This window comes from Neobacillus niacini, assembly GCF_046591715.1.
Taxonomy (GTDB): domain Bacteria; phylum Bacillota; class Bacilli; order Bacillales; family Cytobacillaceae; genus Neobacillus; species Neobacillus niacini_L.
The window spans coordinates 230687-288357 of the sequence record NZ_JAWVNQ010000005.1; the positions used below are offsets into that span (position 1 = coordinate 230687).

The window sequence follows — 57671 nt, forward strand, 5'->3', positions numbered from 1 at the left end:
GCACGGAGTATTCCGGCTTGTCGTTAAAATCGATGGGGAAATCATTACGGAGGCGACTCCTGTCATCGGTTATTTACACCGCGGAACAGAAAAGCTGGCAGAAGACCTGCAGTATACACAGATTATCCCTTACACAGACCGCATGGACTATTTGTCTGCGATGACAAATAACTATGTGATTTGCCATGCCGTTGAAACGATGATGGGCATTCAAATTCCGGACCGTGCGGAATACCTTCGTGTTATGGCGATGGAATTAGGACGTATCGCGAGCCACCTGGTTGCTTGGGGAACATACATCCTCGACTTGGGTGCGACAAGTCCGTTCATCTATGCGTTCCGTGACCGTGAAATGATTATCAATATGCTGAACGAATTATCAGGTGCGCGCTTGACCTTTAACTATATGCGTGTCGGCGGGGTTAAGTGGGATGCTCCAGAAGGCTGGGTTGACGGAGTAAGGGAGTTTGTTCCTTATTTAAGAGAACAGCTGAAAGGCTACCATAACCTTGTATCTGGAAATGAAATCTTTTTAGACCGTGTAAAAGGGGTTGGCGTGTATTCAAAAGAAGAAGCCATCAACTATTCACTCAGCGGTCCAAACCTTCGCAGCACCGGAGTGAAATGGGATCTTCGTAAAGATGAACCATATTCAATTTACGACCGCTTTGACTTTGATGTTATCACAAGGGAAGAAGGCGACTGCTTGGCTCGCTACCATGTGCGCCTTGAAGAAATCGAAGAATCCTTGAAAATCCTTGAGCAGGCTTGTGAACAATTCCCTGCTGAAGGCGAGATCATGGCCAAGGTGCCAAAAATTATTAAAGCACCAAAAGGGGAAGCTTTTGTAAGAATCGAATCTCCACGCGGAGAAATTGGCTGCTATATCTCAAGTGACGGTAAAAAAGAACCGTATCGCTTGAAGTTTAGAAGACCTTCATTCTATAATCTGCAAATTCTCCCTAAATTATTAGTAGGCGAAAACATTGCAAACTTGATTGCGATTTTAGGGGCAGTTGACATTGTCCTTGGGGAGGTGGACGGCTAATGATTGAAGAGTTGCTCCAGTCAAGTCCCGGCTTGATGAACTTTGGAATCTTCTTTTTGCTTGCCGTTGTCTTACTTTTAGTAGTATTAGGTTTTGTAACCTATGCGATTTTAGCAGAGCGTAAGGTTTTAGGATACATGCAGGCTCGTCACGGCCCAAACCAGCTTGGCGGTAAATGGGGATTATTGCAGACGGTAGCCGACGTTCTGAAACTGTTAATTAAAGAAGACGTAATTCCAAAGGCAGCTGACAGGCCGTTATTTATCCTAGCGCCAATCATTGCCTTTACACCAGCGTTTATGGTCCTTGCGACCATCCCGTTTACAGACAAATTCCAATTTGCCGATATCGGGGTTGGCTTGCTTTACTATATCGCTGTATCTGGTATGACGATATTCGGTATGGTTCTCGGCGGATGGGCGTCTAACAATAAATACGCACTCCTTGGGGGCATGCGTGCAGGCGCACAGATGATTTCCTATGAGATTCCGCTTGTTATGTCTGTGTTAGGTGTCATTCTTTTAACCGGAAGCTTGAATTTAACGGATATTGTAGTGAAGCAAGAGCATGGCTGGTTCATTCTTTATCAGCCGATTGCGTTTGTCGTGTTCTTTATCGCATCGATTGCAGAATTAAACCGGACACCATTTGACCTTCCGGAATCAGAGAACGAACTGGTTGCCGGATACTTTGTTGAATATTCCGGATTCCGCTGGGCATTCTTTATGCTCACAGAATATGTATACATGTTCGCGATGTCTTCATTGGTGACGGTCCTTTTCTTAGGAGGATGGCTGCCGCCGCTTGAGATCTTAGGATTTATTCCTGGTGCGGTATGGTTTGCAATCAAGTTTTGCGTCGTTGTCTTTGTTTACATGTGGTTACGGGCAACACTCCCACGTTTTAGAATCGACCGATTAATGGAATTCGCGTGGAAAGTACTATTCCCAGTAGCATTAGCAAACATATTCTTAACAGCGCTAATCAAAACGTTATTTTTCTAGGTGACTGCGCCTCGGTGACAGGCACCATATTAGAGTAATTCTAAATAAACAAAGGGGTGAAAAACGTGCTTGGATTTACAAAAGGCTTGAAATATACCCTTAAACAGCTTACGAAGGAAAAGGTAACCTATAATTATCCAGATGAGCCGCTTCCGCTTCCGGACCGCTTCCGCGGAATTCAAAAATTCTATCCGGAAAAGTGTATCGTGTGCAATCAATGCATGAACATTTGCCCGACAGAATGTATTAATTTAACGGGTAAAAAACATCCGGATCCAACGAAAAAAGGGAAAATCATTGATACGTATGATATCAATTTTGAGATCTGTATTCTTTGCGACCTCTGTACAGAGGTTTGCCCGACTGAAGCGATTGTCATGACCAATAACTTTGAGTTAGCGTCATACAGCCGTGATATGTTATTTAAAAACCTTGAATGGTTAGATGAGAACGACGAAAACGTACGGCAGGTGAATAAACCATGACAATATCAGGCGAGTTTATCGCATTTATGGGCCTCGCCCTAGTCGCTATCATTGGCGGCGTCCTGTTATTGAACCTTACCAAAGTCGTGCACATGGTCGTGGCCCTCATTTTTACGTTCGTCAGCATTGCCGGTATTTACGTGCTGCTGTCAGCTGAATTTGTCGCAGCGGTTCAAATCCTGATTTATTCTGGTGCGATTACCATTATCATGTTATTTGGGATTATGTTAACGAAGCATGATGATGAAGGGGAAACAACCACTGGCAAAGGAAGAAAGGTTCTATTATTTCTAGGTGTAATCGGATTTGCAGCGGCTGTTTACATTGGAATCTATGATTTCAATGTGGTACAGGTACCAACCGATTTACATGTGGACAATACCATGAAAATTGGGGAAGCGTTGTATTCGAAATGGGTAATTCCATTTGAATTAACTTCTGTTTTACTATTAGTCGCACTTGTCGGAGCGATTATTCTCGCGAAGAAAGACGAGAAGGAGGGTGACAAGGAATGAGTTCAGTTCCGGCTTCAGCCTTCTTGGCACTCGCACTGATTTTATTCTGTATCGGCTTATACGGGGCATTGACAAAAAGAAACACCGTCATCGTCCTCATCTCCATCGAATTAATGCTGAATGCCGTTAACATTAACCTGGTAACCTTCAGCAAATACGGGGTGGCACCGTCCATCACCGGTCAAATCTTCGCTCTGTTCACGATTAGCGTAGCCGCTGCAGAAGCAGCCGTCGGTCTAGCTATTTTGATCGCTCTATACCGCAATCGCAAAACCGTCAACATCGACGATATGGACACTATGAAAAACTAGTTAATAGTAAGTTGGAATTTTTTTTAGAACCTGCGGTGCCTGTCACCGCAGAAAGACACTGTCCGTCTCAGGCGGACAAATTGGTAATAATTGGTGTGCGACTTAAGTGGACATTGTCCACGCCGGTGAATTTTGTTGAAAGATTCACCGTGGGTGACAGGCACCATTTTTAAAAAGGGGATTGTGATGATGATGGAAAATGCATGGATCATACCGCTTTTCCCGCTACTTTCGTTTTTGATTCTTCTTCTATTTGGTAAGCGGCTGAAGGATGCCAGTGCGTATGTCGGTATTCTGTTGACGCTTGCTGCCTTAGTATATTCGTTGTTGGTGTTGTTCGAGCGTTTCACAGAACCCACGTTTAAGACTTCAACGGAGTGGCTCAAGATAGGAGATATTTCTTTAACAGCGGGCTTTGAAGTGAATCAATTGAATGCATTAATGCTTGTAATTGTCTCGCTCGTCAGCTTCCTGGTACATACTTATTCAAAAGGATATATGCACGGGGATGAGCGGTTTCCAGTATTCTATGCCTATTTAGGACTATTTACGTTTGCGATGCTTGGGCTTGTGATCTCGCCAAACCTGCTGCAAACCTATATTTTCTGGGAGCTCGTCGGAGTCGGTTCCTTCCTCTTAATCGGATTCTATTTCTACAAAGAAGAAGCGAAGGCTGCGGCAAAGAAAGCGTTCATTATGACCCGTATCGGAGACGTAGGTCTTTTAATCGGGATGATTTTATTATTTTGGGAAACAAAAAGCTTTGAATACAGCGAGATTTTCGAGGCCGTTGAGGCTGGCGCTGTTTCGACTGCGATGATTACCTTAACAGCTATCCTTATCTTTGTCGGTGCTGTTGGGAAATCAGGTCAGTTCCCGCTTCACACATGGCTGCCGGACGCGATGGAAGGTCCGACACCGGTTTCTGCTTTAATCCACGCCGCTACCATGGTTGCTGCCGGGGTTTACTTAGTTGCTTCGCTTTTCCCGCTGTTCGCAGCGAGTGAAACAGCACTTTTAACCGTTGCAGTCATTGGTGCGTTTACGGCAATTTTTGCAGCTAGTATCGGTCTTGTACAAACAGATATTAAACGTGTTCTTGCCTACTCGACGGTCAGCCAGCTTGGTTATATGATGCTTGCGCTTGGCTCTGCAGGCTATGTGGCTGGTGTATTCCACTTGATGACACATGCTTTCTTTAAAGCGTTGCTGTTCTTAGCAGCCGGAAGCGTCATTCATGCGGTACACACGCAGAATATCGAGGAAATGGGCGGCCTATGGAAAAAGCTAAAGCTTACCGCACCATTATTCTTAATCGGAACACTCGCAATCAGCGGTGTGCCATTGTTTTCAGGTTTCTTCAGTAAAGATGAAATTTTAATATCAGCCTGGGAGGGAGGACATCCTGTTCTGTTCCTGCTGGCGCTTGCAGCGGCATTTATGACCGCATTCTATATGTTCCGCCTATTCTTCATGGTTTTTACAGGAGAAGCGCGGACACCTTTGAAAAATGTTCACGAATCACCATCGATGATGACTTTCCCGATGATCGTTCTAGGTGTATTAGCGATTATCGCTGGTTATGTGCAAACACCATTTAATCATAATCTTGGTGAATGGCTGGTTGATGGCAACGAAGCACTTGGTCATGGACACGTCGAAGGTCCAATTTGGATTATGATTGCAGCAACGGTTGTATCTTTAGCAGGTATTTACCTTGCTTATCTGATTTACTATAAGCGTTCAATCGCGCGCAACTGGCTGTCAGGCAGCGGCGATACGCTTCACAGCATTTTACTGAACAAATATTACATTGACGAATTCTATCAAATGTCAGTCGTTGCTTTTACAAAAGGAATCAGCTACTTCTTGCGTTTCATTGATGTCTTCTTAGTGGAAGGAATCATGAAAGCTGTGGCAGGGATTGTGCAGGGCCTTGGAGCTGCAGGTTCAAAGCTGCAGACAGGTCAAACACAAACCTATGTGACTGTAGCATTCGTTGGTATGGCACTATTAGCCGTCATCTTTGTACTAACAGGGGGGTACTTATAAATGGATCTTTCTTTCGTTCTATCACTATTAGTATTCTCCCCGTTACTCGGAATTATTGTTTTAGCCTTCATGCCTAAAACAGAAGAAAAAAGTATTAAAATCGTCGGCTTCCTAGCGACACTGCCAGCACTGGTTATTGCAATCGGCCTTTATCTACATTATCTAGCAGGGAAAGCGTTAAGCGACTTTAGCGTTGCGAAGGATTGGATTACATTTGGCGGCCTGCAAGGTACTGAAGCAGGATTCTGGAAAGTTAACTATGAACTTGGTGTCAGCGGCTTTTCAATGCTGTTAGTACTCCTAACGGCTGTCGTTGCAACACTTGCAGCAATTGCCTCCATTTATATTAAAAAAGAATGGAAAGGCTACTTCATGTTGTTCCTGCTTTTAGAAATTGGAATGCTTGGAGTATTTACAGCAGAAAACTTAGTTCTATTTTTCTTATTCTTTGAAATTACCTTAATTCCAACCTTCTTCTTAATCGGAAAATGGGGTTATTTTGAAAAAGAAAAAGCGGCATACAGCTTCTTAATCTATAACGGATTAGGTTCAGCGGTTTTGTTGATCGTGATTATGGTTCTGTTTTCAAAAACTGGTACCACGAATATTGAAATGCTCACGCAAATCATGGGGGATGCGAATCTTCCAATGACAAGCGGTTTAAAAATGGGCTTATTGATTGCGCTCTTAGTCGCTTTTGGTGTTAAGCTGCCAATCTTCCCATTACACAGCTGGATGCTTCGTGTTCACGTGCAGGCACCGCCGTCCATCGTTATGATTCACTCTGGTATTCTATTGAAAATCGGTGCCTACGGTCTAATCCGATTTGGTATGGGAATTTTCCCAGAGCAGTTTGAAAGCTTAGCGGTATTGTTAGCCATCCTTGGCGTAATCAACCTGCTTTACGGTGCATTCCTAGCATTCATTCAAACAGACTTTAAAATGGTCTTGGCGTATTCCTCAATTTCTCACATGGGAATTGTGTTAATCGGATTAGCAGCGTTGAATGAGGCAGGCGTGCAAGGGGCTATTTTTCAAGTGGTCTCACACGGTTTAATCTCAGCACTATTGTTCTTCTTAGTAGGTGCTTTCTATGAGCGCACCGATACATCATTAATGGAAAACCTAGGCGGTATGGCAAAGGGAATGCCGATTGCTTCAGGATTCCTGCTTGCTGGCGCATTGGCGTCACTAGGCTTACCAGGTATGTCTGGATTCGTCAGTGAATTTATGGCGTTCCTAGGGCTGTTTGAAGAAATGCCATGGATTGCAGCAGTCGGCTGTATTGGTATTATCATGACCGCTGTTTATTTATTACGTGCCGTCTTAAGCATTACGTACGGCCAAGCACACCGTGAATTCACAGGGCTCGTTGACCTAAAAGGTGTCGAACTTGTACCGGTTCTTGTGCTGACTGCATTAATCGTCTTAATCGGAGTAGTACCAAGCGTTCTAAGCTCACCGCTTCAAGCCACACTTGAAACGATTATGCTAGGGTTAGGAGGGTGACGAAGGATGAGTCTTGAGGATTTAACATCATATAATTGGGGCATCATGACACCAGAATTTATCATCGTTGGTGTTGCTGCGCTTATAACAATACTAGATTTATTTATGCCGAAAAAACAAGACCGCCGCATCCTTGGCTGGATAGGAATTGCCGCGATTTTCGCCGCAATGGCATCCTTAGCGACACTAGTTGGGGCAGCGCCTGATTCCATTTTAGAGGATACGTTCCGTCTTGATTCTTTTGGTAAAGCATTCAAATTCCTTCTGCTGACAGGAGGCGCGCTTGTCTTATTTTTAGCGGTCTCTTACAAAGGTGACGAGGGAATGGAAGAATACCGCGGTGAATTTTATTATCTATTCCTAACCGGATTACTCGGCGGAATGATTATGACTTCAAGCGGTGACTTAATCACATTATTTATCGGTCTTGAGTTGTTATCGATTTCTTCTTATATACTAGCGGGTATCCGCAAAAACAACTTAAAGTCAAATGAATCAGCGATGAAATACGTCATCAACGGTTCAATTGCGACTGCAATTACCTTGTTCGGTATGAGCTATGTATACGGCTTAACAGGCACAACAAACCTGTTAGCAATCGCAAGAACACTTCAGGCCTTAGCTGACGCACAGCATGCGTATCTGCTCAGTTTAGCGTTCATAATGATCTTTGTTGGATTAGCCTTTAAATTGGCCGCTGCTCCATTCCATATGTGGGCACCAGACGTTTACCAAGGCGCGCCAACACCGGTTACTGCATTCTTGAGCGTTGTATCGAAAACAGCTGGCTTTGTGATTGTAGCCCGCATCATGATTTCAGTCTTTGGTGTGGCAGCAACAGAAGGACCAGGTTCGATGCCAATTCTTTATAAAATGCAGGACTACATCGCTGTGATTGCTGCGGCTACAATGATCATCGGAAACGTTGTAGCATTAAAGCAAAGTAATATTAAAAGAATGTTTGCGTACTCTAGTATCGCCCACGCGGGTTACGTTCTTGTGGCGTTTACATCACTCAGTTCGAACTTCTTTTACAGTGTTTGGTTCTACTTATTAGCGTACTTGTTCATGAACCTTGGAGCTTTTGCGATTATCCAATTAGTAGAGGCGAAAACAGGTTCAACGAAGATAGCTGATTTTGCTGGCCTTTACCGCCGTTCACCGGTGCTGGCAATATCAATGGGTATTCTGTTAATTGCATTAGCAGGCTTCCCAGGAACAGCAGGTTTCATCGGGAAGTTGAACATCTTTATCGGTGCTTTTACAGTTCAGGAACCGCATTATGTACTGGCATCCGTGATGATTGCGACAACAGTTGTATCGTATTTCTACTATTTCGGTATCATGACACAAATGTTCTTCCGCCCGGCTGCGGACGACAGCAAGTTTTCAAAGATTCCAGCGGGAATTCTGGTTGTATTAATCGTAACCGTCGCGGCATCTATATTGTTTGGAATATTCCCAGACATCGCCATCGACTTCGTAAACGAAAACTTCAACCATTTCTCAGACTTCTTACAATAGGCCGGCAACTTTGGGGGAAGAACCCGGTCTAGGTCGAATAAAAGGGGTAACATATATAGCAACAGCAAAGAAGAGGCTTGGGGGAGCCTCTTCTTTTTATTGGTGGTGCCTGTCACCATTTATGCACTTTATTCTGCATAAAGGCCGGTTTTTGCATAAATGGTGACAGGCACCAAGAACTGTCACAAATTAGACACAATTAAAAAATGAAACCTTTTACGCTTTCATCCGTCAGTATGATAGAATGTTTTTTGGTCTTAAAAGGAGGTCATATGATGGTTGATGATTTTGGACAAATAGCATTGCTTAGTATTTTTTCACATCTGGTCTTTATTGCGTTGGCATGGTGGGCACTGCAGTCTATCCGCTTAGATAAGCTGTTGAAACCAAACCATGTTTTCCAGGCAAGATTGCTTTATATATTGTTGGCCATTGTCATTGGATCGTCGGTTAGTAATTTCTTCCTAGACTACCTTCAGTGGTCTAGACAGCTTCCTTTAATTTTACAATACATACAACTGGTAAAAATTTAGGTCTTCGTACATGTTCCCTTTTCGGGAAAAATTGAGTACAATTCTCTTTGTGTGAAAAAATAAACAAAGCTCACAGCTTAGATATAGAGTTAACGTAAAAGCGAAATCACTTCAATGTGAAGAACTTTTTGGTCATGAAAATCGAAAGCGACTCTAAAGCAGAAACAAATAATTTTCAGAAGATCTCTTCGGATTCAAAAAGCTTGTCAAAAAGTGACGACATTTCCCAAGTATGCTATCTCTCTCCTTGGTAACAATGGTAGTAAGGGGGAGAGTAGAGATGAAGAGAAAGAAAGTCCTTTTTAGTATAGGTATATTGATGATTGTTGGTTTGATAGCAGTATTTGGCAGCCGGATGACGGAAGCCAGCGGCGGTCTCGAATTGGTAAAAATCGCTGACGCATTTCAAACAGAAGATATTTTGCTCGAAGAATGGTCGTTTTATGCAAGGGAGCATTTGGTTGACCTGAGTACAGAGAAAGAAGTGCAGGAATATGTGAAGGAGCTTCAGCATAAATTTCCTGATTGGGATTGGTCGGAAAGTGGGGCCAGCGACAAATGGGAAGTAACAGCAGTTTCTCCGACTTCTAAACACCACAAAGAAATGCTTCAAATTATGGCAACCCACACAAAACAACCTATAGATGCGTATATAGTATATAGGGTCAGCGGTAACGAGTGGAACAAGGAAATGGAGTCCTTTTTCACGGAGAATCAGTTTAAAAATAGGCTTTCCGACATATTTCGAGGAAATCCAACAGTTTTCTCTGGTATGAAGGGTAGTATCAGTGATAAGATTGATAAGGCTGTACCAACTATTGCTAGTGACTTAATGGAAATTTTTAAAGCAAAAGAAATCGAAGCGTTAAAAGAGGATAATTTCATGTCTGTTTCGGCGGCATCGCCAATGTTTTCAAACTCCATTACAGAGGACATGAATTTACAAATTGGCATACGCTCCGAAGGATTGGGCGGAAAGACTACCATTGTAGTTGGCACACCAATCATTACGATTGAATATTAATATAGAGAAAATGGACGCGGAGGGGAATACTCTTGGAAAAGATCATCGTCCGCGGCGGACAAAGGCTATATGGATCGGTTAAAGTAGAAGGTGCAAAAAATGCGGTCCTGCCTGTACTCGCTGCCACATTATTAGCAAGTGACGGAAAAAGTGTAATTCGTGATGTACCTACACTCTCCGATGTATACACAATTAATGAAGTATTGCGCAACTTGAATGCTGAAGTTGCCTTTAACAATAATACAGTTGTCGTTGATGCATCTAGAGTGTTAAAAGAAGAAGCGCCTTTCGAATACGTTCGTAAGATGCGCGCGTCTGTCCTCGTGATGGGATCACTGCTCGCCCGCAATGGCCGAGCACGTGTGGCTCTGCCAGGCGGATGTGCAATTGGTTCTAGACCGATTGACCAGCACCTTAAAGGCTTTGAAGCCATGGGCGCTAAGGTTAAAGTAGGAAATGGATTTATCGAAGCGGAAGTAAACGGCCGCTTAAAGGGAGCAAAGATTTACTTGGATTTCCCAAGTGTTGGTGCCACTGAAAATATCATGATGGCTGCGACCCTTGCAAAAGGTACGACAATCATTGAAAACGTAGCAAAGGAACCGGAAATCGTTGACCTTGCTAACTTCTTGAATAAAATGGGCGCTAATGTCCGAGGCGCAGGCACGGGCACTCTTCGTATTGAAGGTGTAGATGTACTGTTTGGCGCTGACCACAACATTATTCCGGACCGTATCGAAGCAGGTACCTTTATGGTTGCCAGTGCGATTACGGGCGGAAATGTATTGGTACAAGGTGCTGTCCCTGAACACCTCTCTTCTTTAATTGCAAAAATGGAAGAGATGGGCGTGACGATTATTGAAGAAGGTGATGGCGTTCGCGTCATCGGTCCTGAAAAGCTTAAGGCTGTTGACATCAAAACGATGCCTCATCCTGGCTTCCCAACTGATATGCAATCACAAATGATGGCTCTTCTGCTTCGTGCAGAAGGAACTTCAATGATTACCGAAACGGTTTTTGAAAATCGCTTCATGCATGTCGAAGAATTCCGCCGGATGAATGCTGATATTAAGATTGAAGGCCGTTCTGTCATTTTAAATGGTCCTTCCAACTTACAAGGTGCGGAAGTTTCTGCAACAGATCTTCGTGCCGCAGCGGCTCTGATTTTAACAGGGTTAGTTTCTGAAGGAAACACTCGCGTAACGGAGTTAAAGCATTTAGACCGTGGCTATGTAAACTTCCATGGAAAATTAGCTGCTTTAGGTGCAGATATCGAGCGCGTAAAGGAAGCAGAAGAAGTTTTCCCAGCAGTGGAAAGTTATATTACCGATTTAAACGCGTAATTTTATAAAAATAATGAACCGAAGAGGGTATCTCGAGTTGATGCATTCTTCGGTTTTTTATTATATGTTGTTTTTAGAAAATTCAGTCTTATGTTTTTTGTCATAAATGCTTGTCCGCCCCCATAAGATGGAATGAGAAAGCGCCCAGGTAAGGGTGCGTAAATTTCATAATTGGAGGCTCCTACATGAAAAAATTCAAACCACTCATCCTACTAGCGTCATTCTTATTTGCCCTCACTCTGCTTATTCCAGCAATCCTCGTCCTGCCGTTCGGTGACGGGAAGGCAAGCGGCAAATTAGGTGAAGACCTATCCAACAAAGCCCCAAATTCCGAAACTGCAGACAATTCATCAAAGGACGCCGCCGTTGAAGTCGCGGTTTACCGCTCATCAGCAGGACAAATTGACAACGTTCCACTAGAAGAATACCTCGTCGGGGTTGTAGCAGCTGAAATGCCTGTTGAGTTCAAGGAGGAAGCCTTGAAGGCACAAGCGTTGACAGCAAGAACGTATATCGTAAAAAAAATGCTGAGCAAGGATAATCTTGGTGTTCCAGAAGGTGCACAAGTAACGGACACGCAAATTCACCAGGTTTACCTAAGCAAGGAGCAAATGAGAGCCAACTGGGGGATGGAGTTTGAATCAAACTACTCGAAGATCCTGTCAGCGGTTCGGGCCACGAGCGGACAGATTTTGACGTATGAAGGGCAGGCCATCGACGCCTCCTTCTTCTCCACCAGCAACGGCTACACAGAGAACTCAGAGGACTACTGGTCCAATGAGATGCCGTATTTGCGAAGTGTTTCCAGCCCATGGGACAAAAATTCACCTAAGTTTAATTCGGTTAAGGAAGTAACACTCAAACAATTTGAATCAGCCCTCGGAGTAAAAGTGGGTTCGAGCGGGACGATTGGAAAAATTGTCGAGCGGACTACGGGCAAGCGAGTCGCTAAAGTTGATTTCAACGGCAAGGTTTTGACCGGAAAACAAATCCGAGAGAAGTTAGACTTAAGGTCCTCAGACTTTGACTGGGAGCGGAAAGGAAACAGCATCGTCATCACCACGCGCGGCTTCGGACACGGTGTCGGCATGAGCCAGTACGGCGCAAACGGCATGGCCGCCGATGGCAAGGATTATCAGGAGATCGTGAAGCACTATTATCAGGGCGTAGAAGTCACAAGTGCGGATACGATGCTTGCTACTATTACGGCGAAGAAATAGATGGTTTTTGGGAGAGCTGGGCACTCTTTTGGGGTGTCTGGCTTTTTTTTGTGGGTTCTCGGTTGGTGACGGTGACGGTGGGAGTGGGGGATTTGTTAGGCAGGTAAATGAAGGATGTATGCAGGTAAAATTCAAACTATGCAGGTAAGCGAGTGAAATTCGCAGGTACGGGACACATATTGGCAGGTAGAGGTTTTTCACTACAAAAAGGTACCTATCAAAAACTACCCTGATTGATAATCTACGCTTAAATTCGAGGTTAATACCCAGATATAGGAAAATTATTACCTCAGCCAGGTCGCAGCCTGTCTGTTTCAGAGTCTAGTTTGGGTGCCTCGGATTTGTTAGGCAGATAAACAAAGGAAATAAGCAGGTAAAATCCAAACTATGCAGGTGAGTGAGTAAAATCCGCAGGTAAGGCACCCATTTTGGCAGGAAGAGGATTTTTACTACAAAAAGGTACCTATCAATACCCGCCCTGATCCATAATCTACGCTTAATTTTGAGTGGATTATTCATATATAGGAAATTAAATACCTAAGCCAGGCCGCAGCCTGGCTGTTTCAGATTCTGGTATGGGTGCTTGTGATTTGTTAGGCAGATAAACAAAGGAGATATGCAGGTAAAATCCAAACTGTGCAGGTAAGTGAGTAAAATCCGCAGGTAAGGAACACATTTTGGCAGGAAGAGGATTTTTAATGAAAAAGGTAACTATAAATACCAACCTACATCTATAATCTTCGATTGATTTTGAGTGTAATATCCATGATTAGGAAGCCAAATACCTCAGCCAGGCCACAGCCTGTCTGTTTCAGAGTCTGGTTTGGGTGCCTCGGATTTGTTAGGCAGATAAACAAAGGATATAAACAGGTAAAATCCAAACTATGCCGGTAAACCAATAAAATCCGCAGGTAAAGCACACATTTTGGCAGGTACCCTAAAACTACACCTTTCTGTAACAATATATTTAAAGGATTCAACACTCATAAGGAAGAATTACTGTAAAAAAAAGAAAGGATTGTTGCAAATGATAGCAAAGCCATGTGTGCTGCCGAAGAGTATTGAGAAATATCAAGCTATAATAAGGAGGATTCCAGAAACCAATTTGTCAAAACCCGAGATTGTAACAGATTACAATAATCGTTTGACAGGATTTCTTGGAGAGGAATCTGTGATGAATTTCCACCTTGAACCGATTTCAGACCTCAACTACCAAATTTATCACGATCTTCGCCTATACCATGGCAAATATTATTTTCAAATTGACATTCTCATCCTGTGTGCATACTTTGCGTTGGTGCTTGAAGTGAAAAATTGGTCAAGGGATTGGCATTTCGATAAGGTTCTCCATCAGACCATGGTGGATGTGAATGGAAAGCTGGAGAGAACGAAGAATCCTATTTTTCAAGCTAGGTTGCAAGCCTTTAAGCTCAGAGAATGGCTAAAGGCGAATAAAATGACGGGGATACCCATTCAGTTTCTGTTCGTCAACAGTAATGAAAAGTCCAATATCATCATCCAAGAAGATAATAAATACAAATGGAATGTTTGTAACAGTGAATACCTGCTAGAGAAAATAGACCAAATAGACAAGGATTATAAGATTGAATTGCTAGACGAGAAAGAGCTGCGAAAGATAAACAAACTCCTATTAACCAGCCATACACCAGAAAATGTCGATCTCCTTGAAAAGTATAATCTCTCACATAAAGAAATCCTCACAGGCGTTCACTGCCCGGGCTGCAATCATTTACCGATGACCTATAATGCGGGTACCTGGAGATGTTCAAAGTGTCGAATGGAATCCAAAACGGCCTTCACCGATACAATCCAGGATTATTTTCATCTTATTAACCCCACGATAACCAACAGTGAGGCGCGCAGATTTTTACAGATAAAATCACCTAAAATGGCTCACTATTATTTAAATTCTATGAACCTAAACAGTACTGGTACATTTAAAAATAAAATCTAGCACCAATAAAAAAACCACTGCACAAAAAGTGCAATGGCTACAATTTCTTCACAAATCTAGGGACCTACAATCCCCGCACATACCCCAAAACCTTCCCTAACCTCACAAAACGCCCCTTAAACAGCGCACCCTGGATAAAATAGAAGCATACTACTATCCCAGTAACGTCTTTAACAAGGTCAAACCAGGACGCTGAGCGGTAAGCGTAGAAGGATTGGTGAATCTCGTCTGTCAGCCCGTACAGGCCAGCTATGACGGCACAGATGACATTAAGCCGAACGGTGAACGGACCCCGGCGAGTAAGGAAGGCCAAAACTAGTAATACATAAAAACAAGCGAACTCTATTAAATGCAGAGATTCCTTAATGGTCTTATCGAGCGCGGAATCGGGGAGTTCGACGAAGTGGTTGGATGGAAGACTCGACATAATCCAGATTGCCCCCATATATAAAAAAGGCAGGATTCGCAGGATCCATTTGATGACTTTCATAAAAATGTTCCTCCAGAAAAATAAATTTTTAACAAGTATGCATAAAAACTTCAGCACTTTCAAAAAATAAGTGGAAAAATTTTTTTTACTAGTGTATATAATTCTACTTATCTGTTCAGAATGATTGCTGAGGTGATGAAAATGAGAGAGGAAGAAAACAAACGATCTTCTCAAGATTCCAGCGTTAAACGCTTTTTCAAAAAGCGTTGGGTATTTCCAGCCATTTATATTGCAAGTGCAGCAATCATTCTGACAGGTGTTCTTTGGTTCCAAGGCAGCGATAATGCAACAGACAAGTACGATTACGAGTCTTCTGACCTAACAGGTAAAAAGAACGATACTCCAGCACTTGAGGTAAACTCTAGTCTAGAAAACCTGAAGATGCCTGTACAAAATCCAATGGACGCAGTTGTCAAAATGGAATTCTATGATGACAATGCAAGTGAAGAAAAACAGGAAGCAGCAATCGTAGTTCACAACAATAACTATGAGCCGCATACTGGTGTTGACTTCACATCCAAAGATGGCGAAACTTTTGATGTAACAGCTGCTCTTAGCGGTAAAGTTACTAGAGTGGAAGAAGACGCTACCCTTGGCAATGTCATTGAAATTGAACACGATAAAGGTATTGTAACACAATATCAATCAGTTAAAGATGTGAAGGTTAAGGTTGGCGACAAAGTAAAACAAGGACAAGTTCTTGCCAAGGCTGGACAAAGCTTGTACCAAGAAGATGCTGGAACACATGTACATTTTGAAATCCGTAAAGATGGTATCCCAGTAAATCCGACTAACTTTTTTAACAAACCAGTAAGCGAATTACAGGAAGAAACTGCAGCGGATGAAAAGAAAGAAGATAAGAAGAGTCCGAAACAACAAATGATTGAGGACCCTGCGAGTGATGAGTCTACTCCTTCTAAGGAAGAAACTCCGTCCGACGATGAATCTTCTGAGTCAACAGATAAAACAAACTCTTAATAATCAACAAAGGGGAAAGGGGAATATGAACCTTCCTCTTTTTTTGTGTTCTTTTGCCCGCGTTTTACTTACATAAATATGGTAAACTGGTGGAAAAGGGGGGATCTTTTTTGAAAAAAATACTAGGACTGCTGGTGATGCTCTTTCTCGCCGTGATGGCAGCAGCTGGCTGCAGCAAGGAACCAACGCCACAGGATCGGTTTGATGCATACATAAAGCTATGGAATGAGCAAAAGTTCGATAAGATGTATGACTACCTGACAGAAGGCTCTAAAGAGGTTATCTCGAAGGAAGACTTCACCAGCCGCTATCAAAAAATCTACGAAGACCTGCAAATTACAGACCTCAAGATGACCTTTAAAAAACCGGAAGAAGAAGAAAAGCTTGATAAGGATACAGACAGTGTCAGTTATGACTTTTCCGCTAAAATGAACAGCATCGCCGGCCCCATTGAATTTACACACAGTGCGAAGATGAAAAAAGAAGAACGTGACAAAGAAAATAACTGGTATGTGGATTGGAATACCACCTATATCTTTCCGCAATTGAAGGATGGCGACAAAATCGGCATCAGCTCCATCAAGCCAAAGCGCGGGCAAATCTTTGACCGGGCTGGAAATGGACTAGCGATAAATGGAGAGGTGTTTGAGGTTGGAGTGGTCCCAGGTAAGCTGGAAGGACAGAAGGAGCATGTTATCCAGCAATTGTCCAAACTATTAAAAATGACACCGGATCAAATTAACAAAGCGCTTAATGCGAGCTGGGTGAAGCCCGATTTGTTTGTGCCGCTAAAGAGGGTATCGCCCGACGATACAGAGCGTATCGCTCAGTTAATCGCTTTAGAGCCAGTGCAGACCAAAAGGGTAGGAGCGCGAATTTATCCTTATAATGAAGCGGCTGCCCATTTAATCGGCTATGTCGGTTCGATTACCGCAGAGGAGCTTGAAAAGTTAAAGGACAAAGGCTATACAAGCAATGACGTAATTGGAAAAAGAGGGCTTGAGGAAGTGTTTGATTCTCAGCTGAAAGGAACTAGCGGAGTGAAGATCACGATAAAAAAGCCAGACGGAGCAACAGAGGTTTTAGCCGAAAAGCCGGTTGAGGATGGGAAGGACATATCGCTTACCATCGATATCGATATGCAGGCAAGTTTGTATGCTGAGCTTGCTGGCGAGGCAGGTGCTGGAGCGGCGATTGACCCTGTGAGCGGTGAGACACTGGCACTTGTCAGCTCGCCGTCGTTTGACCCGAATCAAGCCACGCTGGGCTTCTCAGGCGATGAGTGGAAAGACCTCCAGGACAATCCACAAAAGCCGCTGACGACCAGGTTTAATAAGGCGTATGCACCAGGTTCAGTCTTTAAGCCAATCACAGCGATGATTGGACTCACAAACAAGACAATTACGCCTGAGCAAACGATGGAGATTAAGGGATTGAAATGGCAGAAGGGTGCCTCATGGGGCAAGTATTTTGTGACGAGGGTACATGAAGCAAATCCTGTTAACTTAGAAAAAGCGATGGTCTACTCGGACAATATCTATTTCGCTCAAGCGGCTTTAGGAATTGGAAAAGAGCAATTCGCGGAAGCGTTAAAGGGATTCGGCTTTGAACAAGAGCCCGATTATCCATACCCGCTTGAAACATCGACGATTGGAAAATTGGAGAACGAAATTTTCTTGGCGGACTCTGGATATGGCCAGGGACAAATTCAAATGAGTATTGTTCATTTGCTTGAAACGTATACACCGTTTGTTAACGGTGGGAATATGGTTAAGCCTAGCCTGCTGCTGGACACTGAAAAAAGTGAAAAAGCAGTTGTATCGCCTGATATCGCCAAAACAGTTTCTTCGATGTTAAGAAAGGTTGTCGGTGACAAGGATGGAACGGCACATTCTGCGAATATTGCAGACTATCCGCTAGCAGGCAAAACGGGGACGGCCGAGATCAAGGAAAAGCAAGGGGAAAAAGGAACGGAAAACGGCTGGTTCATCGCCTACAACACCAACTCGCCAGGATTAATGGTCGCGATGATGGTTGAAAACGTTCTGGATCGCGGCGGTTCTCAGATTCCTGTGAAAAAAGTGAAAAATGTCTTTATGCAAAGAAGATAACCTAAGACAGAAACCAGCTGCTGGTTTCTGTTTTTTTGTATTGGTAAGGATATTTAATCCATAACGAGAAAAAATACTAGTAAAAAGACAGGAGCAGCACGTTGAACCAAAATCCCCAACCTCGAAGATACATAGCGCATTTATCACAATTTACAACATCAGTCCTTCAAAGAAAGAACCCATGGGTGGTTGCCTTTTTTGCCTTTTCTTATCCCGGATTTGGCCACCTTTTACTGCACCGCTATATCGCAGGATTTATACTCATCCTCTGGGAAACGTTTATTAATGGCAAGGCAAACGTGAATCTTGGGATTTTATTTACGCTGACCGGCGACTTTGGTAAAGCCAAGGAGGTCATGGATGAGCGCTGGCTTATGCTTTATGTAGGAATCTATATGTTTGGAATCTGGGACAGCTATCGGACCACGGTGGATTTAAACAAGCAATACCTTTTGGCTGATCGCGAGGGTGCCTCAATCCGGCCGACTGCGATGGGAGCTTGGGATATCAACTTCATGGATAAGAGGAAACCCTGGGTCGCTGTTGTATGGTCTGCTCTCTTCCCTGGCTTAGGTCATCTGTATATTCATAAAGTGATTTCAGGATTTTTTATTTTTGCTTACACCGTCGGGATCATGTATTTTGGCCATATTCCAGAGGGTATTCAGTTCACCATGCTCGGCAAGTTTTCTGAGGCGAAAAAGGCAGTCGATATGCAGTGGCTCCTCTATCTGCCTTCGATTTACTTTTTTATTCTGTATGACGCCTATAGTACGACCATTGAATATAATTCTCTTTTTGAAAAAGAAATGAAGAAATTCTTACGAGAAAATTATCAAAAAAAGGAGTTCAAGTTTCCTTTTTAGGAATGAGTGAAGTGAATGTTTGTGATTGCTTCGTTTGAGAATTCAATTTACATAGAGTTAGCCATTTCAGCATTAGAACAGCAGGGAATCTCAAAGGAAATGATTCTAGCGGCACCGCTAGATAAGCGTAAAGAATTGAGGGGGCTGTTTGATACCATCCACAAATCAGATGGCTTTAGTCTGTTTGATGGGCCGGCGATTCTCGGAACCTGCCTGATGCTGCTCGGTGCGATTTATGGATATGTGCTGGAATGGGGCCCGATATTATGGGGAATCATCGGGGCTGTTTCAGGGCTGCTGTTAGGGTTTCTTATCAAAATGCTTCTTCTAAAGAAAAATAAAAGGGGAAATGGAAGGATTACATCAGAGGTTGTTCTTATGGTCCGGTGTGAGGACCACAAATGGGATCAGGTAGAAAAAATATTATGGGACCACTTTGCTCTGGGTCTGACAAAAATATAAAATACCACCTCTTATTTAGGGGTGGTATTGGTATTTTTCCAGGTCAATGGTTCCGTTTAGGCCTATTTCAATTCCTTCACTTTCGAGTGAGAATAGCTGCTCCGTATAGGACTCGTCATCTTGGAGTGCAATCTGTCCTTTCGCATTGACAACACGGTGCCAGGGCAGGCGGTGTTTTTTGCTCATACTATGAAGGACACGAACCACCTGCCGGGCAGCACGGGGACTCCCAGCAGCTCTGGCTATTTGCCCATAGGTCATAATCCTGCCTTCAGGAATATTTTTTATTATTTCCACGACTCTTTCGGTAAAAGGCTGCATATTTCGAATTCCTCTCCGTCTAATTCATCCCATTATATAATATTCTTTTTAAAAAGCAGTGAAAAAATTATCGTCAAATCAATGTAAAAGGCTGAAAAAACCATAAAATGAACAAAAAATATTATTTTCAATAAAATTTTCATTCGACAATCGCACCTGACAAATTTCTCAGGAAATAATCAAAAAAGCTCTTCATTTCCAAAGTGGAGCTAGAAACAATGCGGCCTCCAGCCTTTTCGGCAAATTGTCGATTTTAAGGTAAAAAGCACTCCGAATGTCTGATTTTTCAAACAATTCCTGAGAGGTCTTGTCCTTATTGTCTATTTCGTGCATATTCCCGTATCCAAGCTAATAAAATGGTTACAAACCTTTACAAATAGAGTGTTTGAGGTGAAGAGTCGTTTGAGGCTTTTGTAGATATAGTTGGAGACATGATTATTCATCGTATAGCTGCATAATTGCATAAATGGTGACAGGCACCAAAGCAGCACCACAACGGTGGCACCACCGCAGTTATGTGGATTCAGTATTTCGTCTTAGTGATAAGCGGATCTCATTTCGCACTTCTAAACATCCAATTTAGGGAGGGCGAGTGGTGTGCACGATTACATCAAAGAGAGAACTATCAAGATTGGAAAGTATATCGTGGAGACGAGGAAAACGGTTCGTGTAATAGCGAAGGAGTTTGGCGTGTCCAAAAGTACTGTCCATAAAGATTTGACAGAGAGACTTCCTGAAATAAATCCTGAGCTGGCAAATGAAGTAAAAGAGATTCTAGATTATCATAAATCGATTAGACATCTCCGGGGTGGAGAAGCGACGAAGATGAAATATCAGAAGGAAGAAAAAGAGGGTGAGGCCGTTAAGTAGGCCGACTTTCAGAAGGACTCTCACAAAAAAGAAAAAATGTTTTGAAATGGCCATTTTCAAAAGACTTCTTGGAGCATTCTAAGAATGTCGGGGAAAGGGCCATTTTTAATGGTAAAAAAGCAGCATTCTCTTACAAATAAATTTTTTCCGACAAATTTCTACGTTTTTTGTGTTAACAGTATGGAAATTTTAAGGAATATGGTATCATTAACAATTAGGAAAGAATGACCGTTTCAAGGAGGAAAGAAAAGAGAATGTTTGCTAGGGATATTGGGATTGATTTGGGAACGGCTAACGTGTTAATCCACGTAAAAGGCCGTGGAATTGTATTGAATGAGCCATCTGTGGTTGCCATTGATAAAAATACGAACCGGGTTCTTGCTGTTGGTGAGGAAGCTCGCCGCATGGTCGGACGTACACCTGGGAACATTGTCGCGATTCGCCCGTTGAAGGATGGAGTAATCGCTGACTTTGACGTAACAGAAGCAATGTTAAAACATTTTATTAATAAGTTGAACGTAAAAGGCTTTTTATCGAAACCGCGTATTTTGATTTGCTGTCCAACGAACATCACAAGCGTGGAGCAAAAAGCAATTCGAGAAGCGGCAGAAAAGAGCGGCGGCAAGAAGATTTACCTAGAAGAGGAACCGAAAGTGGCAGCGATTGGCGCCGGAATGGATATCTTCCAGCCAAGCGGTAATATGGTTGTCGACATCGGCGGCGGAACAACGGATGTAGCAGTCCTTTCAATGGGCGATATCGTTACTTCATCTTCGATTAAAATGGCCGGCGACAAGTTCGACATGGAAATCCTCAATCACATCAAGCGTGAGTACAAGCTATTGATCGGTGAACGCACAGCTGAGAATATTAAAATCAACATTGGTACCGTATTTCCTGGATCACGCTCGGAAGAAATGGAAATTCGCGGACGCGACATGGTCAGCGGCTTACCGCGTACGATTACGGTTCGTTCGGAAGAAATTGAAGGCGCACTGCGTGAGTCAGTTTCTGTTATCGTTCAAGCGGCTAAGAGTGTACTTGAACGAACACCGCCAGAATTATCGGCTGACATCATCGACCGCGGCGTAATTTTAACAGGCGGCGGCGCATTACTTCATGGTATTGATGCTTTATTAGCAGACGAGTTAAAGGTACCAGTCTTGGTGGCAGAAAATCCAATGGACTGCGTAGCAATCGGAACAGGCATTATGTTAGACAATATTGACAGAATTCCGAAAAGAAAACTTGGATAACAGGTAGGACATCTTACCTTACAAATCAAAAGTCTAATGATCTCAACATCATTGGGCTTTTTTATTTATGTTAATTGGTCATGAAGCCTCAAAAAACAAAGAAAATTCGCCACTATTTGCCATGGAAATACTTTTTTAAGCAAAAATTTACTGCGAATACCCTAATTATTTTATAAAATAGAGTATAATATTAGGTAAAATCAATTACAGCAGTAGAATGGGCAGACGAAAGGTCCAATAATATATAGAGGATTTCGTTTAAAGGGGAATAATGAGATGTCAGTGAATCAGCTAAAACAGGTGAAATCGAGGGAAGAGCTTAAAAAGACAAAAGAAGATGGGCGGAAGGCTGCTCTTGGTAAAACCACTCAAAAAGCTTCTAAAGTCAAAAGTGCTCAAAAAGCCCGCAAAGCTGAAAGTGCGAATAAGAGAATCCGAATCCGCCTGATTCCGATTTGGCTTAGGATTGTCTTGTTGATCATTTTTACAGGTGGATTTCTGGTTGCAGGTGCCGCGGTTGGCTACGGTGTGCTCGGAAATGGAAATCCTGGAGATGTGTTAAAAGCATCGACCTGGACACATATTATCGATCTAGTTGAAAAAAAATAAACGAGGAAGGGCTCAAGTTGCCCTTCCTTTTTGTATGCACTTAATAGTAAAATGTAATTATCTGTTCCTATGAGGAGGTACTAATTATGTTGGATGTGACACAAATTAAAGAAATTATTCCCCATCGTTATCCATTTTTGCTCGTAGATAAAATTCTAGAAATCGAAGAAGGAGTCCGGGCAGTTGGAATTAAAAATGTAACGGCTAATGAGGAGTTCTTCAATGGCCATTTTCCTGACTATCCGGTTATGCCGGGAGTGCTGATTGTTGAGGCGCTTGCACAGGTGGGTGCTGTTGCCGTATTGAAGAAGGAAGAAAATCGCGGCAAATTAGCGTTTTTTGCTGGAATCGATGGCTGCCGTTTCAAAAGACAAGTAAAACCAGGGGATCAGCTCAGGCTGGAAGTTGAAATTATCCGCCTGCGCGGACCAATTGGAAAAGGCAAAGCAGTGGCGACAGTGGATGGAGAAGTTGCCTGCGAAGCAGAAATTACCTTTGCACTAGGAAAATAATCGGGGGCATCTCCGGTTATTTTTTTTGTAATAGTCCTAAAAAACTTGGGGAAAATAACAGAAGACCACTAAGGGGTCAATATTTTTCTCATGGAAAGGGGCTTTTACGTTTGAAGAAAAAGCTGTTTTTGGTGCTATTAAGTGCACTTCTATCAGGGTTTATGTTAGCTGGCTGTAATAATGATGATGACCAAAATCCGCCGCCGCCAGTGAACGACGAAGTGGATACTCCGCTTGACGACGATAACAACCTGGACGGAAACGACAACAACGATCTAGATGTTAATGACGATGAAGATGGTTTAGGAAACACAAACACTCGTTATAACAACAACGACACCAACACGGACAACGACGGAGACATGATGCGCGACAGAAATGACCGCGGTGAAGACATGATCGAAGACCGCCGTGATGCAAATGACCGCGACAATCGAGACAGATAATAAGCGAAAGGGGCAGGCTGATTGTATTCAGCCCGCCCCTATTTTAGTCATGCTTCATTTTTAATTTCGGTTTACTCTTCATTTTGTCCTTAAATTCTTCGAGCAGTGCCTGCCCGCCAAGACCTTTTTCAAGCAGGCTGTCGAGCAGCAGCTCAGAATAATCTCTTCTGTTTCGGCGCAGGCGTCCTTCGAACAGAACGCTGATATGCTTTTCAAATCTGTGCAGTGAGGCAATTTTCGTTTGGAAGTATGCAGGGTCGTTTTCGCGCTTCGTAATCACCACTTGGACGATGAGTTCGCGGCCATCTTCCTGAATCTTTTTAAAGTAATCATATAGGGATAAATCGGTATAGGCTTCAAGCAGCCAACTGGCCCGTTCGTTTTCTTTATTGATAATTAGTCCATCTTCTAATGGGACTTCCACCGAATTTCCACCGTCAACAACTTCTAAAGCGACTAATTTAAAGGTTTTCATCTGCGATACCTCCGTTTTCGATTCATCGGTCACATTTTCTAAATTATAACATATTACTTCAAGAAACAAATGTCGAAAAATATTTGTCGGTTTTTGCAAGATTGCCCTTTGTGGAAAGGATGGGTTTTCAAATTTGTAGTTTGAACTAGGAAAACCGCGAATTTGAGGGAAGATAGATGTCGAAAATGGCTCTTCCACAATTTTACTTGAAGGCACCGAGGGACTATGATTAAGCCATAAACAGGAGAGGAGAATGTGTATGATCAATCAAGTCACCCTTGTTGGAAGACTGACCCGGGATCCGGAGCTAAGAAGAACAAGTGAAGGACTGCCGGTAACTTCGATTACTTTGGCTGTCAGCCGGCATTTCCGAAATCAGCATGGAGAAATTGAGGCAGATTTCGTTCAGTGTACACTTTGGAAAAAGGCAGCGGAAAATACCGCTCAATACTGCCGTAAGGGGTCGGTTGTCGGGATAACAGGCAGGCTGCAGACCCGGCATTATGATAATAAAGAAGGCAAAAGAGTTTACGTGACAGAGGTATTGGCCGATTCCATCCAATTCCTCGGGGCAAAACCCAGCACCCCAGTTGGTCCGCCTCCGGTCAGCGTAACAGTCTCAAAGGAGGAACTGCCATTTTGAACAGTCGCGATGAAGTAGCCGCCAGTTTAGAACAGCTGCTTGAAAGTTTAATAAAAATGGTCGGCCGAGCCAATCAAAATAACAACCAGCTGCAAAAAAAAATGATAGAGATGACTCAAGAAAGTGAGAGTCTGAAGAAGAGAATCAGCCAGCTAGAATGGATTATGAAAGGGCAGCTTAAGGAACGAGAATGGAGCCCAATCAGAACCTACCCCCCACACCCTCATACACACTCACAATCAGAAATTCACGACCATGTTTCGGTTCATTTTTAAAAATAAATATTCATCATGCCGATTTTTCTACAATATCTAGATTTATTATTGGTAAAACTAAAGTCAGCTTCAGGTACCTTTTCGATTTTCCCCGAAGTTAGAGTATAGAAGAGCAGCCACTCTCCAACATAATCCCCATTCTCCGGCCGAGTGAGCGCCGGAATTTTTTTATCGATTTCTTTGTATAATTTTTTATCCAACAGGGCACAATAGTACAAAACCCCCTGTGTTTTATTTTTCGAGGCCGCTGATAATTGATCAGCGGCCTATTTTTTATTAGATGTTTTTATGCTTTTTGCTAGCTTTAATCTGATAGGTTAATAAATCGATAAAAAATGCACGGCGCTTTGCTGGCATGAGATGAATGTCGAGCAGATTCTTTTTCAAATCAGGCTCTTGCTGGAGCAGCTGAAGGATGATACTTAATTCAGGGTCAAGAAGACTCTCCTTCGTCATATATCCTGGCTCCTCATTTTTAGGGAGAAGCTGGTCCAATTCCCCGACCAAATATTCCTTATCGACTTGATATAACTCAGCAAATCGAACCACAGTTTGGTAGGTGGGAACGCTTCTCCCTGTTTCATATCTGCTCACAGTAGAGCGATCCATGTTCATCATGTCTGCCAGGGTTTGCTGAGACCAGTTTCGTTTGTCACGCAGCTGTCGCAACTTTTCAGATAAAGACATCTTAATCACCGCCATAAAAACAATTGATGTTTTTAACTTAACGGCAAAAGAATGGCGATTGTTCGGATGTGCGTAATGCGCACGATTGATTATGTGAATCCTATGCACGCTCTACTGTAAATATGGGTTAGAGCGCATAGGGGATAAAAGGAGTTTTAAAATTATTGTCGAATAATAATGGTTGTTGTAACTATTTGTCTCATTGGAGGTCATATAAAAATATGCCAAACTCATTAGTATTTATTGGAGAACGACCGAGTTACTTGGAAATGCAAATCAAAGGGAAACCGGATTTCTACGACGCCATCGTACTCTCTAAAAAGTCCCATCACCCATCTTCAAACCGTTCCTACCATTCAATTCCTCTTCACGAAACAAGAGTTACCATCCACATACGTGAGACTAACTCCCAATTTAACTGTTACTACAAATCTTTACAGCTTATCGAAGGCGAGAAACAACTGTCCGAGGAAGAAGCATTCGATATCTTCACTAGCTTTGCCATTATGGAAGACAACAAGGTTGCATTTTTATTAGACTCAGGAAGAAAAGGGATTAAATTACGGGAGAAAGTGGGGCCGCGGAGTTTGACTGCACGAGAAAAATTGGAGGTCTAAATCGAAATTTGTAACAGAAATATTACAAATAAGTGGAATTAGAAGGTTTCGGTTCCAGCCGAAGCCCTTTTTTCTCCTTTTGATAACCTAACAATCACCCCATATATTTTACTTTTTAGACAAAATCATGGCTAAATAACCTTTTTCGTGTCGCTTTGCGAGTGCATACATAGCGTAATTTTATACAAAGAAACAAACTGTCCATCCCACACGGACAAATAGGGCGAAATGTCCACGAGTGGTGACAGGCACCGCAATTTTGTCTATATTTTTCATCTGTTTACATTGTTTCCCACTGTTATATGACAAATTGTGATAGAGTTTTAACATTTTTGTAATATAACTGGTACATTGTCATGGTATAAATAGATTAATAGAGAAGGGGGAAGAGTATGCAACTTTTAAGGCGTATGATTTTCATGTTTCTAACATGCGTAATATTGGTGTCAGGTACCGTTGTGGCACATGCAGAATCAAGTAAGGAAGCTTTACATAACGTGGAGCAAGAGCTTGAACAAAAGGCGAATGAAAAGAACTCTATTAATAAAGAAATTGAAAAGATCAAAGCAGATATGGAATCTTTACAATCTTATATAGCACAAAATAGAGAAGCATTGGCAGAAACTCAAAAGAGAATCGCTGCAACTCAACAGCAGATCGAAAAGAAAAAAGAAGAAATTGTCGTTCTTCAGGATAAAATTCATAATCGTAAAGATGTTATGAAAAGCAGGTTAGTGGCATTACAAGCAGATGAAAAAATGAGTGTAGCCATTAATGTCATTTTAGAAGCTAAAAGTGTTGCCGATCTAATTCAACGTGCAAGTGCGGTAACGACATTGTTTAACGCTGATAATGAAATTATTGATGATCAAGAAAATGACCTTGCGCAAATTGAAAAAGACAAGGCAGAAATTGCAAAGCATGAGGCACAACTAGCTGTAGAAAGGGAAACGCTTTCAAAACAGCAGAATGAACTTGCTCTAAACCTACAAAAGAGACAAGAATCGTTAACAGTCATGCAGCAAAAATACAGCCAAGTGAACGAAGAAATGGCTGGAATTCAAGCTGAGCTGAAAGCAGCTCAAGAGAAGGTCCGCCAAGAGCAAGAGGCTGTCAAAGTAATGAGCACAGCTAATACACCTGCTGCACCTGCCGCTCCGGCACCAAAGGGTGTAGAAATGTATGTAACGTCGACTGCATATAGCTGGCAGTCTTCTGGAAGTATTACGTACATGGGCTATAATATTAAAGAAAATCCAAATATGAAATTAATCGCAGTGGATCCTTCTGTTATTCCATTGGGCTCAAAAGTATGGGTAGAAGGATATGGAGTCGCTATCGCGGGTGATACCGGCGGCGCTATTAAAGGCCATAAAATAGATGTATTAATGCCAAACAATGCACAAGCCTTTGCTTGGGGCAGAAGAACGGTGAAAATCGTCGTGTTACAATAGCAAATGTAAAAAAGAGATCTGACATCATATAACGATGTTAGGTCTCTTTTTGTGTTTTCTTGGCTAACTGAGCGAAATGATTCCGCATACTGAGATAATGTGCACTCATATATATAGCGATCTGGATGGGAACAGAGTATGTATAGCGCCAATGTTCTGGTACATATACACCTAACCAATCAAAGACTGGTTCTCCAACATAAGAGGCTAGAAGTGCAAAGAAAATAGCTTTAAACCAAGGATTAACTTGAGGTTTTACTTGCAGCAGCATAATTACCGAAAAGGGCATTAATGTAACATCCCAGGGAAAGTAAGTAGGAAGTACGGGAATAACATGATACCGATAATGCCAAAGACCAATTTGGTCTCCTACTATATCTAATAGAACAGAAATTGTCATGACATAAAAAGCGATATACAGTAATCGATCCGTACTTTCCTTTTTCCTTAAAACAAACCAAATGATCCAAGGTAAAATCGATAAGGCCACGCCCATCCACCACAAACCCGAAAAAAGGACATGGTCCAGCCAGATATCAATTTTTTTATCGATGAGCCTTTCAATTTGGGAATGATTACGGTCGATAATTTCAATAACTTTCTCCTTATGCGCCATATAACTACCTCTTAACTTTTTACATCTCCACACATTAGTATTAAACCCAAACCAAAATGTATGCCTTTAACAAAAGTAAAAGGTGCCTGTCACCATCGCCGGCAGGCGATGGTGACAGGCACCGAATATACATCGCTGTATAATCATCTAATTAATTCCAAGTTGCCGAAACTACCCTAAGTACACCAAGTCTTTGAGTTCGTCTGTAGAAAGTTCGGTGATCCAGTTTTCGCTTTGGATGATTTGGTCGTTTAGGTGCTGCTTTTTCTCGAGCATGGCGTCGATTTTTTCTTCCAGTGTTCCGGTACAGATCAGCTTGTGCACATGAACGAAGCGGGATTGGCCGATCCGATAAGCTCGGTCTGTTGCTTGGTTTTCAACAGCAGGATTCCACCAGCGATCATAGTGGATAACATGGTTGGCCGCTGTCAGATTGAGCCCGGTTCCTCCCGCTTTCAAGGATAGCAGAAACACAGGGAATTCATGGTTCTGGAACTTTTCAATCATGTCATCGCGCTGCGTCTTTGGTACACTTCCGTTTAGGAACGGTACCTCTACACCAAACTTCTTCTTGAGGGTGGCACGAATCATTTCGCCCATTTCAATGTACTGAGTGAAAATCAGACAGCTTTCACCTGAATCCAAAACAGCATCGACGAGGTCGACAAGCTTCTCAAGTTTATTTGAGCGGTCGAGGAGCAATCTGTCTGCTGATCTTTCTTTTAAATAGAGAGCAGGGTGATTGCAGAGCTGCTTCAAACGGCTGAGCATTTGCAGGATTAATCCTTTACGCTCAAAGCCAGACAGCTTCTCAATCTCGGCAAACGTATCACGGACAAGCTGCTCATACAACGAAGCCTGTTCTGTCGTAAGCGGACAGTATTCCTTTTGCTCCTGCTTGTCAGGAAGATTAAGCGCCACCTCTTCGTCTTTTTTCGTCCTCCTCAAGAGGAACGGGCGAATTAGAGACTGAAGCTCATTGACCTTTTCCTTTTTCTCATCCTTCTCAATCGGAATGACGAACTTTTTCTGAAATTGCCCTAAGCTGCCGAGGTAGCCATGATTGGTAAAGTCAAAAATCGACCACAACTCAGATAATCGGTTTTCCATCGGGGTACCAGTCAGAGCAATATGATGGCTGGCCCTGAGCCTTCTGACAGCCCTCGACTGCTTTGTCCCGGCATTTTTAATATTTTGCGCCTCATCAATGGCGATCGAACTCCAAAGCTTTGACTCGAAATCTTCTGAGTCCAAATGAATCAATCCATACGAAGTCAGGACAACGTCAGCATCTTTAATTTTCTCCGTAAATGCCTCTTCCTTCAAACGATTCGAACCATAATGCAAATACACATTCATCTCCGGAGCAAACCGTTCAAGCTCCTTCTGCCAGTTGCCGAGTACAGAAGTCGGACATATAATTAACGCTGCTTTCACAGGAGTTTTGGAAGCCGGAGTCTTTGCACCCTTTTCAGGAGCTGCTCCGCCTTTGGTGCCTGTCACCGCTTCAGTTGCTGTTTCTATTTCTGGCAGGACCCCGATTTCATCTTTTACCTTCAATAGGTACGCGATTAATTGCACAGTTTTTCCGAGTCCCATGTCATCGGCAAGGACTGCGCCAAAACCATACTGCCGCAGGAACCATAGCCAGCTCATTCCCAGCTGCTGGTAGGGGCGAAGTTCACCCTGCAGTCCTTCAGGCACTTTTTCCAATGGAATTTCATGTGCTTCAGAAAGCTGTTTGATCATTTTTTTCCACTGGCTGTTTAGTTCAATTTGAATTCGCGCGAAGGCTTTTGGATTTTCGAGTTCATCTTCCGTTAGTGGGGCCTCGATTAGCTCCTGTTCGAGCAGATCTCTTACATGTAAGCCTTCTTTCTCGGCACGCTTCATCAAATCCTGTATTTGCCGGATGAAGCCCGGATCAAGCTTAACCCAGCGCCCGCGGATAAACACGAGACGACGTTTTTCTTCGACAAGCTGGCTGAACTCTTCCTCAGAAAAGTCGACACCGTTCATCGAAAAACGCCAGTTGAAATCCAGCATAGCCTGGAGTCCAACAAATGAAGGGCGGTGGCTGGAGGATCCTTTTAGGGACGCTTTTACCTTCAAATTAGCATTCTTCATCGCCTGCCACCAGGAAGGAAGCAGAATTTCAACATCTAATGCGACCAGGGTTTCACTGGCCTCCGTTAAAAACATCCACGCTTCTTCCTCTGTGAGCCCAGCCTTTAAGGTCACTCCGTCCTCACTCAGCCAAGGTATCAACCGTGCCCAGCGTTCTTGCTCGCGGTCCACTTTTTCTAAAAAGGGCTTCCAGCGGGCAGGGAGCTTTGTTTCCAGTCCATATACATCATCGACATTCTTTTTCCCGCGCAAAAAAACATCCAGGTTCCAGGGGCCTTCGCCATCTAGCGGCTCCTCTAACCTCAGTCCAATCGTAAAAGGGGTGTCGCTTTCCTTTATCCCGACCCATTCGAGCCAGCTGTCCTCATCGAAATACCGGGCCAGCTCAGCGCCAGAAATATTTTGTTTTCGGAGGAGAGCAAGCTTCGGCCCAAAGAGCTCTTTCATCGAAGCGTTCCGGGTTAAATAAGCATCTAGGGCATGGTCGTATAAATCAGAGATGAATTCCTCAACACTTTCAGAAGTCTCAACCTGAGTATCGACGGCTTGAGCCCAAAAGGAAGGGTCGAACTCATCCTTCACCCGAACAGGGAGCTGCCAGCGGAATTCACCATTCTCCCAAACGGAAAAGTCCGGCAGCCAATCCTTCTCGAGAATTCCTTCATGTAGAGCATGAGCGGCGGCGAGACAAATTTCCGATTGGTCACTCCAATCCCAGTCAATAAACCGGTTGAAGGACTCCTTTGCAAAAAGAGAGACAAGGTGCCAGCCTGTGACCACAACACCCTCGATGCCATCAACAGTCTCTGTTTCCAGAAGCGTGCCAAAAAAGCTCTCATCATGACGGCCAAAGAGCACATTCTTCCACTCAGAAGGAGGCAAGCTATCTCCGTGCTCATCCAAAGCAGCCAGAAGATAACGCCCACCTTCCAATTTAATAGTCAGAAGCTTAACAAATCTGGTTTTCAGCATCGTAACGTTACTCCTTTTACTAGAGTGGGGTGGTTTGGTGTGGACAAATAGCGGGTATGTGTTGTTTCCAAATACTATCTAAAAGTCCAAAACCCCTAAAAAAACATCCAAAACATCTATAAAAAAGTCCATAAGTACTCTGGAAAAGTCCAAAACATACGGATAATAGTCCAAAACCCTTGGGAAAAAGTCCAAAACCAATATTGAAAGCAAAACCAACCAAAAAATGACGAATTTTTATGGGCCTACTGTCCGCCTGAGGTGGACAGTGTCCACGAGCGGTGCCTGTCACCACAGAAAGACAGTGTCCACGAGCGGTGACAGGCACCGAAGCAGTCGGCACCAAAGCGGTCACCACTCACCCAAAGCAGTCTAGCAATTATTCCTCAATAAGCTTACTCCGCTTGCATTCTTCATGAAAGGCGCGGAGTCTTTTGGTTTTTTCCAAAAGGCTGTCGAGGAAGTATTGCCAGTCGTCGAGTCTTTTGGTTTTTTTGTATAGGGTGCGCAGCTTTTTCAGGTGACGGACGGCTGCTTTGTAGCTGGAACGGTTCTTTTGATTGATCTCGTTCAGCGCGGATTGGTGCAGCATTCCAAGCAGCACCTCCGGCCTTTCTTTCTCAATCACCTTGACGCGCTCCCGTGGCAGGTCGTAAAAGTTCCAGCCCATAAATGCCTGCAGGTCTCCCCATTTGTCATATTGCTTTCGTTCAAATAGCATAAATTCATATTCTGTATAGCTGTAAGGCAGGGTTGCCAGCATCATCTTTTCGTACAATTCCACTTTTCCGTTTTCTGTAACGTAAGGGGTAATCGCCTTAAGAGAAGAACGCGTAAAAGATGCACATGAATGATAGGCTCGCAAAAAGTCTAGATAGCCTCTCAGTTTACCTGAGAACAGCTCGATGAAGGGGCCGACTCGTTTCCACGCTTTCGTCTGTGACAACAGCTCAATCCAATGCAGCATATACGGTGTTATCACCTTATCATCCATCTTATTAATCAAATCTAATGCGAGTTCATCCTTTTGCTGTAATAAGCTGATATGAATTCCAGCAATCATCAGCGGATTCGGATTTTCCCATTCCTGTAAAGACTTGAGCCGTTCATTAATATTTAAAATCTCTTGCTCGCGCCATTCCTTCTTTTTAAAAAGATTGGTCCATAGAAGCCGGTAAAGATAGACTCGTTCCTGCTCAAGTCCCGTTGACGCTGTCAAAAGCTCAAACACTTCGTCCTTTAATTGTAAAATAAACGCGTCAAAGTCAAATGGAAGAGATTGAACACCAATCTTCAGCACAAGCTCGTCGGCATCCTCGATTAAATTATGAAACACAGAAAGGTAGGCCCGCCTGACAACATCCTCAGCAAATCCCGAGTTCTCAGTCAAAACAGCGAGCTTTTTAAACGACACCACAATTCCGACCATTTCATACAGCAGGCGCCATTCTTGTTCCACCGGAGCGCTAGCCTTAATCCGCCGTTCATAAATGTTAAACAGTTCATCAATAATAAATGGACTCGAAAACTTTTTCGAGTTCAGAATCGTATCAAAGCTCACCTCAAACGATTCAACCCAGCGCCGGTAATCAGGCTTCATCACGCCGTTCGCCTTGATCAAATCCTTTGCCTTTTGCAGCCCCCAGCTCGTGACGTCATTCTTTTCCTTCACCGGTTCCCGCCACTCAGCAATCCACTCAGCGACGCTTCCGACTCTGCTATACGCAGCAAAAAACACGGCCAGCTGATGGCGGCACATTCCCTCGTGAGGACACGTACAGCTGCTTAACGACAAACGTTCAAAGTTCAGCTTCACATGGCACGGCGTTACATCCTGCACCATGGCAGTAATTTGAGCATTCCATATTTGTAATTGCTTGACCATCCCTTGCCGGTAAAGCATTAAACCCTTTTGGATAAGCTTTACATCATCAGCAGCATGCGGATGGAACAAATCCTTGATCTCTTCAGATAAAAGTTCAATCCGTTCGTTAGCAGTCGTTGCTCCCAAAGCCACGACCCCCTTTTTTAGAAAAATCCATATTCCTATATTATACCCAAAAATTGGCCATTAGAGATAGAAAAAGGGAATTCTATTCAAGCTCAGCATTTTTTGTAAAAAGATCACGATAAATCCCCTATGGTCCCCAAACACAAAAAAAGTCCAGGCATTGATTAACCAACGCCTGGGCTTAATTATTTTCAATTTCAGTTGTCGTGGTGCTGACAGGTGGATTCTGTCCCAGCTGGTGTGAGACATATTCAAACAGGTGAGTAAGGTATTTGGTAAGCTCGAAGCCGTCTTCATTAGCAAACTGTGATAATAGCAAATTAGAATCTTTCATTTCGTTCATCTCCTTAAAATATTTTCTATCATCATTCTTACCAATCTATCAATCTCTTATACATATACAAAAAAATAATGGTTCCATTTACCCGTGTGCACATTATTCTGGTATAACTAAATTACTGAATTCTGTGAATTTTCCGTTGAAACCCCCAAAATCTTTGGAAAAGGGAGTAATATATGGAAAAGAGAGGGTGGACACAATGAGACATAAAACTGAGTACAAATCTCCCTACGCAGCAGCGGTATGGTCAGTGGTATTACCGGGTTTTGGGCAGCTTTACAATAAAGATTATGTGATCGGTTTTGTGCTGCTGGGCTTTGAATTCCTGATTAACTTAAACTCGAACCTGAACATTGCACTGGTACACTCATTTAATGGCGATTTCGCTCTGGCTCATAGTGTCGTCGATTACAGGTGGGGAATGTTTTACCCCTCGATTTATGCGTTTTCCATCTGGCAGGCGTTTAACTCCGCCAAGGCCTACAACGCGAGAACCCTGACTAATATGAAGAAACGAAGAACCTACTACACAGGTTTTTTCATTGGTTTGGTGGTGGGCATGGATTTCGGGTTATTTTGGCATGACTTCCCATACTTAAATCACTTTAGTGTCTTAAAAATCTTAAATATACCTGTGTTCAGCGGATTAACATTCGGCCTCTTATTTGGTATTCTTGGAAACTATTTAGAAAAAGCAATCTACCGAAAAAAGAAGATCGAAGAATTAGCTTAATCGTTTACGCTTCGCTGCTGGGCTGGAGTTTGTCCATTTTTTAAGTGCATCATATACCAGCGAGTAGAAAGACTTATTTTGAGAGCGACATGTACACTGTACGTCATATATCCTTGTCCATTTACAAGGTATGTTCACATCTGCAAAAGTGACACGGCAGAACACGCAAAAACCAGCCCCAGCAGCGCTAGGACTGGAAAAAAATTTATTATAAACTTTCTACTGACTGTATCTCTTCGGTTACCCCTGGTTCCACTGTTTCTACATCATCTGTAGCGAACCGATCCAACCCCCCTGTGGCACAAAACAAAACCAGCGCAATAAACAACGCAATTAAAACCTTTTTCATCGAATGATCCCCCAGTTATTTCTCATATCTCTACTCAATTAGACGTGAGCAAATGGTAAAAGGTTCCATAAAACTGTATGACAAAATTCGCAGGATAAAATAAATCACGCAGAAGAAACGACAATTTGTTGCATTTCAAAATTCGACATGTTATAGTACTTTTCATACAAATGACCAATTTGGTATTTTAGTCAGTTGGAGGTGAGAAGACTTGGCGGTAATTGACCGAAAGAAGTTGATTTTGGAGGCGGCAGCGAAGTCTTTTTCTTTATATGGCTATAAGGCAACCACGATGGATCAGGTTGCAAAGTTAGCCAATGTAGGAAAAGGAACTATCTATACCTTTTTCAAAACGAAAGAAGAATTGTTCGACGATATAATCAATTCACTTATCGCTGAGATTCGAGAGGAAGTCGAAAGCGTGCTCGATGACTCAGCATCGATTCTTGAAAATGTGAACAGAGTGTTAGTTCGGGTTCATGCGTTCAGGGAGTCACACCAATTGACGATTAAATTGATTCAGGAAGAGCGGGATATGGGGACGCAAACAGTGGTCGAAGCGATGCAAAGGGTAGAGCAATCGATCATTCAATACATGAAAGTGATCATTCAAAAAGCGATCGATAAGGGCGAAATCAAATCTTGTGATCCTGAAATCACGGCCTTTGTGATGCTGAAAATGTACTTTTCTCTGGTGAATGACTGGCAAAGAAACCACCATCCATTGAAAAAAGAAGAAATCGCCAAGCTATTTGAGCTTTACTTACTAAAAGGCTTGTTACACTAAGTCTTTTATTTTTAAGAAAAATTGACCATTTGGGTAAAATGGTCATTAATTCGAAGTTTGATTGACTAATTGAGTAAAACAGTCATTAAGTTAGGAGGAAAACAAACATGAAAGGCACTTCATTTAAGTCAGAATTAAAAGCAATCCTTTCCAATCGAAAGGTGCTTGTTCCCATCATCGCCATCCTTTTCATTCCCGTGCTATATGCAGGAATGTTCCTGTGGGCGTTTTGGGATCCATATAAATATTTAGGCGACCTGCCTGTGGCGATTGTGAATCAGGATGAGGGAGCAGAGATCGACGGGCAAAAGCTTGAGATCGGAGACGATCTGGTTAAGAATCTGAAGAAAAGTAACACGTTTGATTTTGACATAGTGAGCAAAAAGCAGGGATACCAAGGATTAGAAGATCAAAAGTATTATATTTTGGTAGAGATTCCAAGTGATTTTTCAAAAAATGCCACAACACTGCTTGAGGACCAGCCGCAAAAGCTGCAGCTCAAATATGTTCCGAATGAAGGGGCAAACTTCCTATCAGCGCAAATTGGTGAAACCGCAATGAAGGAAATCAAAGCGGAGATTTCAAAACAAATAGTTGCAACATACTCTGAAAGTATTTTTGAAAAAGTAACGCAAATGGGCGAAGGCTTAGCGCAGGCAAGTGAAGGAGCCGGCCAGATTAATGACGGTAGTGTAAAACTCAACGAAGGTGCCGGACAAATCAAAGAAAACCTCGAAACCTTGGCAAGTAAATCAATTGAGTTCGAACAAGGAATGAATAGTGCAGCGACGGGGTCGGGTGAAATAGCCAAAGGGACAGCCGCGCTTCGTCAAGGACTGCAAGAAGTCGACGAAAAGCTGCCGCAGCTGGTGACAGGCACCGAAAAAGCAAAAGCAGGTGCACAGCAAATGAAAGAAGAGCTGCCGGCTGGAATTGCGGCAGGAATCAACGCCCAGTTATCAAGCAGTACGGAAAAATTGAATGTTGGTATCAACCAGTTTGAAACGCAGCTAGCTGCGGGATTGTCTTCACAGATTGCGGATCAAATGATTGCCCAGCAGACAGCTAAAATGCAGGAACTGGCCGCCGCCTTAATTGAGAATGGCGTTCCAGCGGAAAAAGTAGCTGCTATTATGGCACAACAGACTGCGCCGGTGAAGGAAGAGGTGGAGCAACAGGTTTCAAAAGCTATTACCCCAGGAATGCACCAGGGCTTTACACAATTTACATCGCAGGTAAATGGACAATTGCTTGGGGCGACATCAGGTTTGGAATCACAATTGAAACAACAAACCGACCCTGTGTTTGACCAATTAATTGGGGGGATCGGCGAAATTAACAGCAATCAGGTAAAATTACAGCAAGGAATCCATCAGCTGTATTCTGGCGCGGCCACCCTAAATGAAGGTGCCGGACAGCTGACAGCGGGGATGGGTGAATTAACGGCAGGTGCGGGTAAAATAACAGAAGGAACAGGTAAGCTTGCGGAAGGTTCTACTGAATTACAAGCTGGAACAGAGAAATTACAGGATGGTTCTTCGGAATTAAACGAGAAGCTGGCGGCCGGGGCTGATGCGGCGAATAGCGTAAAAGCCGATGGAGATACCTATGATATGATGGGCGAGCCAGTGAAAGTCGATAAAAATGAGATTAACACTGTGCCTAACTACGGTACCGGCTTTGCACCTTACTTCATCTCACTCGGACTTTTCGTAGGGGCATTGATTATTTCGATCGTGTTTGGTCTGAGAGAACCAGCTGTCAAACCAGCTTCCGCAGTACAATGGTTTACCGGAAAATTAGGAGTCATCACGATAATTGGCGTGCTTCAAGCACTATTAGTCGATTTTGTATTGCTGTTTGGATTAGGGATAGAGGTACAAAGCGTCCCGCTATTTATCCTCACTTCCATCATCACCAGTATGGTGTTCGTGACATTGATTCAAATGCTCGTCACGACTATGGCCGATGTGGGCAGATTTATCGCAATTCTTATTCTGATTATGCAATTAACGACAAGCGCGGGAACCTTCCCACTTGCCTTGATACCAGAGGCGCTGCAGCCATTTAACGCGTTCTTCCCAATGACTTATAGTGTTCAGGCGTTTAAAGCAGTGATCTCAAGCGGGGATTTCGCCTATATGTGGCATAATAATGGTATCTTGCTTGTTTATATGGCTGGATTTATGGTTGTTACCTTTAGCTATATGGCTATTACGTTTAAACGTAAACAGGGTAGTGAGAATTTTATTGAGCAAGCGGCATAGGATATGGAAACACCGGATTTGCCTACGGGCGGATTCGGTGTTTTTTTGTGGGATGGATGGGTGATGGGGATATCTGCCAAAAGGGAAGCTTTACCTGCAGAATTTTGTGCTTACCTGCCAAAATTTTATATTACCTGCAAATTTTCTTTGTTTATCTGCCTAACAAATCCGAGACACCAAAACTTGACTCTGAAACAGACAGGCTGCGGCCTGGCTGAGGTAATTTACTTCCTATATATGGATATTTCGCTCGGAATTAAGTGTAGATTATGGATCAGGGCAGGTATTTATAGTTACCTATTTTATAAAAAATCCTCTACCTGCCAAAATGAGTTCCTTACCTGCGGATTTTATCCGCTTACCTGCATAGTTTGGATTTTACCTGCATAATTCCTTTGTTTATCTGCCTAACAAATCCTAAGCCCCCAAACCAGACTCTGAAACAGGCAGGCTGCGACCTGGCTGAGGTATCTCATTTCCTATATCTGGATATTGTACTCCAATTCCAGCGTAGATTATCAATCAAGGTAGGTTTTGATAGTTCCTTTTTTTATAAAAAACCATCAACCTGCTAAAATATGTGCCTTACCTGCGTATTTTATTCGCTTACCTGCACAGTTTGGATTTTACCTGCATAATTCCTTTGTTTATCTGCCTAGCAAATCCTAAGCACCCAAACTAGACTCTGAAACAGCCAGGCTGCGGCCTGGCTAAGGTAATTAATTTCATATATTTGGATATTCTGCTCGAAATTGAGTATAGATTATCGATCAGGGCAGGTATTTATAGTTACCTTTTTTATAAAAAATCCTCTACCTGCCAAAATGTTTGGCTTACCTGCGGATTTTTGCCACTTACCTGCACAGATTAGACTTTACCTGCGAATTTCCTTTGTTTATCAGCCTAACAAATCCGAGGGCCCAAATTAGACTCAGAAACAGCCAGGCTGCGACCTGGTTGAGGTGTTTTATTTCCTATATATGGATGTTTTGATCGGTATGGAGCGTAGACTATTGATCAAAGCGGGTTTTGAGAGGTACCTTTTTTAATTAAAATCCTCTACCTGCCGAAATGTGTGCCATACCTGCGGATTTATCCACTTACCTGCACAGTTTAGATTTTACCTGCATATTTCCTTTGTTTACCTGCCTAACCAATTCCACCCGAAAGTTAGGAAATCAGAAAAAGCCAGGCAGCCGCCTGGCTTAGGTAATGTGTTGCCTCTAATGCTGAGCTTTCTCTAACGCCAATTTAATCCCAAAACCAATCAAGATTGTCCCGGTGATTCCTTCCATCACCGTTTGGGTTTTAGGCTTTTTCATAAAAGTACGTATCTGGTTGAGCAGGTAGATATAGAACAGAAACCAGACGGCGGTTAACAGGGTATAGGTTATGCCCATGATGAGAAACGGAATAAACGAAGGGCTGCCGGAATTTACGAACTGTGGCAAGAAAGTCAGGAAAAATACGGCGACTTTTGGATTCAAGAGGTTGGTCAAAAACCCCTGCTTAAAGCAAGATTTGTTACCGTACTTGCTTTCGATACTCATTTCGTCAGGTGCTGCTTTGTTCTTCCTTAATGCCCATAATGTCTTGATCCCTAAATAAACTAGGTAGACGGCGCCGACGTATTTGAAGATAGAAAATACAAATGCTGACTTCACGATGATGGCTGAAAGTCCGACAACAGCGGCGAGAGTATGAATAAGTAAGGCGCAGCAAGTGCCAAAGATTGTTCTTAAGCCGCCTGTTTTTCCCACTGTCAGCGTATTTTTTGTGGCGATGGCAGTATCCGGGCCTGGTAAAATAATCAGTAAAACGCACATAATCACAAACAAATAGAAGTTCTCCAAAATAATCAACACCTCCGAGTAAAAATAGTTAAAAATACTTTACCATAAATATTTTGAATTTTAACTCACTTTTTGGAATAATTGTATTCTTTGAATGGGGCATTATTTTCGGTAACTTTGTTGTTTCTGGATAACCTTAATATATTTTTGGGGCTATGTTAAAGGTAAAAGTCGAATTCGGGAAAAATAAATAAGAAGCTGAAATTAATGTTAGTAGAATGGTGGTTTGAAAAATATGGTAATATATTATTGTATGAGTTTTTCTGTTTAAGGGGGATATGTCAAGATGGAAATGAAAGTAAAAAAGATAGATAACGATATAGTAATCAAGCACCTATTTACAAAAGTAGTAATTCCTATCTCTGATTTAATTAGTGTCTCATTTGACGATACATACGGTGGAGAAGAGAAAGATGCTATTAGAATTGGTCATCCTCGCAGTAGTACCGAAAGAATTGCAATCAAGACCAAAACAGTTAACTATTTATTGTTTACACCTAACTATAACTCTATTATGAATTTAATTAAATCAACTATTGAAGATAATAAATGACTATATAAATTGAAATTATATTATTCTTCTTAATGTATTTACAGTAGTTTTAGTGGAATTTTGGCTAGCAGAAATAAGCTTTTGATCGACTCGTTCATCAAGTGCTATTTTTTCCGTTGACTCGATCTTTAAATACCCCAATTTTTTTAAAAAAAGGCTGTGTTAAAGGATACTGTTGATTTTAGAACCTGTTGATTGGAGCGGAAGGCGCTTGACTCCTGCGAGGAGGCTCACGGGCGAGCCCGCGGAAAGCATAGCGCCTGGAGCGCAAATCAACAGCCTAGTTTAACACAGCCTATAAAAAAAACGCCAGTAACCTTCTCATGGCCACTGGCGTCTTTATTAAAGTTCTTTAGTTTTGTATTTTCTCAACGAAATAAATAAGAAAATTCCAAGTGAAACAATGCTCCACATGAGTGAGATTGCTGGATTTATATTGGTGACAACAAATAGAGATGGGATGTCGCCTAGGGCAGAGTCATCCATCGTGAGGAACCATCCCAGCAGCATATTATTTGCTGCATGCGCTCCAATCGATAATTCGGCGCTGTTCGTTTTTACCGTGATATAACACCAAATAAATCCTGTTAACAAATAATCTGCTCCAACAAAAATGGGAGAATAGCCCATCTCGGGATTCGTGAAATGGAGCGCGCCAAAAATCGATCCGGCTATAAGCGATAATAGAAATGGAATGTGTATCCATTTTCCGAAAAACTGTAAGAGATATCCTCTAAAAAATAGTTCCTCACAGGTTGTTTGCAGGGGAGTTAAAACTAACACGAGCACAAATAAAATCAAAAAGTCAGAAAGTGTGATGTCGTTAAGGAAGTAATCCCCGGGGTTTAGGATAGAATCAATAACGGATGTCAGACTCAGGATGACAAAGAAGGCTATAAATCCATAGCCAATTCTCTTCCAATCTACTTTTCTATTGGGTGTAATGAGCGATGAGAATCTGCGTTTATGAATGAAAGTAATCGCAACCCATAGGCCAAAAAGCCAAAATAAAAATTGTGAATTCATTAAGGCAAAATAAAGTGTCGGGTTGATTCCAACATAATCCTCAATTTCAAAGTCATAATAGGTATTGGGATTTCCGTCAGTATTAACGATCCACTCACTAAAGATGATAAAAGGCAGCGCCCCAACAATGATAAAAAGAACAATTACAAAAAAAGAAGATAAATACCGCTTCCAGCTATTCTTGCCCTCGCTTACTTTAATAAAATCCAATTTCCATAACACCAACATTCTAGTAAATTTAAAAAATACATACAGATTATTACACTATTGGATAGATTAGTCAATTAAGGGGCATGGGGACGGTTCTAGCGGTCTTTTTTATGGATACAATATACATTTTTGGGACCAGTAGAACCGTCCCCATGGTCACATGGTCACCTAGTCCAAATTTCCCTTTAATTATTGGATAATTTTAGTGATATTTTCTCTTTTTTACATTTCGTAAAGGGAATATAATGGGAATCACTATTTGACCCCTATTAAATAGAATAACTTTTTGGACTTCCAAGGTTTTTGGGAGTCTCTTTTTTTTATGTCAATTGTTTTCTTTGCGGATAATATGTCCACTTTTATCCTGAAAATAAAAAGGGAAATTAGCCCTTCCTGTGGAAGTTCTATGATTTATAAGGGCGACCATCAAGGTAAGTTCAATTAGTAATCGGAGGTAAGTCATGGAGAATGAAAAATGTGATTTGACCCAACCCAGCGGTGTCAAGGAAAAGAAGCTGGAAGTGATTGAGGGATATACGATAAAGTACCATGCAAATGGAAAAACAATCTGGTCAAAAGGTAAAATGGTGGAAGATCAGCCAGAAGGATATTGGGAATGGTATCGTGCCGATGGAACCATAAAGCGTTCGGGATATTTTGAAAAAGGTGAGCCGGTTGGTGAATGGGTTACCTATGATAGTAATGGAGAAAAATACAAAACCACCAATCGCGATAAAAAGTAATTACTGTTAAATAAATCTTAGGGGGAATGGTTATGGATCATACTCCAGATATAAGTTCTGTTTGGATAAATGGGGAGATAGAAACAGTTTGGAATGCTATTACAAAAGAAGATAAACTCTTCCAATGGTATGTGCCAGGTTCTCCTTGGAACATACCGAATCTAAAGGCTGGGGAGAGAGTAACCTTTACATTAATGCCTAGCGTTCATAACAATCTGTCAGAAGAATATCCAATGACTTTATCGATTGAGAAGATAATCCCTTATCGGGAGTTTTCACTATATATAGAAGAACAGCGAATGCTTCTTTCTTTTACCTTAGATGAAGAAGCCAACGGAATAAGAGTTGCGATAAATTCAAAGGGTTTCAATCAGTCTTTAACAAACTTGAAAGCCTTGGTTGAGGGGAAGGAGATTCCTTACGTTTAAGATGTGATCGATGCAGTTTAATGGGGAGGGGCATTTTTGCAAACTTTTTTTAGATATAACTGGCTGGTAAGAGAAGACTGGTATCGTTGGTGTGAACAGTTAAATGAAGAAGAGCTTCTAGAAAACAGAACGGGTGGAATGGGTAGTATATTGCATACGCTTTTCCATATCGTTGATGTCGAATGGAGCTGGATACGTCTTTTACAAGGTAAAACCGACTTTCAAGAGAGTTTCGAAGACTATCAAAGCTTGGAAAAGGTTCGGAAATTGGACGCTGAATTTCATTTAGAAGTGGAAAGTTTTGTAAATAACTGGGACGCTAGTATGGAAAATCGTTTATTTTACGATACCTTACCTGATGGAAAAATCGTGACGGATACTTGGGGGGAAATCATGCGGCATAATATTGCTCATGAAATTCACCATATCGGACAATTATCCATTTGGGCAAGGGAAATCGGAAAAAAGCCTATTTCTGCAAATCTAATAGGCAGGGGTCTTTCTTCTTATTCCAGTAAATAATTCAAATTGAAAGCAATTTAGTCAGTTTCTAAAGGGTACTCAACTTTGTAATCATGGTTGTTAATGTACTATATATCCATACAGTAGATAAGAGAGCTCAAGAAGAAATAATAAAAAGCAAGGCTTAGGGGAAATTCCTCTAAGCCTGCTTTAATGATGTGAAAAGCCTATGAAAAACACAGTGACTTTATGTGTAAATGATGGTTTTGCTTTTCTATTATTTAGTCGTATTGTTCATATATTCTTACTTGAATGTTTTTTATCAGAAGCCATCACTACTAATATAGTTCCAACGAATAATAGGATACCTTCACATAATATTGACCAAATACTAAATCCCAAAATATTTGCCAATGTTACTCCCAATAAATTTAAAGATAATCCGATTGCAAATATAATTCTGTGCGGTAATGATTTTACTTTATATAAAATAAACGTATTCCCCCTTCATCGTTATTTCGCCTCTACAAATTACAAATTCATTACCCTTATTTTACACTGAACTTTTTATTAATTGGTAAAAATTGATTCTATAGGACCTCAAACTTTATTTTTTGATGGAGGAACAGATTTGCTGAGCAGGACTTTCGGCACCATAAAAAGAAGAATATATGGATGGGGAGTGTGCTCAATTTGATTAAAGCGGTGTTATTTGATTTAGATGGAACGTTGTTAGATAGAGATGCCTCGGTAAAAAGGTTTATACATAGTCAATATAGTAGGTTGAATAGAATGGTGGGGCATGTTCCGAGAGAGGAATATGTTGCTAGATTTATAGATTTAGATCAGCGCGGCTATGTTTGGAAGGATAAGGTGTATCAGCAGTTGATTAAGGAATTTCACATAACGGGGCTCACGTGGGAAGAGCTGCTTCAAGACTATCTCACTGACTTCAAGTATCATTGTGAACCATTTCCGAATCTCGTTCCTATGCTGGAAGAGTTGAAGAGCAGGAATCTTTGGTTAGGAATGATTACAAATGGCAGAGGACAGTTTCAGATGGACAATATCGAGGCACTGGGGATTAAAAAGTATTTTGATTGTATTTTAGTATCGGAATGGGAAGGGATAAAAAAGCCGTATCCCGAAATATTTACGAGGGCTTTAATGAAGCTTAATGTTTCACCCGAGCAAAGTATATTTGTCGGGGACCATCCTGAAAATGATGTAATAGCGGCTCAAAATGCAGGGATGATAGGAGTTTGGAAGAAGGATCTGCAATGGCAGATAGAGGTAGAATTCAAGGTTAATGATTTGACCGAAATTCCGCTCCTCATAAAAATTTGTGAAAATGGGCGGGATTTTTGAATGAAAAGGTTAGTGATTATGACCGTTGGTACAACTCATAGCGGTAAAACAACATTTGCGAGGACTCTAGAACAAGAATTGGCTAACTCAGTTGTGATTGACCAAGATAACCATGCGGAATTTATCAACACTCATTATAAAAAGCTAAGGCCAAAACAAGGGCCTAATACATTTAAATACGCGATCACGCAAACGATTGTAGATTATGCGGTAGAGCAGACGGATTTTCACCTCATTCTTTGCAATTCAAATACGGATCGCACAGAGCGTGTAGAACGACTGAAGCAATTTCAAGAAATGGGATTTATCAGCATTCTCGTCCATTTTGATCTTCCTGAACATATTCTATGGGAAAGGGTAGCAGGAAGCACCCGTAGTAAAACGATATTCAGGGTTGCTTCAACCTTTGAAGAAGTGCTGAAGAGGCAAATCGCAAGCGGGATAGAAGAACCAACAGAAGATGAGGCAGATTATTTATTTAAAATTAAAAACAGTGATGAAGTGGAAACTGCTATTCATAGAATTGTTAGTATTCCTGGGTGACCATGGGGACGGTTCGAGACCACTGAAAAACATATCCTAAAATTTGTAAATCGATAATGTGCACAAAAAAATCCCCCTAATTTGGTATACTGGAATTGACTAGAAACCAAACCAAAAAGGGGGGATTTTTATGCTTAAAGACAAAGATATGCAATTAAGCATCTATTCATTATTATACGATAAAATTCCGGAAAAGCATACGCTTAAACTACTTCAAGATAACGTTGATTTTAGTTTTATTAATAAACTTCTAGAAAAGTCCTATTGCAAATACTACGGAAGACCCGCAAAAGAACCTGAGCTTATGGTAAAGATTTTGGTTCTTCAATACCTCTATAATTTATCAGATGAACAGGTAATTGAAGATGCATCTCTGCATCTTGCTTACATGTATTTTCTGGACATCAATCCAGATGAAGGACTTCCCGATCCAAGCCTTTTATCCAAATTTAGAGTACATAAATTACAAGATATAACGTTAGATGAAATCATTAAAGAGATTGTTAATCAATGTGTAAAAAAGGGAATTATCAAAGATACTGGAGTAAGTATTGATACTACACATACCGAAGCCAACACATTTAAAGCGACTCCTGAAAGGGTCATGAAGCGTTTAGCTCACAAAATATTTAAAACTATAGAAGAAGAAACAGGTGAAATACCTGAATCTATCAATCAAGATGTCCCTGAATATCAAGAAATTGAGGACCATAAAGAAGCAAAGGAAACCATGAAATCCTATCTAGAAGATACGATTTCACAAGTGGAGCAACATGTAGAAGTAGAAATGGCCCCAAAGACCAATAGAGTGTTGGAAAATGCCAAAGAAATTTTACTGGATCCTAAATTTATGGAACAAAAGGGTGTCCGTTCGATTGTAGATCAAGAGGCCCGTGTGGGCCATAAAAGTAAAACGCAGAAGTTTTTCGGATATAAAACAGAATATGTTATCACGACAGAAGAGCGAATTATAACTGCAGTGAGGGTTAATGATGGTGCCTATGTCGATGGAAAGCAGTTCAATGAGTTAATTGAATTAACAAAGGCAAGTGGAGTAACCATAAATGAAGTATATGGTGATCGGGCTTATTTTAAAAAACCAATATTAGACAAAATAAAAGAACTTGAAGCAACAGCATATATACCGGTTAATCCAATGTCTTATAAGCTAGATGAGGATAAATACAGTTACAACAAGGACTCAGACGAATGGTTTTGTGTGCAAGGAAATAAAACTGAGGAAAAGAAATATGCAAAGAAAAAAGATCGAAATGGATCGTATAAATATTATTTTGAAAAGGAGAAGTGTAGAAGCTGCCCGTTAAGAGAAAGTTGTGTAAGTGGAACCGCAGTTAGAAAAATATTAGTTGTGGGATTAAATACCTCAGAATTCTATGAATATAGCCAACGAGAAAAGACCGTTGAATTTAAAGAGAAATATAAGAAAAGGGCTTGCCAAGAATGGAAGAATGGGGAAATGAAAAATTTCCACGGGCTAGATCGTGCCAGGGGGTACGGTCTTAAAAGCATGTCTACACAAGCAAAATTAACGGCATTAGCCGTAAACTTGAAGAGGATAGCAAGTAAGCTATCCTCATAATAACCCCTTTTACTCTACTTATTTACCATATTTTTGTAAAAACCAGCGGTTTTTTGAAAAAACTAACTCAGACGTTAAAGATTCAGTTGAAATTAGGTGACTTTTTCAGTGGCCTCGGACGGTTCTCGTGGTCTTTTTTGGATACAGTTTCCATTTTTAGGACCGGAAGAACCGTCCCCGTGCCCACCTGACCGTTAAGAAGGAGATTGTATAAATGAATTTTTTAGTAATTGGAGATGTTCACGGCTGCTATTATACGTTTAAGAATATGCTGACGAAACACTGGAATAAAGAGAATGAGGTATTGATTCAGCTGGGAGATATCATTGACAGGGGGAAGAATTCTCCGAGGATGGTGCAGTTTGCAAGGCAATTGACTGCTGATTTTCCAGATAAGGCTGTCTTTTTAAAAGGAAATCATGAGTTTGAAATCATTGACCACTTTGTGAATCAACCCAATGCGAATTGGCTGCGGCAGTGTGGGGAGGAGACGCTTCGGCAGTATGAGCAAGAGGGTCGGGATTGTCAGAGTGATGTGAAGTGGATGCAAAAGCTGCCGTTATATTGGGAGAATGACCACTTGTTCGTTAGTCACGCTGGAATTGCAGAAGAGGCAGCGGACCCATTTAAGGAAGACGATGGCTACAGTGTGCTTTGGAATCGGAGCCCATTAAAGAACATACATAAACTGCAAGTGATAGGACACACGCCATGCGACGAACCGAAGTACGATGTTCACAGCCATTCCTGGAATATTGATACCGGTGCCGCCTACTCGGGGTATTTAACGGGGGTAAAGATTAATCCCAATGGCGAAGTAATTGAATTTATAAAGGAAGTAACGGATTCTAGGGACAAAGGGTGAACAATGGGGTGACCACGGGGACGGTTCTAGCGGTCTTTTATGGATATGATATTCATTTTTAGGACCAGAAGAACCGTCCCCATGCCCCCAGGAGAACCGTCCCCGTGCCCCCGTTTAAGGAGTGAGTTTATTTGGAACAGGAAGTCATCAAGGCGATTGAATTGCGGCATGAGGGGAAACAGAAGGAATCGAATGAATTACTTTTGAAGGTAGTAAAAGAGTTCCCGAAGGATGCCTATGCCAACTACCATTGTGCCTGGAGTTTTGATTTGCTGGGGAAGGAAGCGGAGGCCATTCCCTATTATGAAAAAGCGATAGACCTGGGGCTTGCCGGGAAGGATTTAGAGGGAGCTATCCTGGGGTTAGGGAGTTCCTGCCGGGCATTAGGGCAATATGAAAAGGCAAAAGCAGTTTTCCTAAAGGGAATTACATTATTTCCAAACAATCGGGCTTTAAAAGTGTTTTATTCGATGGCCCTTTACAATACAGGTGAACACCAAGGTGCGATGGAAATCCTGCTTACCTGCTTGATTGAAACAACATCAGACGAGAATATTCTGCATTATAAAAGAGCGATTTCCTTTTATTCTGATAAACTGGATCAGACTTGGAATGATTAGAAAAGAGGGTTACTGCCCTCTTTTTTGTATGTAAATAAATTTCTGTAACCTTTTCTTAAGGTAAAACGATTAATAGTTGAACAGTTGATTTAAGGGGGGAAGAGTTTGTTTGATTTAGAGAACTTAGAAGAAAAAATCAGCGAAATATACCATCTTCATTATCTAGATGTCTATAAATTTCTTGTTTGTTTTTCAGGGAATCAAGATGAAGCGGAGGACATGACGCAGGAAGTATTTATTCGCGTATTGAAAACCCTAGGGAGCTTCAATGGCACGAGTAGTCTCAAGACTTGGATTTTTTCCATCGCGAAGCATGTGGCAATAGACCACCATCGTAAGAAAAGGTTTTCTTCAATTTTCAAAGAAGGATTTTTCAAGCAGATGGCTTCAAAGGAAAAAGGACCAACGGAAGTAGTTGAACGTAATGAAATGCAGCAGCTGGTGCATGAAGCAATCTCGAAGTTAAAACCCAGCTATAGGGCAGTCGTTTTGCTTAGAGGAATCAATGAATTTTCGATAAAGGAAACAGCTGAAATCCTCCATTGCAGTGAATCCAAGGTCAAAGTCGATTACCACCGAGCGTTAACAGACCTAAAGAAGAAATTGAAGTTCGATGTAAAGGAGGTAATGGGGAATGCAAAATGATAAAGAATTGTTTAATCTATTAAAAGAAACGCATCCCTTACAGCCTAGGCAGGAATTTGTTTTAGCGACGGAAAAGAAATTGAGACAGCGTGCACGGAACATGACCAAAGCACACATGATGAAGCGGTTATCGTTTGTTTCAAGCGGAATAGCATTGTGTGTGCTTGCGTTTTCATGGTTTTTCTTTTTCAGTGGAAAGGATGTTGTATTAGATACTCTCACTTCACTGGGACAAAAGGAAACGCAAGATGAAAATATAGTGACCATGGATGCGGTATTACAGAATGCCCTTACCGGTCCTAGTGATGAATTGAATCAAATACTGGATCAGACGGATTGGATCGAACCATTAGGGCAATACGAAGAAAAACGGTATAAAAAGTATTTTGCCAATGATACCTCCTACATGGATTTCGTCAATAGCTATGGTTCCACATTAATGATCGAACCGAGACGAAACGGGTACCAATTAAAGGTGAAAAACATTGAATATGAAAAAATAGATGCGAAAGATATGGTTTATAACTTCTCGGTAGAATTACAATACCAAAAAGAAGGCGGTAAAGAGGCAGAGGTATCAACGGTGAAGGGGCAGGCGAATTTAACGGAAGATCATAAAATCGAAGGTATGGTCATTCGAATGTCTGATTTTTGGGGATTATTGAGGTAGATTGCAAAAAAACGCTCATTGTTACAAGATGACCATGGGGACGGTTCTAGCGGTCTTTTTGAATATGATGATATCCACTTTTGTGACCAGGAGAACCGTCCCCACGTCCCGGGGAGGTACTAATGAAAGACCTGTACGATAGACTTAAATCTAAGAAAATTAAGATAACGGAAATACCAACATGGGGACAATATTTGCGCAAGGAATGGGAAAAGCATTTTGCTGATCATTTAGATGATAAGGAGAAAAAATCTATTTATCTTCATGATGCTGATGGTTTTTGCGGCTACCTTTGGCATTTGTTTAGTTATGAGAAAAGAGATTGCTTGAAGGGAGAAGAAGCTGCAGCTGCTTTCAATAATCAACGTAAGAATGAGTGTTATGTGTTTTATCAACATGCTAATTATGCTCTGCTTCTAGAAAAAGCTTGGATGTTTCAGTCTGAGGACTTATTGCAGGAGGAAGATATTTATATTGTAGATAAAGGATTCAACTGGACCTACATACAAACACACGAGACGGGGTGGTGTGGTCCGTATTTCAGCATTAACTCCAAATGAACTTATGTATAGAGATAATGAGAAGCCTAAGTCTGAGGTGATAAAATGATAGTAAAAGGTCTAAATCATTTTCTATTTTCGGTGTCTAATCTAGAAGATTCTATCGAGTTTTATAAGAATGTGTTTGATGCCAAGTTGTTAGTGAAGGGCAGAACAACAGCTTATTTTGATTTAAATGGGATGTGGCTCGCGCTTAACGAGGAAAAGGATATTCCGCGAAATGAGATTAGCCAGTCCTACACCCATATAGCATTTTCAATAGATGAAGCAGAATATGATGCTGCGTACGATAAACTTAAGGAATTGAAGGTTAACATCTTGAACGGCCGCCAAAGAGACAGGAAAGATAAAAGATCCATTTACTTTACGGACCCGGATGGACATAAGTTTGAATTTCATTCAGGTACTTTACAAGATAGACTTAATTATTATAAAGCAGAAAAATCTCATATGGAGTTTTACGATTAAGGGACATGGGGACGGTTCTAGTGGTCTTTATGAATATCCAATGTGTGACCAGGAGAACCGTCCCCATGGTCACGGGAGGGAAAATGGAGAATATCATAGAAAAATTGAAACATATGAAAGATAAATTAGATCAGCCATTTCCGTATCGTGATAACGATCAGATACAAGAAGATTTTCGAGACGAATTTTTAAGGTTATCACACCAAGATAACAGTTTGAATGGTGATTTTAATGATTATTGTATGAACATCGCTGGAACGCTAAGTTATGTACTGGCTGGAAAAATCAATAGAATTCCAAACCGCCAGATAGAGGTGTTACAGTTGTCCTTTTTTGATAGCTTTCCACAGTATAAGTTTTTGGAGAGCAGAATTAGTAATTATAGTGATTTCTTTGAGGAATATAAAAACTTTGAAGACACACGAAAATTATTGATGCAAGTATTGAGGTAAGAACTATGCTGCACATGGAGGTTATTCTGCTTGAGCGGGATCGATAAACGAAACAGACTAAGTGAAGAGCCATTTACTTACCAAACAACGAAAAAAGGAACAATCGTAATCTATTACAAAGGTAAACAAATTAAAATCCTAAAGGATAGTGAGGCTGCAAACCTTATATCGAAAATTAATGAGGTAGAGGGTAATCAAACAGAAGTCCAGCTGTTGTTAGCAAAAGTTACGGGTAACTTTAAACGTGGTAACGAGAAACTAGGTAAAAATAAAAGGAAGTAATCACTCCCTTTCCTTGGTAGGTTTAACCAATTAAGTAAGGCTTAGAGAAAAATGTCTCTAAGTCTTTTCGCATTTTATTGGGTGGGACCATGGGGACGGTTCTAGTGGTCATGGAATGCATTTTTGTGACCAGGAGAACCGTCCCCCTGGTCTCGAATCCATTTTTATGACCAAGAGAACCGTCCCCCTGGTCCACTATTCATTGAAGTACCCCGTCGAGACGTTCTGCAAGTATTTAATAAATTCCCTTTCAAGATAGCTAGTGTATTGATTATTCAATCGAACCCATCCATATGGAATGGTGGTGATTCCACAATCTGTTAATGGTATAAGAACAATGCTTTCGTTCTTTACATAGATATCATCATTTAAACCCAAATCAATCATAAAGGTAATCGCGATTCCATCAGCAACCGCTCTTTTTACAGTCTCCGAATTATTCGACATAAACAGAATTTCCATTTCCCCATGATCATTGAAAAACTGTTCAACAAATTTTTTCATATTAAGTCCATTGAACACGGCAAGAGGTTTGTCTAGGATTTCCTTTGGAGATAATGTGTGATGTAACGATAAAGGGGAGTTTTTATTAACACCGACATTCAATGTTCCGGAGACTAAGGTCCCATATTTTAAATCCGTCGAATCTTGAATATTTTCATTAATGAAGACTAAACCGATATCGATACTATTATTCCGAATACCATCAATAATTTCATTTTCTGCTTGTTCCGTTATTTCCAGTTTAACCCCGGGATAGTCCTTTTTAAAAAGCGGAATTACTTTTAATAATAGGTTCATCACAGTCGGACTTGATGAGATTTTTAAATTTCCATGGATACTGGTGGTTATAACTTGAGCCTCATCTTTTAACAGTTGAAGCTTGGCTACAATTTCATAAGCGATTTTCACGATTTTTTCCCCATCGTCTGTGAGCAGAGTCCCTGATTTGGATCTGATAAATAGTTTCATACCTAATTCATTTTCTAAATTGCTAATAGAGCGGCTAATTCCTGACTGGGATATCTTTAGATTTTCAGAAGCAATGGAAATGGATTTCGTTTTCGCAACCTCGACAACATACTCTAATTGTTCAATATTCATAGTAAACCCCTTTGTATGAGTTTTAATCAAGTATATATGATAAATCGATATTTTACATGTCCAAAAATCAATAATAAAATATCAATTGTATTTTAAATAGAAAAAGGAGTGGCCTTTCTGAGAAATCTATCATTGAAAAAATTCACAATTCCCGTTCTAGCATTAATCATCATTTCTGGGTGTCAGATTCGTCACTATATTGATGAAAATACAAAAATCTCAAATCAGAGTATAAAAAAAGATGAGAAAGAGACGAACAACGATCATAATTTAGATGATCAAAAAACGTCAAAAGATATAGCTCCAGCTAACGAAAAGCAGTCCAATTTGAAAAAGCCCGACGAAATAAAACAATCAAACACCGAGATTCAACAAAAGCCACCTTCATCTGAAAAGGAATCTGACATTGCTGTTAATGAGGAACCATCTGACTCAACTAAAAAACCAGTAGAAAAGCCAGTCGAGAATAAAGATGATTCTATACAAGTAGTTGCTCAACCCAATAGTATTCCGGTATTGGTTAATAAATCTTTATCCTTACCTGAAAACTTTGTGCCGAAAAATCTGGTGTACCTTGATGTTCCGTTTATTTTTTTAGGTAAAAGTGAAAAACGAATGATGCGAAAAGAAGCAGCCACTGCGCTAGAACAGCTATTCGCGGGGGCAAAAGAAGAGGGAGTGACGCTTTTAGGAGTTTCAGCATATCGCTCCTATCAAACGCAAAAAGCTCTATTTGAACGTTATGTATCTATTGATGGGTATGAAAAAGCAAGGACATACAGTGCCATTCCTGGTACAAGTGAACATCAGACAGGACTGGCGATTGATGTAACAGGAGGAAATGGCAAGTGCGCTGCAGAGGATTGTTTTGCGGGTACTGTGGAGGCTGCCTGGTTAGAGCAAAATGCAGCTGAGTATGGCTTTATTATCCGCTATCCAAAAGGAAAAGATAAGATTACAGGGTATAAATATGAACCTTGGCATTTGAGATATGTGGGTAAAGATGTTGCGATAGATGTGGCAGCTAAAGGAATTACTCTCGAAGAGTATTTTAATACACTGCCGGTATCTAACTAACGAAAAGTCCTGGATCATCGGGGGTTTTTGAGTGGGGTTCCATTTTGGAACGTGACAGAAGAGTAATTGAATAAGATGATAGAAGTAATAAATAAGGCTTAGAGAAAATTGTCTCTAAGCCTTTTTCTACTTTTCCTTTCCACAGTCTACGCATTTGTCTGTAAAATAGCTGAATTTATGATATCTGCGAAAAAAACATAGTATAGCTTTTAATTTCATCATTTGGAAGGACTCCTCTAGTTGAATATTGAATACTGTAATACTAATCTTACACATTCAACATTAAGCCGCTGTTACAAACAAATTAAGAACTATGACAATGCAATTAAATTAAAGGTAAAGTCCCAGTCTGTTCTTTATTTCATACATTTCTTCAAATCAAGAATCGTTTGTAAATGCATACCTTCATGGAAAATAGTACGGATAAGGACTTGCTCGATCGTATGCATACCCATTTCTGTTGGCGGGAACTCTTCCTCCAGCCGGTTACCGTATTCTGCTTTAATTTGGGCTGGCTGCTCCTTTAATAGATTTTTCAACTCTTCGACGGAAGGGGTGTCAGGAGTAAAGTTGGCAGGTGAGGTTCCATATCCAAACCAATCTTTGAACTGTTCAGGAACTCTAGCTTTTTCCATGGTAACCGCCTGGATCCATAGATACTGGTCGAGATAGATGTGCCCGAGGTTCCAGCGGATATTATTATTGAAGCCTTTTGGAATCACTTCCGCTTCCTCTTCGGTTACATTTTCTAGCACTCCTAAAATATAGCTTCGATAGGTTTCTAATTGGGTAAACAACACTTCATGACGCGGATTCATCAGGTATGCCTCCTTTTATTTTCTAGCATTTTTATTCGATAAAAATGGGGCAGAATCCTGCTGGGGGCATGGGTGGGGCATGGGGACGGTTCTCGCGGTCTTTTTTTGGGATATATTATCCGCCTTTGTGACCAGGAGAACCGTCCCCATGGTCACATGGTCACAAAAAAATAACTGACTAATATTAGCCAGTTCATGTGACGCGAGGTGCTGCCTCCCGTCTAATATAGTATATTCAAGTTTATGGCAAGGTGTTACAAGAAACTATTAATTTTAAGTGACCAGGTTAACGGTTCTAGCGTCTTATTATGGAAATGATATACATTTTTATGACCAAGAGAACCGTCCCCATGGTCACCAAGAGAACCGTCCCCATGGTCACTTGAAAGAAAGGTGTGTGAATGCTATTTTTCAAAAATTAATATCGTATGTTGAGGATATAAAAGAACGTAATCACAGCAGCGGGGCGGCACTTGTGATTATGAAGGATAACCAAATTGTCTTAGAACACTATAGCGGCTATCATTCCAACACAGCTCATGCACGTCCTGTTGATGAAAGCTCTCAATTTAATATTGCTTCAGCTAGAAAAAGTTACTTAGGTTTAGTGATAGCTTATGCTCTATATGAAGGAAAAATTAATAATTTGGATGACCACGCATCCCAATACTTTCATCATATCGACCAGGAGCTGCTGGGAAAAACAACAATCAGACAATTGGTCACCCACTCTCACGGTTTACACCAAAGGGAGGACGGAAGTATTTTTCGCGAGTTTGAGCCTGGTGAAGGTTGGGCGTATAGAGGGATTAACGTTCTGATGATGACGGAGCTGGTAAACAGACTTTATGGAAAAAGTTTTCCCGAACTCCTAGAGGAAAAAGTGTTCGAGCCATTAGGATTGAAGCAAACGGCTTGGCAAACGGAACCACATGAAAAATTGGTTCAGGTCGTAAATGACCCCAGCATGCCTGCATCGTACACCATTGGCCAGACAAAGGATGGAACGGAATCGAACTTGCACACCACAGCCCGTGAACTTGCCTTATGGGGTAACCTGCATTTACATAAAGGGCAGCAAATCGTACCCGAAGAAGTGATTCAATTGGCGACTCAAATTCAAAGTCCACCTTATAAAAATAAAGATTTGCCGCAAAACGGATTGTTCTGGTATGTCCAAGGCACACCAGCGCTGCAGAGTGAAATCGGAGAAAGAGTGCCTAAAGGGTCGTACCAAATACTAGGAATTACCGGGCCAACTCTTCTTGTCATCCCAGAATACAACATCGTCGTCGCAAAAATGTACAATAAACGATACAATTTCGGCGGAAGCAACTACCTTCATTACTTAAGGGAATTTAGTAATTTAGTGAGTGATTTGTTTCGCTGAAAGAATAGGACCGGGGGGACGGTGCTAGTGGTTTTTATGGAAGTGATATCCATTTTTGGGACCACTAGAACCGTCCCCGTGGTCCCGCTGAAAGAAGGAAGGGAATAGGGTGAAAACGAGAAATAAGCTAGTCCGAATGTCAAAGGTGCTTTCACTGGCGTTTGTGGTAGTCATGCAGATTTATTGGTATAAACTCCGTAAAAAACCGAAGAGTGAGTGGGAAAAGCTCTGGGGGGATATTGGCAGACGATATCGAAATACCCTGTTTGAATTAGAGGGCTTACTGATTAAAATAGGGCAGTTTTTGAGCACCCGGGCGGATTTGCTGCCGAAAGCATTTATCAGCCAAATTGAGGACCTGACAGATAAAGTTCCGCCCTCTGACTGGAGTGAGATTGAGAAAATTCTAGAAACCCAGTGGGGAACGACACTCAAGGAAAATTTTCAAACAATCGAAAAAACAGCAATTGCTTCTGCCTCGATTGGTGAAGTGTATAAAGGAGTTTTGAAGGATGGCACAGAGGTCGCGATTAAAGTAAAACGGCCCTATATCGACAGCATTGTTCAAACGGACTTTCGGGTATTAGCGATTATCATATGGTTTCTCGACCATCTCGTTCCGATTCCTAAAGGTTTTATTAACTTTAAAGTCCTCTATCAGGAACTAAAGCAAGTCATTGAACGAGAGCTGGACTATACAATCGAACACGATACGATTTTGTTTTTTAGGGAGCGGTTTAAGGATTTGGATAGTGTCAAAATTCCTTCTGTCTATTCGGAGCTTAGTACACCAAATGTTCTGGTGATGGAGTGGGTAGAGGGGATTCGACTCACCGACGAAGAGGGATTAAAACAGGTTCCAGTCGGCCGAGAGGAGTTGGCTCAAAGATTGATGAAGGTCTTCCTTCCACAGTGGCTGGAGCCAGGAAAGTTTCATGCCGACCCGCATCCCGGGAATATTCTCGTTTCAAAGGAAGGGAAAATCATCTTACTCGACTTTGGAATGATTGGTGAAATCAGCAAGAAAGATGATGCTCAATTTCAAAATCTAATCGAGAGCTTCCTTTCAAAAAATTATTCCAAAGCGGTGGATAGCTTATATCAGCTAGGATTCTTGCTGCCGGAAGCAGATTCTAGGACCATCGAGAAGCTCTTAGCAGAGTTGGTTTCCTTCGACTTCACTCAATTAAAGGAAATGGATATGCTTGCCATTAAAAAGGAGATGATCGACACCATCCAAGCCCTCCCCATTCAGGTTCCGACAAGATTTGTCTTTTTAGGCAGATCCTACGTTACCGTCGAAGGAATTATCTTAAGTCTTGCTCCTGAAAGTGATCTCATGGACTTGGCTAAACCGATTTTCCTTGAGTGGCTGAACAAACAAGGAAATAACAAATGGTCGTTCATCTGGCAGTGGATTCAATCGCAGCCTGTGTTTAAGATCTACCATTCTGTTACAGAATTCCTTAATGCCCCCGAGAGGCTGAAAGATTTAAAGGAACTCGAACAAAGAAGACAATTTCAATTTACGATTTATGAGAATAATAAAAAGCATTTCTTTCAGCTATTCTTCCTTGGTATCATCGGAATGGCGGCAGGTTCCTATACTGACCACTCGCTTATCTTGAATGTGGCAGCGGGGGGAACCATGGTTGCTTTGGCCGGATATTATGTTTGCAGCCGTAAACAGAAGAAATGGATGAAGTATATGCATGAGAAAAGAAGAGAATAGAAAGCAGGTGGAATAATGAGCAATCAAAGCAAGGTGGTATTTTACGGAGCAATCAGTCTGGATGGCTACTTAGCACGTGAGAATCATGCGTTGGATTGGTTATTTGGAACGGAAGGGGAAGAGGAAACAGGCTATCAGGAATTTTATGATAGTGTCGGAACTATTTTGATGGGGCGAAATACGTATGATCAGATCTCTATTTTGTCTCCGGATAGGTTCCCATATGAGGGTAAGCCGTGTTATGTTTTTTCGCGCACCATGCAGGATCATACGGAACATGTAACATTTGTGAATGAAGATATTGTTGGATTTACTCAGTCCTTGAAGAAGCAGGAGGGCAAAAGGATTTGGATGGTGGGCGGGGGAGAAGTGCTGCAGCAGCTTC

At 41.6% G+C, this 57671-nt stretch carries 61 protein-coding genes and 1 pseudogene (2 of these 62 running past the window's edge); 48 read left to right on the top strand and 14 right to left on the bottom strand.

All coding sequences use genetic code 11. The features are described 5' to 3' along the window. The 13 genes from SFC47_RS15480 to SFC47_RS15540 all read left to right on the top strand — a co-directional run. Nucleotides 1-1048, top strand: partial view of an NADH-quinone oxidoreductase subunit D gene (locus SFC47_RS15480; RefSeq protein WP_411255194.1) — the 3' portion only. 53 nt of this gene lie to the left of the window's left edge; the window shows 1048 of its 1101 coding nt (coding positions 54-1101); its start codon lies off the left edge, out of view; the stop codon is at nucleotides 1046-1048. Further along, the gene (gene nuoH / locus SFC47_RS15485) at nucleotides 1048-2052 is read left to right on the top strand and encodes an NADH-quinone oxidoreductase subunit NuoH (RefSeq protein ID WP_411255195.1); all 1005 of its coding nucleotides are present in this window, start codon (nucleotides 1048-1050) and stop codon (nucleotides 2050-2052) included. Before SFC47_RS15480 ends, nuoH begins: the two co-directional genes overlap by 1 nt. Nucleotides 2053-2117: 65 nt before the next feature. Next, nucleotides 2118-2537 (top strand): NADH-quinone oxidoreductase subunit NuoI, encoded by a 420-nt coding sequence (nuoI, locus tag SFC47_RS15490; protein WP_063255622.1) that lies wholly within the window; start codon nucleotides 2118-2120, stop codon nucleotides 2535-2537. Next, the gene (locus tag SFC47_RS15495) at nucleotides 2534-3052 is read left to right on the top strand and encodes an NADH-quinone oxidoreductase subunit J (protein ID WP_411255196.1); all 519 of its coding nucleotides are present in this window, start codon (nucleotides 2534-2536) and stop codon (nucleotides 3050-3052) included. The genes nuoI and SFC47_RS15495 overlap by 4 nt, the downstream gene beginning before the upstream one ends. Further along, nucleotides 3049-3363, top strand: a complete 315-nt coding sequence (gene nuoK, locus SFC47_RS15500) for an NADH-quinone oxidoreductase subunit NuoK (protein ID WP_045518735.1) — start codon at nucleotides 3049-3051, stop codon at nucleotides 3361-3363. Before SFC47_RS15495 ends, nuoK begins: the two co-directional genes overlap by 4 nt. A gap of 189 nt (nucleotides 3364-3552) precedes the next feature. Beyond that, complete coding sequence (gene nuoL, locus SFC47_RS15505; protein ID WP_411255281.1) at nucleotides 3553-5415, top strand: NADH-quinone oxidoreductase subunit L; 1863 nt, start codon at nucleotides 3553-3555, stop codon at nucleotides 5413-5415. Then, nucleotides 5416-6924 carry an NADH-quinone oxidoreductase subunit M gene (locus SFC47_RS15510; RefSeq protein WP_411255197.1) on the top strand — a complete coding sequence of 503 codons (1509 nt, stop codon included), beginning with the start codon at nucleotides 5416-5418 and terminating at the stop codon, nucleotides 6922-6924. A 6-nt stretch (nucleotides 6925-6930) separates the two neighbouring features. Further along, the gene (gene nuoN / locus SFC47_RS15515; RefSeq protein ID WP_411255198.1) at nucleotides 6931-8448 is read left to right on the top strand and encodes an NADH-quinone oxidoreductase subunit NuoN; all 1518 of its coding nucleotides are present in this window, start codon (nucleotides 6931-6933) and stop codon (nucleotides 8446-8448) included. A 275-nt stretch (nucleotides 8449-8723) separates the two neighbouring features. Beyond that, nucleotides 8724-8981, top strand: a complete 258-nt coding sequence (locus SFC47_RS15520) for a DUF1146 family protein (RefSeq protein WP_411255282.1) — start codon at nucleotides 8724-8726, stop codon at nucleotides 8979-8981. Nucleotides 8982-9261: 280 nt separating this feature from the next. Further along, a complete protein-coding gene (locus SFC47_RS15525) occupies nucleotides 9262-10005 on the top strand; it encodes a YwmB family TATA-box binding protein (protein WP_411255199.1) in 744 nt (247 codons plus the stop codon). A 32-nt stretch (nucleotides 10006-10037) separates the two neighbouring features. After that, nucleotides 10038-11348 carry a UDP-N-acetylglucosamine 1-carboxyvinyltransferase gene (gene murA / locus SFC47_RS15530; protein ID WP_411255200.1) on the top strand — a complete coding sequence of 437 codons (1311 nt, stop codon included), beginning with the start codon at nucleotides 10038-10040 and terminating at the stop codon, nucleotides 11346-11348. Nucleotides 11349-11533: 185 nt separating this feature from the next. Beyond that, on the top strand, nucleotides 11534-12568 hold the full coding sequence (spoIID, locus tag SFC47_RS15535; RefSeq protein ID WP_411255201.1) for a stage II sporulation protein D: 1035 nt from the start codon (nucleotides 11534-11536) through the stop codon (nucleotides 12566-12568). Nucleotides 12569-13595: 1027 nt separating this feature from the next. After that, nucleotides 13596-14543, top strand: coding sequence for a nuclease-related domain-containing protein (locus tag SFC47_RS15540; RefSeq protein WP_411255202.1), 948 nt, complete (start codon nucleotides 13596-13598; stop codon nucleotides 14541-14543). Nucleotides 14544-14607: 64 nt separating this feature from the next. Here SFC47_RS15540 and SFC47_RS15545 read toward each other — a convergent pair whose 3' ends face one another. Next, nucleotides 14608-15033, bottom strand: a complete 426-nt coding sequence (locus tag SFC47_RS15545) for a VanZ family protein (protein ID WP_411255203.1) — start codon at nucleotides 15031-15033, stop codon at nucleotides 14608-14610. 141 nt (nucleotides 15034-15174) lie between these two features. Here SFC47_RS15545 and spoIIQ point away from each other — a divergent pair, with 141 nt between their 5' ends. The 4 genes from spoIIQ (at nucleotide 15175) to SFC47_RS15565 (ending at nucleotide 19450) form a co-directional block, all read left to right on the top strand. Then, on the top strand, nucleotides 15175-16011 hold the full coding sequence (gene spoIIQ / locus SFC47_RS15550; protein ID WP_411255204.1) for a stage II sporulation protein SpoIIQ: 837 nt from the start codon (nucleotides 15175-15177) through the stop codon (nucleotides 16009-16011). A 110-nt stretch (nucleotides 16012-16121) separates the two neighbouring features. Next, nucleotides 16122-18122 (top strand): penicillin-binding transpeptidase domain-containing protein, encoded by a 2001-nt coding sequence (locus tag SFC47_RS15555; protein ID WP_411255205.1) that lies wholly within the window; start codon nucleotides 16122-16124, stop codon nucleotides 18120-18122. A gap of 101 nt (nucleotides 18123-18223) precedes the next feature. Next, on the top strand, nucleotides 18224-18988 hold the full coding sequence (locus SFC47_RS15560) for a hypothetical protein (protein ID WP_411255206.1): 765 nt from the start codon (nucleotides 18224-18226) through the stop codon (nucleotides 18986-18988). Nucleotides 18989-19003: 15 nt separating this feature from the next. Beyond that, the gene (locus SFC47_RS15565) at nucleotides 19004-19450 is read left to right on the top strand and encodes a hypothetical protein (RefSeq protein WP_411255207.1); all 447 of its coding nucleotides are present in this window, start codon (nucleotides 19004-19006) and stop codon (nucleotides 19448-19450) included. A gap of 15 nt (nucleotides 19451-19465) precedes the next feature. Here the strand turns inward: SFC47_RS15565 and SFC47_RS15570 are convergent, their stop codons facing one another. Then, entirely contained in the window at nucleotides 19466-19771 is a 306-nt protein-coding gene (locus SFC47_RS15570) for an MGMT family protein (protein ID WP_411255208.1), read from the bottom strand. A 597-nt stretch (nucleotides 19772-20368) separates the two neighbouring features. On the opposite strand from SFC47_RS15570, the gene spoIIID reads away from it, so the two are divergent. From spoIIID to SFC47_RS15595, 5 genes are all read left to right on the top strand, one after another. After that, nucleotides 20369-20641 (top strand): sporulation transcriptional regulator SpoIIID, encoded by a 273-nt coding sequence (spoIIID, locus tag SFC47_RS15575; protein WP_007086083.1) that lies wholly within the window; start codon nucleotides 20369-20371, stop codon nucleotides 20639-20641. Between the two features lie 254 nt (nucleotides 20642-20895). Then, a complete protein-coding gene (gene mreB, locus SFC47_RS15580) occupies nucleotides 20896-21897 on the top strand; it encodes a rod shape-determining protein (RefSeq protein WP_063254779.1) in 1002 nt (333 codons plus the stop codon). 276 nt (nucleotides 21898-22173) lie between these two features. Next, nucleotides 22174-22506: a DNA-directed RNA polymerase subunit beta gene (locus SFC47_RS15585; protein ID WP_411255209.1), complete on the top strand. Its 333-nt coding sequence runs from the start codon at nucleotides 22174-22176 to the stop codon at nucleotides 22504-22506. Nucleotides 22507-22592: 86 nt separating this feature from the next. Beyond that, nucleotides 22593-23018: a 3-hydroxyacyl-ACP dehydratase FabZ gene (fabZ, locus tag SFC47_RS15590; RefSeq protein ID WP_411255210.1), complete on the top strand. Its 426-nt coding sequence runs from the start codon at nucleotides 22593-22595 to the stop codon at nucleotides 23016-23018. Between the two features lie 110 nt (nucleotides 23019-23128). Further along, on the top strand, nucleotides 23129-23464 hold the full coding sequence (locus SFC47_RS15595; protein ID WP_411255211.1) for a hypothetical protein: 336 nt from the start codon (nucleotides 23129-23131) through the stop codon (nucleotides 23462-23464). A gap of 43 nt (nucleotides 23465-23507) precedes the next feature. Here the strand turns inward: SFC47_RS15595 and SFC47_RS15600 are convergent, their stop codons facing one another. Beyond that, the gene (locus tag SFC47_RS15600) at nucleotides 23508-23939 is read right to left on the bottom strand and encodes a YwpF family protein (protein ID WP_411255212.1); all 432 of its coding nucleotides are present in this window, start codon (nucleotides 23937-23939) and stop codon (nucleotides 23508-23510) included. A 259-nt stretch (nucleotides 23940-24198) separates the two neighbouring features. On the opposite strand from SFC47_RS15600, the gene ssb reads away from it, so the two are divergent. After that, nucleotides 24199-24582: a single-stranded DNA-binding protein gene (ssb, locus tag SFC47_RS15605; RefSeq protein WP_411255213.1), complete on the top strand. Its 384-nt coding sequence runs from the start codon at nucleotides 24199-24201 to the stop codon at nucleotides 24580-24582. Next, nucleotides 24579-24857 (top strand): hypothetical protein, encoded by a 279-nt coding sequence (locus SFC47_RS15610; RefSeq protein ID WP_411255214.1) that lies wholly within the window; start codon nucleotides 24579-24581, stop codon nucleotides 24855-24857. Before ssb ends, SFC47_RS15610 begins: the two co-directional genes overlap by 4 nt. Here the strand turns inward: SFC47_RS15610 and SFC47_RS15615 are convergent. Together SFC47_RS15615 and SFC47_RS15620 are read right to left on the bottom strand one after the other, a co-directional pair. Continuing rightward, a complete protein-coding gene (locus tag SFC47_RS15615) occupies nucleotides 24854-25057 on the bottom strand; it encodes a hypothetical protein (RefSeq protein ID WP_411255215.1) in 204 nt (67 codons plus the stop codon). The two genes, SFC47_RS15610 and SFC47_RS15615, sit on opposite strands and share 4 nt — an antisense overlap. 76 nt (nucleotides 25058-25133) lie before the next feature. Then, complete coding sequence (locus SFC47_RS15620) at nucleotides 25134-25544, bottom strand: helix-turn-helix domain-containing protein (RefSeq protein ID WP_411255216.1); 411 nt, start codon at nucleotides 25542-25544, stop codon at nucleotides 25134-25136. Between the two features lie 221 nt (nucleotides 25545-25765). Between SFC47_RS15620 and SFC47_RS15625 the strand changes: the two genes are divergently transcribed. Together SFC47_RS15625 and SFC47_RS15630 are read left to right on the top strand one after the other, a co-directional pair. Beyond that, nucleotides 25766-26161 (top strand): hypothetical protein, encoded by a 396-nt coding sequence (locus SFC47_RS15625; protein ID WP_411255217.1) that lies wholly within the window; start codon nucleotides 25766-25768, stop codon nucleotides 26159-26161. 392 nt (nucleotides 26162-26553) lie between these two features. Continuing rightward, a complete protein-coding gene (locus SFC47_RS15630; RefSeq protein WP_411255218.1) occupies nucleotides 26554-27615 on the top strand; it encodes a 3D domain-containing protein in 1062 nt (353 codons plus the stop codon). Nucleotides 27616-27652: 37 nt separating this feature from the next. Here the strand turns inward: SFC47_RS15630 and SFC47_RS15635 are convergent, their stop codons facing one another. From SFC47_RS15635 to SFC47_RS15650, 4 genes are all read right to left on the bottom strand, one after another. Further along, nucleotides 27653-28231 carry a CBO0543 family protein gene (locus tag SFC47_RS15635; protein ID WP_411255219.1) on the bottom strand — a complete coding sequence of 193 codons (579 nt, stop codon included), beginning with the start codon at nucleotides 28229-28231 and terminating at the stop codon, nucleotides 27653-27655. Nucleotides 28232-28402: 171 nt separating this feature from the next. Beyond that, on the bottom strand, nucleotides 28403-31330 hold the full coding sequence (locus SFC47_RS15640; protein WP_411255220.1) for a DEAD/DEAH box helicase: 2928 nt from the start codon (nucleotides 31328-31330) through the stop codon (nucleotides 28403-28405). Between the two features lie 379 nt (nucleotides 31331-31709). Beyond that, nucleotides 31710-33341: an SWIM zinc finger family protein gene (locus SFC47_RS15645; protein WP_411255221.1), complete on the bottom strand. Its 1632-nt coding sequence runs from the start codon at nucleotides 33339-33341 to the stop codon at nucleotides 31710-31712. A 181-nt stretch (nucleotides 33342-33522) separates the two neighbouring features. Next, nucleotides 33523-33675, bottom strand: coding sequence for a hypothetical protein (locus SFC47_RS15650; protein WP_411255222.1), 153 nt, complete (start codon nucleotides 33673-33675; stop codon nucleotides 33523-33525). 205 nt (nucleotides 33676-33880) lie between these two features. On the opposite strand from SFC47_RS15650, the gene SFC47_RS15655 reads away from it, so the two are divergent. After that, nucleotides 33881-34414 (top strand): hypothetical protein, encoded by a 534-nt coding sequence (locus SFC47_RS15655; protein WP_411255223.1) that lies wholly within the window; start codon nucleotides 33881-33883, stop codon nucleotides 34412-34414. Nucleotides 34415-34622: 208 nt separating this feature from the next. Here the strand turns inward: SFC47_RS15655 and SFC47_RS15660 are convergent, their stop codons facing one another. Continuing rightward, nucleotides 34623-34763 (bottom strand): hypothetical protein, encoded by a 141-nt coding sequence (locus tag SFC47_RS15660; protein ID WP_411255224.1) that lies wholly within the window; start codon nucleotides 34761-34763, stop codon nucleotides 34623-34625. Nucleotides 34764-34983: 220 nt separating this feature from the next. Between SFC47_RS15660 and SFC47_RS15665 the strand changes: the two genes are divergently transcribed. Then, nucleotides 34984-35550 carry a TetR/AcrR family transcriptional regulator gene (locus SFC47_RS15665; RefSeq protein ID WP_411255283.1) on the top strand — a complete coding sequence of 189 codons (567 nt, stop codon included), beginning with the start codon at nucleotides 34984-34986 and terminating at the stop codon, nucleotides 35548-35550. Between the two features lie 107 nt (nucleotides 35551-35657). Beyond that, nucleotides 35658-37817 carry a YhgE/Pip family protein gene (locus SFC47_RS15670; protein WP_411255225.1) on the top strand — a complete coding sequence of 720 codons (2160 nt, stop codon included), beginning with the start codon at nucleotides 35658-35660 and terminating at the stop codon, nucleotides 37815-37817. A 1223-nt stretch (nucleotides 37818-39040) separates the two neighbouring features. Here SFC47_RS15670 and SFC47_RS15675 read toward each other — a convergent pair. Beyond that, nucleotides 39041-39670, bottom strand: a complete 630-nt coding sequence (locus tag SFC47_RS15675; protein WP_411255226.1) for a LysE family translocator — start codon at nucleotides 39668-39670, stop codon at nucleotides 39041-39043. 286 nt (nucleotides 39671-39956) lie between these two features. On the opposite strand from SFC47_RS15675, the gene SFC47_RS15680 reads away from it, so the two are divergent. Beyond that, the gene (locus SFC47_RS15680) at nucleotides 39957-40223 is read left to right on the top strand and encodes a SunI/YnzG family protein (RefSeq protein WP_411255227.1); all 267 of its coding nucleotides are present in this window, start codon (nucleotides 39957-39959) and stop codon (nucleotides 40221-40223) included. Between the two features lie 342 nt (nucleotides 40224-40565). Here SFC47_RS15680 and SFC47_RS15685 read toward each other — a convergent pair whose 3' ends face one another. Then, nucleotides 40566-41477, bottom strand: a complete 912-nt coding sequence (locus tag SFC47_RS15685; protein ID WP_411255229.1) for a CPBP family intramembrane glutamic endopeptidase — start codon at nucleotides 41475-41477, stop codon at nucleotides 40566-40568. A 443-nt stretch (nucleotides 41478-41920) separates the two neighbouring features. Between SFC47_RS15685 and SFC47_RS15690 the strand changes: the two genes are divergently transcribed. The 14 genes and pseudogenes from SFC47_RS15690 (at nucleotide 41921) to SFC47_RS15755 (ending at nucleotide 51165) form a co-directional block, all read left to right on the top strand. Then, entirely contained in the window at nucleotides 41921-42202 is a 282-nt protein-coding gene (locus SFC47_RS15690) for a toxin-antitoxin system YwqK family antitoxin (protein ID WP_411255230.1), read from the top strand. Between the two features lie 32 nt (nucleotides 42203-42234). Then, on the top strand, nucleotides 42235-42630 hold the full coding sequence (locus tag SFC47_RS15695) for an SRPBCC family protein (RefSeq protein ID WP_411255232.1): 396 nt from the start codon (nucleotides 42235-42237) through the stop codon (nucleotides 42628-42630). Nucleotides 42631-42666: 36 nt separating this feature from the next. Continuing rightward, entirely contained in the window at nucleotides 42667-43152 is a 486-nt protein-coding gene (locus tag SFC47_RS15700; RefSeq protein WP_411255233.1) for a DinB family protein, read from the top strand. Between the two features lie 633 nt (nucleotides 43153-43785). After that, nucleotides 43786-44460, top strand: a complete 675-nt coding sequence (locus tag SFC47_RS15705; RefSeq protein WP_411255234.1) for an HAD family hydrolase — start codon at nucleotides 43786-43788, stop codon at nucleotides 44458-44460. Beyond that, on the top strand, nucleotides 44461-45003 hold the full coding sequence (locus tag SFC47_RS15710) for an ATP-binding protein (RefSeq protein ID WP_411255235.1): 543 nt from the start codon (nucleotides 44461-44463) through the stop codon (nucleotides 45001-45003). A 130-nt stretch (nucleotides 45004-45133) separates the two neighbouring features. Next, nucleotides 45134-46600 (top strand): annotated as a pseudogene (locus SFC47_RS15715) (IS1182 family transposase); the annotation flags it as partial. Nucleotides 46601-46817: 217 nt separating this feature from the next. After that, entirely contained in the window at nucleotides 46818-47468 is a 651-nt protein-coding gene (locus SFC47_RS15720) for a metallophosphoesterase family protein (RefSeq protein WP_411255237.1), read from the top strand. A gap of 131 nt (nucleotides 47469-47599) precedes the next feature. Continuing rightward, nucleotides 47600-48088 (top strand): tetratricopeptide repeat protein, encoded by a 489-nt coding sequence (locus SFC47_RS15725; RefSeq protein WP_411255238.1) that lies wholly within the window; start codon nucleotides 47600-47602, stop codon nucleotides 48086-48088. Between the two features lie 105 nt (nucleotides 48089-48193). Then, a complete protein-coding gene (locus SFC47_RS15730; RefSeq protein ID WP_411255239.1) occupies nucleotides 48194-48733 on the top strand; it encodes an RNA polymerase sigma factor in 540 nt (179 codons plus the stop codon). Then, on the top strand, nucleotides 48723-49403 hold the full coding sequence (locus SFC47_RS15735; RefSeq protein ID WP_411255240.1) for a hypothetical protein: 681 nt from the start codon (nucleotides 48723-48725) through the stop codon (nucleotides 49401-49403). Before SFC47_RS15730 ends, SFC47_RS15735 begins: the two co-directional genes overlap by 11 nt. Nucleotides 49404-49525: 122 nt before the next feature. Then, the gene (locus SFC47_RS15740; RefSeq protein ID WP_411255241.1) at nucleotides 49526-49963 is read left to right on the top strand and encodes a DUF4275 family protein; all 438 of its coding nucleotides are present in this window, start codon (nucleotides 49526-49528) and stop codon (nucleotides 49961-49963) included. A 48-nt stretch (nucleotides 49964-50011) separates the two neighbouring features. Next, entirely contained in the window at nucleotides 50012-50431 is a 420-nt protein-coding gene (gene fosM, locus SFC47_RS15745) for a FosM family fosfomycin resistance protein (RefSeq protein WP_411255284.1), read from the top strand. 83 nt (nucleotides 50432-50514) lie between these two features. Continuing rightward, entirely contained in the window at nucleotides 50515-50883 is a 369-nt protein-coding gene (locus SFC47_RS15750) for a YxiJ family protein (RefSeq protein WP_411255242.1), read from the top strand. A 30-nt stretch (nucleotides 50884-50913) separates the two neighbouring features. Beyond that, on the top strand, nucleotides 50914-51165 hold the full coding sequence (locus tag SFC47_RS15755; protein ID WP_411255244.1) for a hypothetical protein: 252 nt from the start codon (nucleotides 50914-50916) through the stop codon (nucleotides 51163-51165). Between the two features lie 195 nt (nucleotides 51166-51360). Here the strand turns inward: SFC47_RS15755 and SFC47_RS15760 are convergent, their stop codons facing one another. After that, nucleotides 51361-52269, bottom strand: coding sequence for a LysR family transcriptional regulator (locus tag SFC47_RS15760; RefSeq protein WP_411255245.1), 909 nt, complete (start codon nucleotides 52267-52269; stop codon nucleotides 51361-51363). 132 nt (nucleotides 52270-52401) lie between these two features. Between SFC47_RS15760 and SFC47_RS15765 the strand changes: the two genes are divergently transcribed. Then, entirely contained in the window at nucleotides 52402-53346 is a 945-nt protein-coding gene (locus SFC47_RS15765; protein WP_411255246.1) for a M15 family metallopeptidase, read from the top strand. Nucleotides 53347-53702: 356 nt separating this feature from the next. On the opposite strand, the gene SFC47_RS15770 is transcribed toward SFC47_RS15765, so the two are convergent. Further along, nucleotides 53703-54164, bottom strand: a complete 462-nt coding sequence (locus tag SFC47_RS15770) for a DinB family protein (protein ID WP_411255248.1) — start codon at nucleotides 54162-54164, stop codon at nucleotides 53703-53705. 406 nt (nucleotides 54165-54570) lie between these two features. Here SFC47_RS15770 and SFC47_RS15775 point away from each other — a divergent pair, with 406 nt between their 5' ends. The 3 genes from SFC47_RS15775 to SFC47_RS15785 form a co-directional block, all read left to right on the top strand. After that, nucleotides 54571-55554 (top strand): serine hydrolase domain-containing protein, encoded by a 984-nt coding sequence (locus SFC47_RS15775; protein ID WP_411255285.1) that lies wholly within the window; start codon nucleotides 54571-54573, stop codon nucleotides 55552-55554. Nucleotides 55555-55663: 109 nt separating this feature from the next. After that, nucleotides 55664-57286, top strand: a complete 1623-nt coding sequence (locus tag SFC47_RS15780; RefSeq protein ID WP_411255249.1) for an ABC1 kinase family protein — start codon at nucleotides 55664-55666, stop codon at nucleotides 57284-57286. Nucleotides 57287-57301: 15 nt separating this feature from the next. Then, on the top strand, nucleotides 57302-57671 hold the 5' portion of the coding sequence (locus SFC47_RS15785; RefSeq protein WP_411255251.1) for a dihydrofolate reductase family protein. 161 nt of this gene lie beyond the right edge of the window; 370 of the gene's 531 nt are visible here — the first part of the coding sequence; the start codon lies at nucleotides 57302-57304; its stop codon lies off the right edge, out of view.

Bases quoted from the DNA above. Each gene is read 5' to 3' on its own strand.
- nuoH (WP_411255195.1), top strand. From the start codon at position 1,048: ATGATTGAAGAGTTGCTCCAGTCAAGTCCCGGCTTGATGAACTTTGGA.
- SFC47_RS15495 (WP_411255196.1), top strand. From the start codon at position 2,534: ATGACAATATCAGGCGAGTTTATCGCATTTATGGGCCTCGCCCTAGTC.
- nuoK (WP_045518735.1), top strand. From the start codon at position 3,049: ATGAGTTCAGTTCCGGCTTCAGCCTTCTTGGCACTCGCACTGATTTTA.
- nuoL (WP_411255281.1), top strand. From the start codon at position 3,553: ATGATGGAAAATGCATGGATCATACCGCTTTTCCCGCTACTTTCGTTT.
- SFC47_RS15510 (WP_411255197.1), top strand. From the start codon at position 5,416: ATGGATCTTTCTTTCGTTCTATCACTATTAGTATTCTCCCCGTTACTC.
- nuoN (WP_411255198.1), top strand. From the start codon at position 6,931: ATGAGTCTTGAGGATTTAACATCATATAATTGGGGCATCATGACACCA.
- SFC47_RS15520 (WP_411255282.1), top strand. From the start codon at position 8,724: ATGGTTGATGATTTTGGACAAATAGCATTGCTTAGTATTTTTTCACAT.
- SFC47_RS15525 (WP_411255199.1), top strand. From the start codon at position 9,262: ATGAAGAGAAAGAAAGTCCTTTTTAGTATAGGTATATTGATGATTGTT.
- spoIID (WP_411255201.1), top strand. From the start codon at position 11,534: ATGAAAAAATTCAAACCACTCATCCTACTAGCGTCATTCTTATTTGCC.
- SFC47_RS15540 (WP_411255202.1), top strand. From the start codon at position 13,596: ATGATAGCAAAGCCATGTGTGCTGCCGAAGAGTATTGAGAAATATCAA.
- SFC47_RS15545 (WP_411255203.1), bottom strand. From the start codon at position 15,033: ATGAAAGTCATCAAATGGATCCTGCGAATCCTGCCTTTTTTATATATG.
- spoIIQ (WP_411255204.1), top strand. From the start codon at position 15,175: ATGAGAGAGGAAGAAAACAAACGATCTTCTCAAGATTCCAGCGTTAAA.
- SFC47_RS15565 (WP_411255207.1), top strand. From the start codon at position 19,004: ATGTTTGTGATTGCTTCGTTTGAGAATTCAATTTACATAGAGTTAGCC.
- SFC47_RS15570 (WP_411255208.1), bottom strand. From the start codon at position 19,771: ATGCAGCCTTTTACCGAAAGAGTCGTGGAAATAATAAAAAATATTCCT.
- mreB (WP_063254779.1), top strand. From the start codon at position 20,896: ATGTTTGCTAGGGATATTGGGATTGATTTGGGAACGGCTAACGTGTTA.
- SFC47_RS15585 (WP_411255209.1), top strand. From the start codon at position 22,174: ATGTCAGTGAATCAGCTAAAACAGGTGAAATCGAGGGAAGAGCTTAAA.
- fabZ (WP_411255210.1), top strand. From the start codon at position 22,593: ATGTTGGATGTGACACAAATTAAAGAAATTATTCCCCATCGTTATCCA.
- SFC47_RS15600 (WP_411255212.1), bottom strand. From the start codon at position 23,939: ATGAAAACCTTTAAATTAGTCGCTTTAGAAGTTGTTGACGGTGGAAAT.
- ssb (WP_411255213.1), top strand. From the start codon at position 24,199: ATGATCAATCAAGTCACCCTTGTTGGAAGACTGACCCGGGATCCGGAG.
- SFC47_RS15620 (WP_411255216.1), bottom strand. From the start codon at position 25,544: ATGTCTTTATCTGAAAAGTTGCGACAGCTGCGTGACAAACGAAACTGG.
- SFC47_RS15625 (WP_411255217.1), top strand. From the start codon at position 25,766: ATGCCAAACTCATTAGTATTTATTGGAGAACGACCGAGTTACTTGGAA.
- SFC47_RS15630 (WP_411255218.1), top strand. From the start codon at position 26,554: ATGCAACTTTTAAGGCGTATGATTTTCATGTTTCTAACATGCGTAATA.
- SFC47_RS15635 (WP_411255219.1), bottom strand. From the start codon at position 28,231: ATGGCGCATAAGGAGAAAGTTATTGAAATTATCGACCGTAATCATTCC.
- SFC47_RS15640 (WP_411255220.1), bottom strand. From the start codon at position 31,330: ATGCTGAAAACCAGATTTGTTAAGCTTCTGACTATTAAATTGGAAGGT.
- SFC47_RS15650 (WP_411255222.1), bottom strand. From the start codon at position 33,675: ATGAAAGATTCTAATTTGCTATTATCACAGTTTGCTAATGAAGACGGC.
- SFC47_RS15655 (WP_411255223.1), top strand. From the start codon at position 33,881: ATGAGACATAAAACTGAGTACAAATCTCCCTACGCAGCAGCGGTATGG.
- SFC47_RS15660 (WP_411255224.1), bottom strand. From the start codon at position 34,763: ATGAAAAAGGTTTTAATTGCGTTGTTTATTGCGCTGGTTTTGTTTTGT.
- SFC47_RS15670 (WP_411255225.1), top strand. From the start codon at position 35,658: ATGAAAGGCACTTCATTTAAGTCAGAATTAAAAGCAATCCTTTCCAAT.
- SFC47_RS15680 (WP_411255227.1), top strand. From the start codon at position 39,957: ATGGAAATGAAAGTAAAAAAGATAGATAACGATATAGTAATCAAGCAC.
- SFC47_RS15685 (WP_411255229.1), bottom strand. From the start codon at position 41,477: ATGTTGGTGTTATGGAAATTGGATTTTATTAAAGTAAGCGAGGGCAAG.
- SFC47_RS15690 (WP_411255230.1), top strand. From the start codon at position 41,921: ATGGAGAATGAAAAATGTGATTTGACCCAACCCAGCGGTGTCAAGGAA.
- SFC47_RS15695 (WP_411255232.1), top strand. From the start codon at position 42,235: ATGGATCATACTCCAGATATAAGTTCTGTTTGGATAAATGGGGAGATA.
- SFC47_RS15710 (WP_411255235.1), top strand. From the start codon at position 44,461: ATGAAAAGGTTAGTGATTATGACCGTTGGTACAACTCATAGCGGTAAA.
- SFC47_RS15720 (WP_411255237.1), top strand. From the start codon at position 46,818: ATGAATTTTTTAGTAATTGGAGATGTTCACGGCTGCTATTATACGTTT.
- SFC47_RS15735 (WP_411255240.1), top strand. From the start codon at position 48,723: ATGCAAAATGATAAAGAATTGTTTAATCTATTAAAAGAAACGCATCCC.
- SFC47_RS15740 (WP_411255241.1), top strand. From the start codon at position 49,526: ATGAAAGACCTGTACGATAGACTTAAATCTAAGAAAATTAAGATAACG.
- SFC47_RS15750 (WP_411255242.1), top strand. From the start codon at position 50,515: ATGGAGAATATCATAGAAAAATTGAAACATATGAAAGATAAATTAGAT.
- SFC47_RS15760 (WP_411255245.1), bottom strand. From the start codon at position 52,269: ATGAATATTGAACAATTAGAGTATGTTGTCGAGGTTGCGAAAACGAAA.
- SFC47_RS15770 (WP_411255248.1), bottom strand. From the start codon at position 54,164: ATGAATCCGCGTCATGAAGTGTTGTTTACCCAATTAGAAACCTATCGA.